Origin of the sequence: Luteitalea sp., from assembly GCF_022842525.1 — a bacterium.
Classification (GTDB): domain Bacteria; phylum Acidobacteriota; class Vicinamibacteria; order Vicinamibacterales; family Vicinamibacteraceae; genus Luteitalea.
Genome location: NZ_JALHPM010000003.1, coordinates 57,672 through 102,738, shown reverse-complemented (window position 1 = coordinate 102,738; position 45,067 = coordinate 57,672). Strand labels below are relative to the sequence as shown.

The following is a 45,067-nucleotide window of genomic DNA, read 5'->3' as shown; positions in this document are numbered from 1 at the left end:
TGTTGTAGCCCCAGTAGTTGGCCAGCCCCGCCTTCACGAGGTGCCAGTCGTCGATGTGGTGGTGCACCGGCAGCAGCTCGACGGCAGTCACGCCGAGCTTGAGGAGGTGCTCGATCGAGGCTTCCGACGCCAGGCCCAGGTAGCTGCCGCGCAGGTCGTCCGGGATGCCGGGGTGCCGCTTGGTGAAGCCGCGGACGTGCAACTCGTAGATGACCGTCTCGTGCCACGGCCGCTTCAGGCGGCGGTCGTCGCCCCACGTGAACGCCGGATCGACCACGGCTGCCAGCGGCGCGTAGGCCGCGTTGTCGCGGTCGTCACGGCTGTCCGGGGCCCCGATCGTGAAGCCGAACATGCTGTCGTGCCAGCGGACGTTGCGACCGACGGCCTTGGCATACGGGTCGAAGACGAGCTTGGCAGGGTTGAACCGGTGGCCTTCGCGCAGGTCGTACGGCCCGTGGACACGGAACCCGTAGAGCTGGCCCGGGCGCACTTCCGGAAGGTACCCGTGCCAGACCTGCTCGGTCCGCTGCCGCAGCGGGATGCGGTGCGACTCGCGTCCGGCGTACGGCGAGTCGAACAGGCACAGGTCGACGCCCGTGCCGTGCTCCGAGAACAGGGCGAAGTTGACACCGATCCCGTCCCAGGTGGCACCGAGCGGGTAGGGAGATCCAGGCCAGACTTTCATCGTCTCTCGCCGGTTGCGCGATGGGAGGGGCACAGCACGGCGCCCCAGTATGCCATCGGCGGCTCAGGTAGCGGGCTGCAACGCGCGCGACAGCGCGGCCAGCAGCAGGAGGCTGCGGAGGGTCCAGGCGACGGTCCGCAGCCAGTTCGACCCCACCAGCCAGCCGTGCGCCTGAGCGTCGTAACCGGAGGCCAACTGGGTATGCATCGGCACCTGCAGCAGGGCCGTGGACAGCCAGATGACGCCGAGGAGCAGCGCTCCACCCCACGCCCACGACTGGGGGAACGCCGCTGGTCGCTCCGACAGCAGCAGCGCCGTCGTCACCAGTTCCACCAGCATCATCGGGCCGACGACCACCGTGATGAGGCGGCCGTGCGCGGCGGCGAAGGCCGGATAGGTGGCGCGATCGGCGAACGAGAACAGCGGGTAATGGACGACCTGGATGACCCAGATCAGGCCGGTCAGGAACCACGTCGCCGCGGCGTTGACCAGCAGCAGACGCAGCGGGGTCATGCGACCGGCGTGGCCTCGACGCGACCGAGCGTGAACCGCAGGGCGTCTTCGAGCCGGGGATGCAGGAACTGGAAGCCCGCGGCCTGCAGGGCCGCCGGCACCACGCGCTTGCTGCTGAGCAGTTCGGCCTCGGCAAACTCGCCGAACAGCGCCGTCAACACGAAGGCCGGCACGGGCAGGAACGCGGGACGCCGCAGCACGCGGCCGAGCGTGCGCGTGAACTCGGCATTGGTCACCGGTGTCGGTCCCGTCACGTTCACCGGGCCCTGCACATCGGCATGGGTGAGGGCGAACAGGAGCGAGCCGAGCACGTCTTCCATGCCGACCCAGCTGTAGTACTGCCTGCCGCTCCCGAGCGGGCCACCGAGGCCGAGGCTGAAAGGCAGGCGCATCTTGCCGAGCGCGCCGCCACGCGCGTCCAGGATGATGCCGAACCGCGGATGCACGACGCGGATCCCGGCGGCACGGGCGGGATCGGCTGCCGCTTCCCACTCCTGGCAGACGTCGGCGAGGAATCCGGTGCCCGGGCGACTCGCCTCGGTCAGGATCTCGTCGCCGCGATCGCCATACATGCCCATGGCCGATGCACTGATGAACACCCGCGGTGGCACCGGCGCGGCCGCGAGCGACTGTGCCAGCGCGCGGGTCGGGCCGACCCGGCTGTCGCGGATGCCGGCCTTCATCGCCGGCGACCAGCGTCCGCCGGCCACGCTCTCGCCTGCCAGATGAATCACCGCATCGACAGGCCCGAGTGCCGCGGCGTCGACGATGCCGGCGGTGGGAGTCCATTGGCGTTCATCACTGGCCTGCGGGGTGCCGCGCACCAGGCGCACCACCTCGTGGCCCCCGCCCCGAAGGAAGGGCACGAGGGCGGATCCGACCAGGCCACTGGCGCCGGTGATGGCGATGCGCATGCGAGTTCCTGACTGGTGGCGGGCCAGATCGGCGGCCGTCACCCAGTGACGATACGCGAACATGCGCCGCAACACCCGCGCCACGATCGGGCGCGCCGGCCGGGACAGCGGGTCGAGGGGCAGGCGCCACGTGACCGTGTCGTGCAGCACGCTCGCGTCTGCCGACGTGCCGGCCTCGACACGATGGGTGTGGTGCCAGTGTGCGAAGGGACCGGACGCCTGCGTGTCGACGAACTGCACGCCCTCGACGAAGCCGTCGGCCTGATGGCGGGCATCCCACACGAGCGTCAGCGGTCCCTGACGCAACTCCAGCACGACGCGTCCGTCACGCAGGCCGCCCTCGCGCGTTCGCACGCGGACGCGATCCCACGGGGGCAGCAGGCGCGCGAGCGCCGACGGCTGGGCATGCCAGGCAAAGGCCCTGGCCGGTGAGGCCGGGAGGCGTGAGGCGAAGTGATGTGTTGTCACAAAGAAAATGCCGCCCCGCACGGAAGTGCGGAGCGGCGGGGCCCATGCGGCGGGCAGGTGTCAACGAAGCCGCACGAGCAGGACCTTAGTAGGTGCCCTTGGCCTTCGGCAGGATGACGGTGTCGATCACGTGGATCACACCGTTGCTGGCCGCGACGTCGGCCTTGATCACCTTGGCGCCATCGACCGAGACGGTACCGCCGTTGACGGCGATCTTCACGCTCTGGCCCTGGACGGTCTTGGCTTCCTTCAGCTTGACCACGTCGGCGGCCATCACCTTGCCGGCCACCACGTGATACGTCAGGACTTCCTTCAGCTTCGGGATGTCCTTGAGCAGGCCCTCGACCGTGCCGGCCGGGAGCTTCTTGAACGCGTCATCGGTCGGTGCGAACACCGTGAACGGCCCCGTGCCCTTCAGCGTCTCCACCAGGCCAGCGGCCTTGACGGCGGTGACGAGGGTGTTGAACATCCCGGCACCCACTGCGGTGTCGACGATGTCCTTGGTCTGGGCCTGGGCCGGAACGGCGGTGAACGCGACGGCAACGGCCGCGGCAAGGGCGAAACGACGAATCATGGCAAGTCCCTCCTGATACTACTGACAAACAACGCGCCCGGTTCGTCGGGCGCCGCATGTGCCGCATGGCGGCGTAAGTGGTCTGACGCCATGTTCGCGTCCCGGGGATCCCGGAGCCGGTGATTTTGTCTGCCGGCCCGACCCGCGCAATCATGACGACCTGCCTATGGACGCTGCCGGCGTCAGGAAGGCCCCCGCAAAAATCACATGCGCGTTGACGACTTCGACTTCGACCTGCCCGCCGATCGCATTGCACAGCATCCGCCGCCGGTGCGCGGCACCTCGCGGCTCATGGTGCTGGCGCGCGAGACCGGCGAGACCACCACCACGACCGTAGCCGACCTCCCGTCGTGGCTCCGCGCCGGTGACGTGCTGGTGCTCAACGACACGCGCGTCTTCCCGGCGCGCCTGCTCGGCCGGCGTCTGCCAGGCGGCGGGCGTCTCGAATGCCTGCTCGTCGAAAGGCTCGATGACAGGCTCACGGCTCAGGGCTCAGGGCTCAAAGAACAGGCTGACGGCTCAGGGCTCAAGGAGCAGGCTGACGGCTCAGGGCCCAGAGGGCATGCTGAGGGCGATATGTGGGAGGCGCTCGTGCATCCCGGGCCGCGGGTGAAGGTGGGCAGCACGTTCGTGATCGACACGGACGGGAGTCGGGAGTCGGGAGTCGGGAGTCACGGCGGGGCGATCCACGGCGAGATCGTCGGGCGCGGCAGTCACGGGACGCGCACCGTGCGCCTGCGCGCGGAGGGCTATGCCGACGTCGACAGCGCCATCGAGGCGCTCGGGCACATGCCGTTGCCGCCGTACATCAAGCGGCCGGATGCCACCGACGATCGCGAGCGCTACCAGACCGTCTTCGGCAGCCGACGCGGATCGGTGGCCGCGCCGACGGCCGGGCTGCATTTCACCCCGGACCTGCTCACGCGCCTGCGCACCGTCGGGGTGCAGGTGGTCACGATCACGCTGCACGTCGGCTACGGCACCTTCAAGCCCGTGCGTGTCGACGACATCGAGGACCACGTCGTCGATCCCGAGCGCTATGCCGTCTCGGTCGAGACGGCCGAGGCGATCAACCGCGCGAAGGCGGAGGGCCGCCGGGTGGTGGTGGTGGGCACGACGAGCACGCGGGCCCTCGAGAGTGCCGTCGACGCCGATGGCCGTGTGCAGGCCGGCGCCGCGACCACGTCGCTCTGCATTCGCCCCGGGCACCAGTTCCGCGTGGTCGATGCGCTGATCACCAACTTCCATGTGCCGCGGTCGTCGCTGCTGTTCCTCGTCTGCGCCTTCGCCGGCCGCGAACACGTGCTGGCGGCCTATGCGCGCGCCATCGCCGAGGAGTTTCGCTTCTACAGCTACGGCGACGCGATGTTGATTGTGTGAAGGATGCGCGAGGGTAGGGCCCGTTTTCGGAACGGGCCGTCGAAGCCGGGCGGAGGAGAGACGGGCCGTCGTGACGGTGAGCTGACGGTGACGGCCGGCTCGGAGAGCCGGCCCTACCCACGCTGAGCTGTCGACCTTTTCTGCTGTAGCCGTCGACCTTCAGGTCGACGGTCCGGTATTCTCATGCCTTTCTGGGGGGCAACTGACATGAATCGTTCGAAGATCACGTTCCTCGCCGGCACGGTGGCCGGCTCGGTGTTGACGGCAGGACTGCTCACGGTCGGCGCGGCCGGGCTGGAGGCGTGGCGTGCGCCGCAGGCGGCTGCGGCCAAGGCGGCGGCCGTCAAGTACTCCTCGCAGGTGGTGTTCGAGAACGAGCGGGTGCGCGTCAAGGACGTGACCTTCCCGGCCGGTGTGCTCGACACGGGCATGCACACACACGATCTCGCGCACGTGGGCGTCATCCTGACCGAGGGCACGCTGCTCTTCACCGAGAAGGACGGCAAGAAGGAGACGGCGTCGTTCACGAGTGGCAGCGTCGGCTTCCGCGGACCGAATGCGACGCACATGGTGGCCAACCCCGGGACCCAGCCGATGCGGGTGATCGAGGTCGAGTTGAAGTAGGGCCGCCCGCCCTTCGGGGCGGCCTCTCCGGGTAGGGCCCGCTCTCCGAACTGGCCGCCTCGACCTCGACTTGCTCAGCGCCATGCCTCAGCCAAACCGCAGGTCCCGTCAAGTGCGCAGCACACTCGCCGTGCTCGCGATGCTCGTGCTTGGATGCGCTTCGCTCGCGCACGCCCAGTCGCCCGCCCCCACCGCGCGCCCCAACATCGTCGTCATCCTTGCCGACGACCTCGGGTACGGCGACCTGGCGTCGTACGGCCATCCGCTGCACCGCACGCCGCAACTCGATGCCATGGCGCGCGAGGGACTGCGGGCCACGTCGGCCTACGCGCCGTCGCCGTCGTGCTCGCCGACGCGGGCGTCGCTGCTGACCGGACGCTACGCCTTTCGTGTCGGCGTGCCCGCCCCGTTCTCGCCGCGCAGCACCGGCGGCCTCCGGGCCCGCGACCACGTCACGCTGCCGCAGGTCCTGAAGTCGTCCGGGTACAAGACGATGGTGGTGGGGAAGTGGCATCTGGGCGACCAGCCGGGCATGCGGCCGCTGGACCACGGCTTCGATCGCTTCGTCGGTCTCCTGTACAGCCACGACTACAAGGACCCTTTCGTCCAGACGCCGGAGAAGCTTGCGCTGTGGGACGGGGAGCAGCGTCGCGTCGAAGAGCCTGACCCGGCGACGCTGACTGGCACCTATACCCGGGAGGCCGTCGCATTCATCCGCGACCGCGCCGCGGCGAGCCAGCCGTTCTTCCTCTACCTCGCGCACTCGATGCCGCACGTGCCGCTGGCGGTGTCGGCGGCGTGGCGCGGGCGCACGAGCAGCCTCTATGGCGACGTCATGGCCGAACTCGACGACTCGATCGGGCAGGTGCGGGCGGCGCTGACGGCAGCCGGCGTGGCGGACAACACCATCGTCATCTTCACGAGTGACAACGGCCCCTGGAACGCGATGCCCGACCGCATGTTCGGCCGCGACATCGTCAAGCCCTGGGACCATGGCACGCCGGGGCCGTTCCGCGGTGGCAAGGCGGGCAGCTACGAAGGCGGGCATCGCGTGCCGTTCCTGGCGGTGTGGCCGGGGAGGATTCGCGCCGGCCTCACGAGCGATGCGCCGATCAGCGTCGTCGACCTCTTTCCGACGCTGGCGGGTCGGGCCGGTCTGGCGGGCCGGGTCCCGGCGAACGTGGACGGCCTCGACGTCTGGCCGGTGCTGTCGGGCGCGACCGCCTCGCCGGCCGAGCGGACCATCCTCTACGACAACGGCGGCAAGCTCGAGGCGATTCGGGTGGGTCCGTGGAAGCTGCGGGTCAGCGTCGCCCCGACCGGGGCCGGGGCCGGCCCTCCGCTTGCCCGCCGTAGCCCTGGCGAAGGCGGGAACGGGCCGTCACCCGCCGAACGCGTCGAGCTGTTCCACCTCCTGCACGACCCTTCGGAGCGCTACGACCAGTCTGCCGCGCACCCCGAGGTCGTGGCGCGGCTGCGAGCGCAGCTGGACGCCGAGAACGCCCGGAAATAGCGGCGACGGGAGGTGGCGCTCGCTCCAGGGGCGCCGCCTCTGCTAGAATCGCTCGTTCTGGCTGGACGCCGTGTTCATGGCAGAGGGCCAGCCTTCAGGGTGCCGGTGTAGCTCAGCCGGTTAGAGCATGCGTCTCATAAGCGCAGGGTCGGCGGTTCGAGTCCGCCCACCGGCACCACAGTTTCTTCCAGCCCCATCCCCGCTGAATTTTCGCAGTGACTCCTGCAGTTGCCGACGGCTCCTCGGCGGCGCAGGTGGGAACCCTCCTGAACGCCATCGACGCCTTCGACGGCACGTTCGTCGTCCGCTCGGCGCTGCAGTTGGCGCCGCTGGTCTTCGTCCGGCCTGGCGAACTCCGACGTGCCGAGTGGAGCGAGATCAATCTCGCCGCCGCCGAGTGGCGCATGCCGGCGGAGCGCATGAAGATGCGCGAGGCGCACATCGTGCCCCTGAGCACCCAGGCGGTCGCCATCCTGCACAGCTCCGGCCGTTCACCGGTCACTCGCGCTACCTGTTCCCGTCGATCCGCACCACGACACGGCCGATGAGCGACGGCACCATCAACGCGGCGCTGCGTCGGATCCGATCCGCCTGTGGCTCTACGTCGCCTCGACCCGACCATCGAGAACGCGACCAGCGCATTGAGGTCCAGCGCCCCGAGCCCCTCGCCGCGCCTGCAGAATCTCCCCGAAGACGTCCTCGGCCAAGCTCACGCGCGCCCAGCCGCTGGCCATCGGCGGTGCAGCTTCGAATGGCGGCCCACGTCTGCAGGAGGGTCAATGGGAGTGCCTCCTGCTCGATCTCCGGTCCTTGATGCTGGCGCTGCAGCGGGCCGCCGTTAGCTCCCCGCCCGAGCGCGTGGGCGACGTGACTCGGGCGCGAGCGATTCCGGCGGGTCATCGAGGGTGGTCGAATATGAGGCCACGCTATTGGCCTCTCAACGCACGCAGTAGGTCGATGTCGCCCCTGAAGATCAGCTTCGTTCCTGAAGGGACGGTCGTGCCCCCTCGCCTAAGAGGTGCTTCGTGCTCGACGCCGAAGCCGAACGTGAACGTTCGAGGCTTCTCGGCGACCTCCCTCCTGTCGATGACCTTGAGTGCGTCTATCATGAACCTGAACACAAGCCTTTCATCCGGCGCATCAAAGGATGCAAGAGCGCCCTCCCCGCGGAAGCGGCTGTCATGTCGCCAGGCTATCGAGGCCGAGAAAGCCGGTGCGACCGTTGAGCCCTCGCCGTGAACGACCTCCATGGGATTGTTGAAGAGGTTGTAGGCCAAAGCCGCCTCCCAGAAGAGCTCGGCTTTGGTGGCTCCGTTCGCTATCGGCACCGACAGCACACTACTCTGGCCCCGGTCCAACAGAACACTCTGCGTGCCGAGAATAGTCTGACCGATTCTCACACCAAGGCTCACTTCTGCGGACTTCTGTCCGTTCGCCCGGAGGTTCGCGCGAGCTCCAAGGTCCCAGAGAAAGGCCTCTTGGTACACCGCTTGAGGTGATTCTTCGGATTCTGCTGGGGCACTGTCATCGACCGGCTCCACCAGAGATAGGGCTGGGACGAACCCAAAGCGACCACCAAGTGCGAAATCGAAGCGCTCGAAGCGGTCGTCGCCGAAGTGCTTCGACTCCCAGACGACATGGGCAAGAGCGGCTGCTGTTTGCTCGCCACCGCTTCCCTCGTCGACGGGTCGTCCGTTGCCTACCACGGCTCCGGTGACAAGAGTGGCTGAGAAGAGTTCTCGCAATCCTCGTTGCGCGAGCATGGCTTCCAGCGTCGTATGCGATTCCTCCGAGGACGTCAGCAGCTCGCTGAGCTCAGGAGGCCATTCATTCGCCCTTCGACTCGTGTCCGCGTAGCGGCCCACCCACCGATCGAGGGCCTTCAAGTTGATGTGCTGCCTCAGCAGCCACTGGTTTGTGGCCGTGTTCGCAGCGTTTGCGGCGACTAACGTGTCGGCAACCTTCGCTGGCGCACCGTCAGCTGTAGTCGCACTCACAATCGTGGGTACCGCTCTTGCGCTAAGCTCTCGCTTGGCCGTCTTGTAGCATGCCAGAAGTGTCTTCAGAGCGTCGGACGTAGGCGACGCATCCTTAGGCGGATTCGTTTCAACGAACCTCCGGCAGTCGGTAGGCAGGAGACCTGCTGTGTTACGACGAGCCAGGAGATCCTGCCCGGCCGCAGATGCCGGCCCAAAGCACATGTAAACCAGTGACGCCACAATGACTGTGGACGAAAGAGTCTGATGTCGATTGTTCTGGACCATGAACTGGTGAACGTTGGGACCTGAGAATCCGGACACCAGTCACGTCCGAGGGGTGAACTGTCCCAGATCGAGCTTGCAGCCCTATGGAAGCACGATGGGCTCGTAGCGCGTCACCAGGTGATTGCGTTCAAGGCTGTGCTGGCATGGAACGGCTCGGCCATGCTCTCACTTCTTGAATCGAACACCACCGAGCCATGCCTGAAATGCGCTCGTCGGGTGCGTACGCTGGAAGGCGGCCGGACCGGTCATGTCTGGGTCTCGAGCAGTAGCGGCTCCGGACAGCCGTTCACCATCTCTACTCGTGAGGGCCACGACGTCGATGTCGTCCGCACTCAGGTGTAGTGCGACCTCGTCACCAGCCACATAGCCGGTGACGACGATGGGAACGGTGCGAGCGTCGGACCGAAGGGTACCAGCACCGTGGACGGTCGGCCCCTGCTGTATCAAGAGAAGGTCCACGCTGCCCGCACCGACCTCGCCGCGCCAGCGACCATCGAGTACATCGTCGCGTGGCGCCAGGAGATAGAGGACGGCTCCGCTACAGATTAGCCCGGCGAGAGCGAGCCGCACGCGTCTGAGAGTCATTGTGGCTCGGCACGAGGTGTCAGGCGTTCAGATCGATGAACTCGGGATGGTCGGGAAAGGGGTACAGACGGACGGGTGGCGTAACCTGCACCCTCAGCTTCTGATAGAACATTGGGTGCATCGCGCAAATGTCGTGCTCCAAGATCGGGAGTCGGGTCTCCATCGCATACTCGAAATCTGCCTCTGCTGTGAAGCCGTCGGCGCTGAAGGTTCGCACTCGGCCAACCACCCCCAGTTCGCTCACGATCTGCCGGAACCTCCACGCCGAGTATTCGCCCGCAGGCCACTGCGATGCTGTCTGGTGCGCACGTTTGTCCAGGTCCCGCCCCTTGAAGACCGCAGGCATACCGTTGAGGGCGTCGAGGATTTGGCCGATGCGCGGATACACTGAACTGAAAGCGCTGACCACCTCGGTTGCAAGCCTCTGCTCGGCCTTCTTCACACCCGATCTGAGCTGCTCCTCCGTGAACCGAGGAAAGGTCCCCTCCTCGAGAGACTGTCGGGCCACCTCATTTGCCAGCACGATCAGCTGACGCGGCCTGAGCTGAGTGTGGCGCAGGACGTACGGAAAGGTGCTCTCGGTCAGGCCTCGGCCGTTGGTGAGATCCCGCCCGAAGAAGGGAGTCCACATTTTCGCACGGACCTCGCGATGATCGTCCCAGTCACGCACCGCACCATTCGGGAGCTGTATGCCTGTCTTCTCCAGGTACACGGAGAGGCGCCAACTGAGAAGTCGCATCAAATCCTTCGGGCGCCAATGGAGATACAGCTCGTTCTTCACATACTTCAAACTGTTGGTGATGGCCTCTTCAAGCAGGTAGGGAAAGACCTCAGCCATCATGAACAGTTTCAGGTGAATATTCTTGGACGCGTACGCGGGGTTGAACTGCGCGGCACACTCGATGAGCGCCGCCGTGGCGCGCATCATGTCCTCGTCATGGACGGCATAGTTCTCGAGAGTGTCGAAGGCGATCACGATCGGGTGCGATCGCGCGAACTCCAGCACGGCCTGCTTGCCCTCAGCGATAGTCGGCGTGGCAAAGAGCTCCTCCAGATGGTCCGACATCAGCGGGTCAAAGCTGCCGAACCGCGTCAAGAGCCATCGGAACGCGCCGCGAATGAACTGCGATGCCTTGCCTCCGTCGATACCGAACACATTGGCATCACGGATCCGGGGATCCTTGTCGCGGAGATGGTGAAAGATGACCGACCAGATGACAAAGTCCCAGACTCTCGCCAGGCGAGGGATTGCCACTTCGCGAGCCGTCGTTGCCGTAGCCGAGAGCGGAGCGAGGACGTCCTGGTAGACCTTGGGTTCGTCCACATCGATGAAGACTGCGTCCGGAAGTGTCGAGCGAAACGAGAGATAGCGGCTCAGAGCCGTCTTTCCGCTCCCCCGTCGACCGACGATCAGGTAGACGTCCGGTTTGAGCGCGTCCGCGTTGAAACGCGTATGGTAGAAATAGTAGTCCTGATAGTTCTCGCCGAGCGTACGCAGCTCGGACTCGCAGTCCGCTTCGCCGAAGGGCTTTTCGCTGTTGTTCGGCAGTCTGGCCATGCGTAGATTCTCTCCCGCGGATGTGTCGGTGATGAGCGCGGCAAGTCACAGAACCTGGTAAGCCGGCGCCAGGGGAAAGCATGAGATCGTCCTCGAAGGGGAGCCCGGTAAGGCTACCGCTGACGTCTGTGGATCCTACGCAGCAGCGCCGCCGAGACCGACGAGTGTTCCGCCCACGCAGCCTCGCGGACGTCAGCGGGCTGCGTCCGCAGCCATCGGCGCTGTGCGATGAGGCGCTTCTCTGAATCGATGTTCTTGCGGATGGCGTAGCGCACACGACCCTCGCCGTCGACGACGAGCGTGCAGCCGCCGAAGAAGTAGCCCTCCCGCACGGCACGCTTCTGCACGATCTCCGCAACCGTGTCGAAGTTGACGCTGCCGCCCGGTGAGACCCGGCGGACGGTGCGCAACGAGATCACCTGCGGAGCCTGCACCTTCCCGCCAGGGCGAACGAGGCCGCATGGAGGCCCATGCTCGCCGTTGCAGATGGCGCGGCCGAGCGCCTCGGCCGCCTCCACCTGCCGTCCGTCGTCGCTCCACTGAATGAGCCCGTTCGTGCAATCCAGTTGCAGTTGACTGAAGCGCAACGCCTCCACGGAGATCGGGCGCTCGGGTTGGCGCCACAGGAGCGAGCCCTCGCTCAGATCCTCCACATCGGGAACCGTGATGCCGTAGTGCCGAAAGGACGTCACCAGTGCCTCCCGGTAGGCCCACGGATCGTCTGCGACGAGGTCGGTGTCGGCAGTGATCATCGCGCGCAGGAATTCGCCGAACGTGCAGTGGTGCGAGGGGCTGTAGTCGATGGCCCGAATGACAATGGCCAGGAACTGTTGGGCCAGGTCGCACGCGGCTTTGGCCAGCAAGTCCACGCCCTCGGCAGGCAGGCGATTCTGGTAGGGCGCAAACACGCGACGGAGCTTCGCCGTCTTGACGGCATACACCCGCCGGAATGCCTCGAAGCACGCCGACACCAGCACCGCGCCCAGCGTGTGCTCCTCCTGCGTGTCGTCGTACCTCTGGTGGTCGGGCACCGGCTCGTCCACTTTCGTGTTGTGCACCGCCGTCCGCAGTGGGGAGCGGCCGTCGATCAGGTCGTACCCGAACTGCCGTCCGATCGCGGCAAGCTGATCGGTCTCCACCCCTCCCTGGGTGCGATCGATGGCCGCCGCCACCACACCAGGCTGAGCGAAGTGCAGGAAGATGGCCACGAGGTCCGAGAAGCCCTCGTGCAGCGCAGGCACATCGGGATGCGTCGGGCGGAGGAAGTTCGGCCTGAGTCCATCGAGGAGCGCGTGACTGATCTCGTGCGCGATGATGTCGCGCGAGAGTGCCAGATACACGCGGCCACCGGGCTGGCTGCGACCGGTCGCGAACTCCTGCGCCGTCTGCCAGCCGAACTCGACCGTGCCACTATCGCGGTCGTAGTAGGCGTTCGCGTCGCGGAACGCTCGTGGCACGAGACGCAGTCGACCATCGTCGTGCGGGATCGGGCCGAACCCCGGATCCCGACCCAGGGCGTCCGTAAATCGGGCGTACGTTTCCATCGCAACGGCGTACACCATCTGGCACGCAAAGCGAGGATCGGTGGTGCTGGGCGACAGGCCGTCGGTCATGAGCAGTGCTCGAGACTCGAGGTCGAGCACCGCATCGCCCATGTCCCGGCGGTCGACCACGAACCAGTGTCCGGCCGGACCCGGCTGAAGCGGTTCGTAGGGCACCGACAGGGTCGACACCTGTCCGTCCAGTCGGCCGACGCTCGGATCCTGCGTGAACACGCGGAGACGCCGACGTGTCGGCATGCCGTCCGGGATCTCCGGATGCGGTTGTACACGCTGCCGAACGTTGGGGTGAAGACCGAACGTCCATGCCGACGCTCCGGCAGTGCTGCGCGCGTTCATGTCATCGCCCGCCCAGGAATCGTCTCTGCTTCATGCCAGGGGCCGGGTCCAGCAGAGTCGGGTTCTGCCGGCGGTCCCGGCCAAACGCCTTCAGGATCGCCGTGATGAAGGCCTGGTTCGACCCGCCGCCCGCGAGGGTCGTGTCGAACACGGTCATCGCACTGGTCGTGAAATCGCCGTGGCTGTCGGTTTCGAACGCGAACTCGTGATCCAGACAGGCGGCAAATGAGACGACCCCAGGCTGCGGCTCGCGCTCGCCTGCCGGTGGGACCGTGGCTCTGGCCCCGTCCCGTCTTCGTACGGCCTCGTATTCGCGGATGACGGAGGCGGGCAGCTTGAAGAAGCGGACCTGCTGATTCAGGCCAGGCCTCGGCAACGCAGCCACCCGAGTGTTCGTGCCCGAGTTGCAGCAGTCCATGAAGAACGTCAGCGTCACGCCAGGACGCTCACGGAGCTGCGCGCATACCTGGTAGATGTCGTCGTCGGTCAGCAGTTCGCCGCGCTGGTAGTCGACGGGGACCAGTGCCTCATCAAAGCGGTCCACCTCGTCACCATTGAGATCCGGCACCTGGGTTCCATGTCCGGCGTACTGGAACACGAGCTGGTCGCCGCGTCGACTGTCCTTCACGAGCGAGGTCAATGCCTCGAGCATCCGAGACCGCGTGGCGTCGCGATTGCGCAAAGTGGTGACCGAGAATCCGGCCCTCTCCAGCCGAGCCTGCCACGCTCGGCTGTCGTTGACGCAGCCGCTCAACGGCATACCGGCGTACGTGTCGATGCCGATACAGACGGCGACGCGTCGCGTGACTGGAGACTCGGCTCTGTCGACCGATGCTTGCGAACCCGAATCGACGGGCTCGTCCTCCCCGTCGTCTTCCCTATCGAAGGCAGTGACCGGCTTTGCCTTCTCGCCGTGGCAGCAACAGCACACACAGTCGACCGACGGCTGGGCCTCACCATCGTCAGGCTGCACCAGCGCGCGAGCCGCGTCAGCACCCTCGAGGGTCCGGGCGAAGTCCTCGGATGTCGGGAACCTCTTGCCGCCGAACCCGAGCGCGGCGACGCCAAGTACGTTGGCCAGAACGCTGCGCAAGGTGGCCTCGTCGTTGTCGAAGCCGCCGTGCTGTGTCGCCAGCGTACGCTGGTTCAGCGCGCCATCCTCGTCGCGCTGCGAGAACTCGATGGCCCTGACGTCGCTCACGGAGTACTTCAGAGGAGCGCGCAGGTCGCGCTTGTCGGCAAGCCCGAACGCGGAGCGCATGCTGGGGTCGGCGAACAGGTCCTTCTGCAGCCCAAGCACGCGGCCGTCATTCCGGTCCTCGCACGCGTCCCGCACGTAGTACAAAAGGGACTTGCGGTAGATCTGCGCGACGTTGTCGTCGCGCTCCGCCTTGTCGCTCATGGTGAAGACGCGCAAGCGCTTCACTGTCCGGCCATCGACGATCGGCGCCACGTCACGCGCATAGTCATCGATGCGGATCGCTGGCGCCAGGTAGTTGAGTGACTCGAAGGCCAGTCCCTCGTCCGTGAACAGCCGCATGAAGGGCGCGAGGACGATGGGGCCGGTACTATGGCCGACCGCGTGGAGCTTCACCTTCTTGTGCTGCGACAGCCAGGGCAGGAGCCTCTGTGCGAGTTCGTGGAGCCCGCCAGGACGACCGAACCTGGTGGTCGGCTCCGAGCACCGCCGCGCGTTGGCCTTCATCTCGGCCCAGATCGGGCGCGCGAGTTGCTGTGTGGCAACCTCCACACCCTTGTCCCAGAAGTCCCCGAGCCCGCGCTGACCGCGTGGCTGCTTCCAGATCGTCTGAAAGAGACTCGATTCCCAGATGAAGAAGATGGGGTAGACGCGATGCGATTTCCACCAGGGCAGCATCGCGCGGGCGTAGCGTAGCGCCGACGTCTCGCCGACCAACCCGCCGTGCGCGTAGAACAGCAGATGGTCGAAGCCGTCGCCGTCGAACTGGGGTGTCAAATGGTCGCGGACCAGGGTATCGAGATCCGCGGTGGTGTTCTGCATCGCGCCCTTGCCAGACAAGACCCCCTGTGAGGTGTTCACGGCATGGCCGATCAGGTCCCGGAACTCGTCTTCGATGCCACGCGCGCCAGCGCCGTCATCGGTCGCGAGGCGTCCCTGCTCGATCAGTCGCGTGAGCACTGCCTGCTCTTCCGCGGCGTGAGCGTGTTCCGGCACCTCCAGGTAGTCCGGCTCTGGGCGTAGGTCGCTCCTCGTCAGTGCGGTCCGAACGATCGCGCCACGCGTCAAGCCGCTTGGCACAGGCACGTCGAAGGCGCTCAGTGTGTTGTTGGCAAGGAGCGCCTTGATGTCAGTCCGAAACTTCGCGGGGTCGAGGTCCAGGCCAGGACACGTCTTGCCGGTGTTGAGGAACTCCCGGTGGAACTTCACCGCGTTCTCGTCGAGGCCGCATTTGGCCAGCACCGCGCGGACGACGGCGTAGGCCGTGTTCTTCTGCGCGCCCGCAAAGGGATCGACCTTCCTTTCGAACAGCCCGACCATCTCGACCATGAAGGGGCCCGCCGCCGTCGTCCCGTTGTGCCCACGCACGCTCGCCGGCATCACGTCGAAGGGACGACCCGTCCAGATCAGGCCCTGGGGGTCGATGGTGAGGTGCTGCGCGATGTCCGCCATCCCGATGCTCTGGTGGAAGGCGCGCATGGCCTCGACGCTCGCGAGCCCGCGGAACTCCGCATGACGGGGATGATCCGTGCAGTGCACGTGCACCTGCGTGATGCGTCGAACAGGGGTCCAGGCATCCAGCAGCGTCTCGAACTCGGAGAGGCTCAGCGCCTCGATGGGGTGTGGCATGACGTCTCTCAGGCAATGGACTGGCCGATCCCTGATGGGATCGGCTCCGCCGGCGTCTCCAAGGCAACCGCCGGGCAGCGGACATCAGAACGCTGGCCCGGCCAAAGTCGTACATCTACAGGCATGGCTCGGGAATCAGAGGGGGTAGCTCCAGGCGCCTGGCCGCCGGAGCATTGACGGTCGACAACCGCCTGGCCCCGCTGGACGTCTTGTAGATGCCCTGACCAGAACGGCGGCGCAGCCGTGCGGCGGTGTTGTTGTGGCCGCGGCCGGTTGAGGTATCTTTGCGGCCTACTCAGGAGTTCGACACATGGAGCCCGGCGACCGCCTCCCAGACGACGCACGCGGTGACTCCGACGCGACTGCGGTGACGCTTGCGGCCCTGCCAGGCCCGCAGCGCACGTCCATGCGTTTGCTGTTGCGCGCCCGCCGCGGCGACCAGTCCGCCATCGCGGAGATCGTCGCGCGGCATGTCGGTCCACTGACTCGGTGGGCGCATGGGCGCCTGCCGCGATGGGCGCGCACCGTCGCGGACACGAGCGACCTGGTACAAGAGGCCTTGCTGCAGACGCTTCGTCGCTTCAACGGCTTCGAACCCCAGGGCCATGCCGCTCTCCAGGCGTACTTGCGTCGAGCCGTCGACAACAGAATCAAGGATGAGTTTCGCCGCATTGGCCGTCGCGGCATCGCGTCGGAGGTAGACGAGCGGCTCGCAGACGGGGCGCCCTCGCCACTGCAGGCCGCGATGTTCAGCGAAACGGAGCGCAGGTACCGAGAGGGCATTGGTCGACTGCGTGAGTCCGACCGCCGGCTCGTCGTCGCGCGCGTCGAGTTGGGCTACTCGATCGAGCAGTTGGCGGCGATGACGGGTCGAGTGCGAACCGACACCGCACGTGTGGCCCTCCGCAGGGCTCTGCAGCGGCTGGCCGTGGAGATGGCCCGTGGAGCGTGAGAGCGGAGCCGTCAGTCGGCTGGCTGCCGCCGTGGCGAACGGCGAGGCGATCGACTGGACCGCAGCGCGGCTCCTTGGACGGAGTGACGACGAGCGACACGTGCTCGCGCAACTCGAGGCCGTCGTCGGACTCGAACAGCGGCCCCACGCCGACACCAGTTCATCCCAGGCAAGCGATGGCGCAGTGTGGCTCCTGGACCTGGCGCTCAACGTCATGGCCGGCGTTCACGTCATCTTCGCCTGCGCAGGCCAGGTAGTCGCGACGCCGCGCACCACGTTCCTGAACGCACAGCTGGCGATCATGCTGGCTCTCGCGGGCGCGGCCCTACTGCTCCTGAATGGCGGGGCACGCGATTCGCGTGCCCGCCACCTTGGTCAGCTCTACCTGCTTCTGGCCGCGGCTATGGCACGACCGGCCCTGGAGGTCCTGGAGCGCGGGGGCATGCAGACTGCGGCCCTCCTGTGGTCCGGTGTGTACCTCGAGTCGTTCATACCGCTGACCACCTGGCGGTTTGCGCGCGAGTTCCCCTTCATCGTGCGGTTCACGCGATTCGACCGTCTTGCCAACCTCCTGATGGGGCTGGCGCTGTCTGTCTCACTCGTGCTGTTCGGATCGAGCGCGATGGCACGACCGGGCGTGGGGCAGGGTGCTGCGGGGCTCGGCTGGGCCGCCACCTTCAGTCGACGAGCGCCGGACGGATGGTTCTGGCCGGTCGTGTACCTGTTCCTGCTGGCGGGCGTCCTGGCAGTCGTCCTGCGCACGCGAGCGGCCGCCGAGGCCGAGCGCGCGCGAGCGAGGTGGTTCAGTCTGAGCCTGTTGGCCGGGTTCGGCCCATTGGTCGCTACTGGCTTGTCCCGCGCAACGCTGCCGGGCCTGTGGCAGCCGCTGGACGCATCGGCCTCCGCGACACGGCTGATCGACGCAGCCGTGTTCGGCGGCTTGCTGGCCGTTCCGTTCGCGACGTCGTATGCGGTGCTCGTGCATCGGGTGTTGTCGCTCCGCCTCGTGGTCAGGCGCGCGCTTCAGTACGCGCTGGCGAGAGTCTCACTCGTGATCCTCACACTGCTCCCCATTGGCTGGTTTGTCGTGCAGGCCTACCTGCGCCGAGGCCGGACCGTCGAGGAGTTGGCAGCGGAGATGAGCTGGCCGGGGTTGTTCACCATGGGAGTGGGCACGTTGCTCCTGCTCACACGCGGGCCGATGCTTCGGAGCCTCGATCGCCACTTTGTCGGGGCCCCACTCGACTACGGGCGGCCCTTGAGCGAGGCCGCCGTCGCCATCAGCAGGGCAAGAAGCCGACGGGAGATCGCCGCCTCGCTCGCAATGCACGTGCAGCGTACGCTCGGCGCACGGTCCGTGAGCGTCCTTGAACGTCGCGCCAGCGGAGAGTGGTCGTCGTTGCTGGGTGGAGCACACGGGCCAGACGCACATGGGGCGTTGACGGCTGTGCTCGACGAGAGCTCCGGGGCAGTCAGTCTCGAACCCGAGGGGCCTCTGTACGGGCTCCTGCCCCCGCGGGACCAGAACTGGCTGACGCAGAGGGAGGTGCACGCGCTCGTCAGGATCCCTGGCCCCGACGGCAGCGTCATCGGCTGCGTCGCCATCGGTCCACGAACCAACGGGTTCCCGCTGTCCCGACAGGACCTGGACTACGCCGACGCGGCCGCCAGCACGGCGGGCGCGGCCCTGGATGCGTTGGCGCGCCAGGGATCGACGGAGCTGCACTCCGATGACCGCGATGAGCTCGCCTTCGAGTGCGAGGACTGCGGCGACGTGTTCGAAGCCGCTCCGCGGTGTGTCTGTGCCTCGACCGACAGGATGCTGGCATCCCTGCCGGCGCGGGTTGCCGACAAGTTTCATGTGACGCGTCGGCTGGGGCGTGGAGGGATGGGCGTCGTCTATCTGGCACACGACGAGGCGTTGGACAGACGCGTGGCGCTGAAGACGCTGCCTCGCCTGTCGACCGTCGATCCGGGCTCGATCCGAGCCGAGGCACGTGCCATGGCCGCCGTGGAACATCCCTGCCTGGCGACGATCTTCGGGCTGGAGGTCTGGCGACAGACTCCCATTCTTGTCGCGGAGTACCTGCCAGGAGGCACTGTCGCGGACCGGTTGAGGACGCGCCCTTTCGTGGCTGCCGAAGCCATTGCCAGCGTGATCGCGCTGGCCGAGGGGCTGGGCGCTCTTCATGCACTCGGCTTCCTGCACCGCGACATCAAGCCGTCCAACATTGGCTTCAGCGCCTCCGGCCGGCCCAAACTGCTCGACTTCGGCCTGTCTCGGCTGATCGGAAGGCATACGACCTCGAGTACCTGGCAGGGGTCGTCCATCGACCTGAGTGGGACGAGCTCAGCGCTTGCCGGGACACCCCTGTATCTCTCTCCTGAGGTGCTGGATGGCGACAGTCCTTCAAGTCAGGATGACCTCTGGGCGCTGACACTGGTTCTGGTCGAGATGCTCGGGGCGCCACACCCGTTCTCGGCGCCGACCGTTGGACGCGTGTTCAGGAAGATTCGGACGACCTCGGGAGCGCGCCATATCCTCGTGCCCGAAGACGCCCCGAAGGCCATCACGTCGTTCGTAGAGCGGGCTCTGCACCCGCGCCGGAGTGAGCGCTTCCGGTCTGCGACGGACTTTGCGGATGCCCTGCGCGCCATCCTGCATCAGGGACGCGTCGGCCCCCTGTCCGCTTGAGACGCCTACGACGTTCTTGTCTCTCGCGCGGCACCTGCCGCGATGCCGTTGGAGGCACATGGCCGAGTATCCGTTCCGCATCGCACTCGAAGAGTTCCGCACCTGGATCGAAGACGCCGCACAGGTGCCCATCGAACCAGAGCCGCTCGAACGCTTCATCGAGCTCTTCGCCTTCGACTTCGCCGAGTCGCTGTCGCACGATCGTGGTGATGCGGTGTGGCGCCGCGACAGGCGACGTCTGCGAAATCTGGCCCGGTACCTGGCCACCATCGCCGAGATGCATGCCACCGGGGGCCGCGGGGCCACGGCGACGATCGGCGAAGACGAGCTGATCGCCGCGTTCAAGATCGTCAAGCCGCACTGCGGAGTTGCCGAAACGAACCCGGCCACACCCAGTCGCGGCAAGTACTGCTCGGCAGTGAACGTCTAGCCCGGTGCCAGTTCCGTCATGACGAAGCGCAGGACGACGTGTCGCATCTCTGGCGGTCGCGAGGTCTCCCTGGTTCGGTGCGGCTCGGTCGACGACGTCCTGACCGACCCGGCCCGACCCGAGCTGCATCGTGTGCTCCGTGGCCTGCGGCCCCTCAGCCAGCGACCCTGGTTGACGCGTTCGCTGGACGATCCGTCGGCGAACGCCTTGCAGGTCCTCGAGGAGGAGGCGTCAGGACGCCCCGTCGTGGCAACCGGAGCCATCGCGGTGGGTTTCGCCGATGACGTCACCGACGCCACGGCCGACGGCATCATCGCCAAGTACGACTGTGCCGAGGTCCGGCGTCTTCGTTTCGCGCCACAACTGCGGGTCGTCGTGCCGACGTCCGGCGTGGACGTCTTCGAACTCGCCGGGCGGCTGCAGGCCGAAGAACCACCCGGAGTGATTCGGTATGCCGAAGTCGACTTGCTCGAACCTATTGGGGCGCGCGGTCCCGACCCACAGCAGGCGCAGCAGTGGATGTGGCACCCCGCGGCGCGGGACGCACGGTTTGCGTCCTCAGGGGTCAGCGCTATCGACGCCTGGCGCAGGACTCGAGGGGCCGGCGTCACCATCGCGATGATCGACCACGGCTTCCACCTCGCTCTCTCGGACATCGCCCCCGCAGTCACAGCGGACGCCGCGATGTTCCAGACGACGCCGTACCACGACGCGCAGTTGGTACGCACGCGCGCGCTCCCGACCGGCGCCCACGGCACGTTCTGCGCCAGCCTGGCGGTTGCGCGAGCCAACAACGGTGTTGCCGGCTGTGGCGTGGCGCCGGAAGCGTCGCTGATGCCCATCGCTTGCCTTGGCGACAGTCTGGGCTCGCAGCTCACGTTGGCACGGGCGGTCGCCTACGCCGCCGCGCCGTACCTCGAGGGCGGTGGTGGCACGCCCGCAGACGTCATCGTGTGCAGCCTCGGGCCGGATTCCGGCCCCTGGCATCTTCGTTCCGTGCTGCACGATGCGCTGCGATTCGCCAGTGCCTCGGGCCGCGGAGGCCGCGGCACGCCGATCTTCTGGGCGGTTGCCAACGAAGACGGCCCAATCGCCATCGACGAGGTCAACGCGTCCGGCCTGACGATCCCGGTCGGCGCATGTGGACCGAAAGGAGAGCGGCATCCCGGTGGCCATGGGCGTGAACTCGCCTTCCTGGCCCCCGGGCACGCGGTGCTCGGACTCTTGCCGGACGAGGCGTTGGCGGTGGCGAGTGGCACCTCCTACGCTGCGCCGATCGCCGCCGGCATCGCCGCGCTGGTGCTCTCCATCGCCCCCAACCTGACCGGCGCGGATCTTCGCGACCTGCTGCAGCAGGCGTGCGTCCCGTGTGCGGCGCCCGACGACAAGGCGGGGCACACCGACAGGACCGGGTTCGGTCGCCTCGACGCAGGCAAGGCCGTCGCGCTAGCCATCAAGCGGGCCGGGTCGCCAGTGCTAACCACCACGTAGTCGTTCTCACGTCCCTCGACCCTGCGCAGGTAGTTATTGAGCCAATTCGAGAGGGAGAGTGCGTGGAATCGCCAGGTGGAGGCGAGGCCTCCACCTGGTCGGCTGCCGGTGGTTCCAGCTAGTGCATCACTGGCTCAGCCCGCGTCTGCCGACACCAGCGGGCTGTCCATGAAGAACCGCGTCACGGTTTCGCCCCCTGGGGGGGTGATCTCCAGCACCATGGCCGACTCGCGGTGCGCCTTGCCGAGGCCGCCGACGCGCACGAGCGCATCAAAGACGCCAAAAAACGTGTTGGGAGCGCCGAATTTGTCCATCTCCCCGCCGGCCTTCAGCACGTCCGCCTCGACCTTTTCCAGTTCGCCGAGGGATACGGCACGCTGGGTCGTGCGAGCGTCGTCGACGACGGCATCAAGTCTGACGAAGCGCTTGGCGAGACTATCCTCGACGTTGAGCAGCGTTCGGAGGATCGCCATCTGCGGGTCGTCGCGATCGAACGACTCCTTCCTTGGCGCGCCGCCGGTCATGAAGCCAGGCAACGTCACCGTGACCGGTGCGCTCTCTAGTGTGTTGTCGCGATTCTTCTGCGCGTTTGCGTCGGTGAGCGCCAGCCCGACGAGTGCCTGGAATGGCGTCCGCCGTGTGACCAGCGCACTGGCGATCAGACGGCGGCTCGTGAGTCGGACCAGTCGGTCCAACGGTTCGCCGGTCAGGGCGACGAATGCATCGTGAACGGCCTTGTGATCGAACCGGACTGTGTAGCTCGCCTTGACCCGGCCGAGGCGCTTGCCAAACTGCGCCTCCAACTCCGCAATAAGGCCATCCTGGACCAAGCCGAGGTGCTTGCCGAGTTCGAGGTAACTCGAGAGCTCCTTGATGTCGGTCATGTCATCGCTCTGTATCAGGTCGTAGCCGACGCTCATGCGCTCGAGCGTCTTGACCAGATACTCGCGGGTCGGGCGATCGCTCGATGCACCGAAGGACTCGCCAGCCATGCGCAAGAGCAGGCTGGCCTGCATGCGCTCCTTGTGCTTGCGGCCGCTCTCCACGAGCTCCTTGAGCGACGCTTCACTGGCGAAGACCTGCACGAGGCCGCCCGCATGCGACTGCAGGGAGACATCCGTACGCGTGACGACCTCGAACAGGCGCTTGAACTCCCAGCCGAACGCATTGAACTGCAGTTGTGACGACCGCGTCACCTCGTGCGTGAGCCTTGCCTTGTGCACGAGGACGCCGCGGGCCTGCTGCGCCGCCACGAACACAGGAGCAATGCGGCCGGCCGCGGCGTCTGCAAACAGCTCTGGTCCACCATCTCGGGAAAGGTCGATCTCGACGTCGATCAGCGCCTGGTCGGAAGTGGCTCGGGTGTACAGGAAGTTGATGCGCAGTTCCACCGACTGATGCAGTGCCTTCTGTGCATGGGCGGCAAAGTCGTCCTTGAACCGCTTGAGTCCGGCCAGGGTCTTGTTCAGTTCGGTGACGGTCCTTCCGGCCTCGCTCTGTTCGATCACATCGAAAGTCCTGCCAACGATCCGCTCCACGAGACCCTGAAGCGTCGTGTCACGAAGCTGGCGGATGTCCTGCGCCGTCTTGACCTTCTCCAGGGCACCAAAGAGCTCGTCGAGTCGGAGACGCTTCTTCGCCGCTCCGATCACGTCCCGCAGCTTCTCGAATTCTGGAGCGGTGGCCAGGCGCAGAACAGCCCCGGCGACCAGCTGCACCCTCGCGAACGGCTCGAGGCTGTCCCCGGTAACCAGGGCATGGACGTCACCACCAACAATCTGCTGAATCAGCTTCCACGCGTCCTGGTTGCTCAGCGTGAGGAGATCGTCGCGGCCTGACAGCGTAGCCACGAGTCGTAGTGCCTGTTCGAGGACCTCCTTGTTCGGGCCCAGCGACTTCTCGTACAGCTCCATCACGGTGTTGACGACGCGTTCGTCGATCGACTGGTAGGCCTCGACCGCCTTGCGGATGTTGGCGAGCACAACGGCGACCTGCGGCGAATCGATCACGGCGCCGGTCCACTGTTCAGCGAGTTCCTGCACGAGCCCGGTGAGCAGCCGGCCGACCTTCTTCTCGAGTGCATTGAGGTCGGTGACGTCGACGGCGTTGTCCAGGGCATCGAGCACGGACTTCACGTCCGTGCCGAGGAACGCGCCCAGGAACTCGTTCGGAGCCTCGCTGAAGCCGGAGACGTCCGCTTTCGCCGTGAAGTCGAACCCGGCGGCGGCTTGGAGGCGTGTGTCCTTTCGTTTGCGCACGGCGAGGCGTGCCCAGCCGTCGGCGTGGCCGCGTGTGAGCACGATGGTGAAGTCGCCCGCGAGTCGATAGCCGAGCGTCAGCGCGGCCTTGGCTCGCAAAGCGTAGTCCAGCCTGGCCTCGATGTCGCGGATCGCGAACCCTTCGGAGGCTGTCAGGCTGTAGCCCCAATTGAGTGCGGATGCGAGTTCGAGAAATCCGGAGTATGAAAACTCCACCACCTCGCCGTCCCGCGGCAGGTCGGGTACGCTGCCACGGGACTGGGGAAGCCGGATATCCGAAAGGATGAGTGCGAGTATCGATCGAGCGGGTGTCGTTCTCGCGAACTCCAGGTAGCGGTTGAGGGTGACGTTCGCGCCAGCCTTCGCCGAGATGCCAAAGGAGAAGCCTGCCGGAGCAGTCACCTTCGCACCGGCGGCCGCCTTCCCGTGTGCCCCGAGTCCAAGAACTACGCCGAGACGGTCTTCGCCAAGTGGCGCCGCGCCCGCCGGCAGTTTGGTGCCGTCACCGGCGCGGGCGAGCATGAGCGTGAAGTCGCCCCCCCCACTGAAGCTGGCAGTGCAAGCAACCGCATCACTGCCAAACTTCAGCTCTGGCGTACTGCCAGCGACCTTGGCAGCAGTGAGGACCTTCGCTTCGTCCGGGAACGGAGCGGCCGGGTCAAGCGCCACGGCGACTCCCGTCGCACCCGTGAACGACAGCTCCAGCTCACCGCGCCCTCCGGTGAAGCCCTTCGTGAAGGTCTTGTCGGTAACGGGAATGGTTAGCATGTCTGTGCTCCGTAAGTCGTGACCAGAAGGCCGTGCAGTCGACGAAGGGGAGGAGATGGAATGGGCACAGACCCCCTTAACGTGGCGCAGCCCGATTCCGTACACCTCCGCCAGCGTCGATCTTGGTGTGTCCGAACCTAGCCAGTTCAGCGTTCTTCGTTAGCACGCAGCAGTCGGGCATGCAGGACGTTCACGTACAGCGAAGTTCGCGGCAGTGGCGTGACGGTAGAGGCCAGGCCGCACGTTGTGGCGCTCGCGGGGCCGACGCCATGTCCTCCACCACGGCGGTCGCCAACAGCGGATCCCTGTCCTCATCTGGCGCCCTGTACTCCTCTGCCGCCGCCGGCGTTCTCTAGGACTGGCTGACTCGGTCCTCGTCGAATCGGCTGCCACACAATCGAAGGAGGCGCACCATGTGGAGAAGTCGTGTCATCGCTGGTCTGTTGGTCCTGCTTTGCCAGGCGTCGCGCGCGACCGCGACGCAGGCTCCGGGTGCGGGCGATCCGGCAAACCCCGCGCTGCCCGCACCCAAGGCAGACGCGCCGCAAGCGGGTGCCGCAGCCAAGGCCGGCCCGGCCGCGCCGGCACCAGCACCCAAGGCTGCACCCGCAGGGCCACCGGAGGCCCGTCAGCAACAGCCGGCGGCCGCCCCTGCTCCAGACCCGTGCGAGGCGTCCCAGAGCGACCAAGTGGTGGCGTCGGAGGCCCTGCCGAAGCTCTGCGACGACGCCATGCCGAAGGTCATCGAGCTCAAGGAGGACCTAATTGTCCGCGTGGCCGGCTTCGACGTGTGGGCGTCCAAGCACCCAGCCGATGCACAGAATCTGCTGCTCTACATCAACGGGTACCCGGTGAAGAGGCTGACCGCGCGCGACTACGAGAAAGACGAAGTGAGGCTCAAGTTGGTGCGGCATCCGGATAGTCGAGCGGAGTGGTCGGAGCTTCTTGGGGAGCCGTCCTTGAGTCCGCGACCGGTTACGCTCAGGCTGGGCATTGCCGGGCATCCACCGTTTGACGGTAGCGCGAGTGTCGAGCTCAAGACCATGGATGGCTGGTACCTCGCGTTCGCGGGGGCGGCCTTCGCCGGTCTCTTCTTGCTCTTCGTGATGATCGCGAGGGGGAGCGATCTACTTCGCGAGGGGCGCATGCCAGTCGGGAGCACCGAGCGACGCCCCTTCAGCCTCGGACGTACCCAGATGGCCGTATGGTTCTTCATTGTCATCGCGTCCTTTCTCCTGATCTGGATCGTCACTGGAGCCTATGACCCGCTCACGGCGTCGGTTCTTGCGCTGATCGGGATCAGTGCCGGCACCGCACTTGGCGCCATGGTCATCGATGCGAACAAGGAGGCGGCTGTCGACAACCGCAACGACGGATTGCGAAACGAGCGCCTCAAGATTGACGCGGACGTGGCCGCCTTGCAGGCATCGCTCGCGCAGATGCAAGAGCAGCATGCCGCGGCGCCCCCTGGGGTCGACATCGTTGCATTGGGACAGCGGATTGCCGAACGTCATGTCGAGATCGCCGGCAGGGTCACCCGGGCACAGCAGGTCGACGACGAGTTGCGAGCACTGGGTCAGCGCGTGCAGCCTCTCACGTCTACCGGGTTCTGGAAGGACCTGCTCAGCGACGAGAACGGCGTCAGCTTTCACCGCTTCCAGATCATGGCCTGGACTGTGGTGCTTGCCGTGATCTTCTGCGTGACCGTCTACGAGAGCCTAGCCATGCCGGACTTCGACGCGAAGCTCCTCGGGCTGATGGGCCTCAGTTCCGGCACCTACCTCGGATTCAAGTTCCCCGAGGTGAAGTAGCAGCGGGGCGGTCCGATGCAAAGAATGAGTCGTTGTTGGTCGACGCAGACGGGCCGGCGCATCGCCTCCTGGAGGTGTCGTGTCACGCCCCGATCAGTGCTTCTGATAGCCGTGCGCACCAGGCTGTAGGCCGCGGCGGAGGAAGTCATCTGCCAGTCAACCGGGGCGCCCCTCCGCGTGCTTCGCGTGGCGTAAGTCCACCATGTCCGGATCCCGCCCCGCCGTCGTTCTTGTGGATGTAGCAAACAGTTCAAACACTCCGCCGCACCGGCCAGATCCCGTCGGTGCGTCGCAGGAGGACGCGTGCGCATTGCCCTGCAACTCGATGCGGCCACTGCCGACGCCGTTCGGGTCCGTGTGACCCGAGAGGGCCCTGTGCCCCGTGGCGAGGGGTCCTTGCCGGTCGAGCAGGTGGTCCGAGCGGCCGGTGCCGTCGTGCGCCCCGTACACCCGGGCGCATCCGATGCACTGCTGACGCCCTACTTCTTCATCGACGTGCCAGACGACGCGGACACCGCGGATCTGCTGGACGCCTTGCAACGAACCCCAGGCGTGGAGGCGGCCTACATCGAGCCGTCGGCCGAGCCGCCCATGCCGTAGCCAACCAGGAGAGTGCCCCATGGCTCGCAAGTCCGCACCCACACGTCGTCGTCGCTCCTCGGCCACCGCTTCGTCTTCGTCAGAGGGCCGCGAACTGGTCGTCATCACATCGAGCAGCGCCGGCTTGCGCGCGGGCGCGGGGGCCCTGGCCTCAGCCAGCGGTGCTTCGGTCAGCGCGCTCACCCGACTGCTGAGCAACCGGTCGGCCACCCTCGTCCCGGTGTTCGGCAACGAAGAGCGCGTCCTGCGGGCGCGGAGCCTGGCGGTAGGCGCGCCGGAGCTGCCGGCGCTGGCCGACCTGACGCGGTACTACCTGGTGCAGGCTCCGGCGGACAGCCTCGAGCAGTTGCAGCAAGACCTGCTGAACGACCCACTCGTCGACGGTGCGTACATCCAGCCGGCGCCCGAACCTGCGGTCGTGATGGAGATGCCACCCGCTCTGCCGGACGAGGCCCCGCCCGCGACGCCCGACTTCAACGCTCGTCAGCTCTACCTCGATGCGGCTCCAGGCGGGATCGGCGCGCGTAGCGCCTGGTCGAGGCCGGGCGCCCGCGGCACAGGGGTGCGCGTCATCGACATCGAGGGCGCATGGCGGTTCGGCCACGAAGACCTCATCCAGAACCAGGGAGGCGTCATCGGCGGCACGCAGAGCACCGACATCGTCTGGCGCAACCACGGCACCGCTGTCGTCGGCGTGTTCGGCGGTGATCAGAATGCGTTTGGCGTCACCGGCATCGCCCCCGAGGCCAACACCCGGGCGATCTCGATCTTCGGGTCTGGCCAGAGTGCGGCCAAGGCGATCACCGACGCCGCCAACGCGCTGAGCCCCGGCGACATCATCCTGATCGAGCTGCATGCCCCTGGGCCCCGCTTCAACTTCCAGGCCACCAACGGTCAGCGCGGTTTCATCGCGATGGAGTTCTGGCCGGCCAACTTCGCGGCGATCATCCACGCCACGCAGGTGCGCGGCGTCATCGTCATCGAAGCCGCCGGCAACGGCGCCGAGAACTACGACGACCCGCTGTACAACACCCGGCCCACCGGCTTCCCGACGACCTGGCGCAATCCGTTCAACCTCTCCAACCCGCAGTCGGGGGCGATCCTCGTCGGCGCCGGCGCGCCGCCGCCAGGCACGCATGGGCGCGACCACGGTCCCGACCGATCGCGGCTCGACTTCTCGAATTTTGGCGCACGCGTCGATGTGCAGGGCTGGGGCCGCGAGGTCACCACGTGCGGCTACGGCGATCTGCAGGGCGGGTCGAACGAGGACCTCTGGTACACCGACACCTTCAGCGGGACGTCGAGTGCGTCGCCGGTCGTGGTCGGCGCTGTGGCGAGCCTGCAGGGTGCGCTGCGCGCGCGCAGTCGCCCGCTGTTGACGCCTGCGACGGCCACCAACCTGCTGCGCAGCACCGGCAGTCCGCAGCAGGACGCTCCCGGACGGCCCGCAACCCAGAGGATCGGCAATCGCCCGGACCTCGAGCAGGCGCTGCGGACGCTCGGCCTCGGCAAGGGCATCGTCAAGGAGGTGAAGGACAAGGAGAAGATCGAGATCAAGGAGAAAGTCGAGACCAAGGAGAAGGTCGAGACCAAGGAGGCGAAGGACCTCAAGGAGCAGATCAAGGAAAAGATCGAGACGAAGGAGAGCAAGGACCAGATCAAGGATCTTAAGGAGAAGGAGCGGAAGGAGTTCACCAAGGACATCAAGGAGAAGGACCTGCGCGACGTCGAACCGAAGCGCTTCGAGTTCCCGGCGCCGGGCGGACCATCCGTCGACGATCGTCTCGCCGGCCTCGAGCAGGCCGTCTCGCACTTGCTGCACTTCATTGCCGCGTCCGATCGCCCCGACCTGCAGCAGTCCGCCTTGCACGACGAGGCCGACGTCGCGGCGCAGCTCGCTCGCCAGGCGCAGGACGCCAAGCGGGCGAAGGACGACAAGGACGTGGAGAAGGGCCGCGAGTCCTGAGGCATGTGGCTGGCGTTCTGTGATGCCGACGACCCGTCCGCGGCCTGGCTCATCGCCGGGCTGCGGCGTCGTGGGCTGACGCCGCTGGTGCCCATCACGCCGGAGGCGCTGGTCACGAGCCAGCGCCTCGTGCATCACGTCACCGACTCCAGCGTTCGCACCCGTTTCACGTTGCCTGATGGCCGCACCATCGACACGTTGGAGGTCGCCGGCGCGATCAATCGACTCGGGCTGCTGCCTCTCGACCTCCTGGCACGGGCCAGCGCGAGCGACGGCTGGTATGCAGGGCAGGAGATGCAGGCCGTGGTGCTCAGCCTGCTGGAGGGCCTCGGTGACCGGGCCGTCAATCGTCCGGTGCCGCCAGGACTGTCCGGGCCCGAACCGCCGTTCGCACAGTGGTGCGTGCTGGCGGGCCGTGCCGGCCTCGCGGTGCCGCCCCTGACGCTCGGAACGGGCGCGCGCCAGGAGCATCTGCACCTGATCGCACGCGGCACGTGCGTGGTGTTCGATCAGGCGACCTTCGGGACGCCGGTACCGGCCTGGGTCGCGGCCGCCTGCGTGCAGCTGGCCTCGACGCTCGGCACGCGACTGCTGTCGGTGTCGCTGGCGCAGGGCGACGACGACGGGTGGGTCTTCGCTGGTGCTTCACCCCGTGGCGACGTGCGCATTGGTGGCGATGGGTTGCTCGACGCGCTCACGGCGGCGCTGCGCAGGTCGACCTCGTGAGCGGTCCAATCGTGTTGGTGTGCGGGATTCCGACCGAGTCGCCAGTCGCTTTGGTGCTCGATGCGCTCGCCGACCGTGGGACGCCCTTCGTCGTCTTCAACCAGCGGGCCTTCGCCGAGGCGTCCCTCCAGGTCGAGCTTGCCGATGGCGAGGTCGGCGGCGAACTGCGCTGCGGGCGCACGCTCGTGGCGCTCGATCAGGTCGTCGGCGTCTACACCCGCCTGATGGACGACCGGCAGTTGCCCGAATGGCAGGCCCTCGCGGAGGGTTCGTCTGAGCGACAGCACTGTCGGTCACTGCACGACGCGCTGCTGCAGTGGATCGAAGTGACACCGGCGCGCGTGGTCAACCGCACCGCGAGCATGGCGTCGAACTCGTCCAAGCCATACCAGGCGCAGATCATCGCGCGGCACGGCTTCCGGGTGCCCGAGACGCTCGTCACCAACGACCCTGAGGAGGTGCGCGCGTTCAAGGCGCGGCATGGCAAGGTGATCTACAAGTCGGCCAGCGGGATTCGCTCCATCGTCCGCATGCTGACCGACGACGACCTGTTGCGGCTCGAGCGGATTCGCTGGTGCCCGACACAGTTCCAGGCCCACTGTGCCGGCGTCGACGTGCGTGTCCACGTCGTCGGCGACGAGGTGTTCGCCACCCGGATCGCAACAGACGGGGTGGACTACCGGTACGCCAATCGCGAGGGCGGCCTGACGACGCTGCATGCCATGGACCTGGAGGCCGACGTCGCCGAGCGCTGCATCGCGCTGACGCGAACGCTCGGCCTCGCCTTTGGCGGCGTGGACCTCCGCAGGACGCCTGATGGTGACTGGGTCTGCTTCGAGGTCAACCCCAGCCCTGGCTTCAGCTTCTACGAATCGTCCACCGGACAGCCGATCAGCCAGGCGGTGGCCGGGTACCTCACAGGCCGGTCTTGATGCGCAGCCACGCACGAGCGCGCCAGTCGGCAGCGACTGGTCTGCTGTGTGCGAGCTCCGGTTCGTGCATCTGGAACGCTTGTTCGTCCTGCACGACCGGCGCCCCGCCGGTGTAAGCCGAGCGGCGACGATGCTGGCATCCACCCAGGCCTGCACTTCCGACTCGACCCACCGCGCGCAGTTGCTGTCCAGTGCGAGCGGACGCGGGAAGAGGCCCTGTTTGATCAGGTTGTACACCTGGGCGCGGCTCAGGCCCACGATGGTCAGGACGTCGCGAAGGCGCAGCAGTCTTTCGTACTCGTGCGAACTGCGGGTCGTACTGCCGCAACGCGGTACTTCGTCTCGCCGCCGCTCCTGAAGGATGTCGGCCTAGTCACGCCGACGTCCCTGGCGCGCATCGAAATGCACCGGCTCGCTGCCCTTGTCCGCGAAGACCTTGCCCGGTACCCGCGCTCTGCGATTGGCGAAGTCCACGCGCGGATCGGGTCGGAGATTCCTCGCCGGCAACTGCGGCGTGCGATGGCGCGCCTGGTCGCCAGCGGAGAGGTGCTGCACGAAGGGGTGAAGCGCTCCTCCCGGTACCGGGTCTCTGGCACGTGAGCGAACCTCTGGCCGTTTGGACACGTCAGCCTTGAATCCCGTCCGCTCTTTTGACCATGTGTCAAAAGCCCAGCGTCTCTTGCCGTAAAGTGTTGCAAACAATACGCTTCCAATTTTGAATCCGGATCGGAGTACCAGGCACGTGGTCCAAACGGGCACCAAACCGGCTGTGAGGTTCCCGCCTGGAAGCAAACGCTGGCAGAGCGTCTTCGCTCGCAGACGCCAGCAGGCCCGCAGGCGAGCCAACGACGGCGCGGAAAGTCATCGCGGCACCCGCGAAGGCGGCGTCGCGGGCAGCAGCGCGTCGTAGGGCGTCATCATCACGGTGTCTTCGGTGAACAGGACGATCTGGCACGGCGAGGTGCTCGTCTCGTCGTGCTCGATGACGCCCCACCCCAAGGGCACGCCGACGGAGACGAGTCGGTCCAGAGCCGCCTCGAGCGTGTCACCGAACTCCACGCGCACCTCGAGCCGCTGGCTGATGCGCTCACCACTTCGGCGCGAGGACGACGCACCACCAACCGTCCCACCCACGATGCCAGGCGGGATCCTGGACGATGCCTCGGCATCCTGCATCACGAGATCGTTCAGCACGGACAGCGGCGTCCCGCGGAGGACCAGCGGGACGAGGGGGAGGTCGAGCGCGGTTCGGCAGCGGAGCGCGCCGTCGGACATGAGTCCAGTGACGGAGCCGCGCGTCGACTCACTGACCGAGGAGATGACATCAGCGGGCAGGCCCGACAGCACCCTGCTGAACATCTCGCTCTCGCGAATCACGACCCCGACGGCCTGCTCGCGACCCACGAGCGATTGGGCGTACGTCAGCCAGCCCTTCGATATCGGCTGAGGTTCTGTCACCGAGGCGGCGCCAGCCGGCGTCTGCCCGGAGGCGGTGACGGCAAGCACGACGCTCCCCAACAAGGCGGTCAGCACAGCGGGCCAGCGCATGTTGCCTTTGACACCGGCCAGGAGGGCGGAAGCTCATCGGCCCGACTGGTGCGCATTCCGCACAGGGGCGAAGACGAACGTCTCGCGCTGCATGCGGGGACTTCGGCGCTACGGACTCCAGCCCTCTGTCGGATCCACCATGCGCCCCAGGAAGAGGAGCATGCCGCTGCGCCGATCGCGGATGGCGTACAGGAAGGGACGATCGGCACGGAAGACGGGAATGGGAGGCGGCTCGAGGGCATCACCGTCCATCATCGCCGCCGTCGCGGCTGCTGCCTCCGTCCCGCGCTCGTTCACCTCGATGAAGGTCTTGTGGACGACAGCCGAGAGGTACAGCGCGTCCACGTCAGGAGGCCGGCGTCCGTCCATCCCGGAGAAGTCCGCGCCGGTCGAGTCGAACGCCAGCCGCATGCCGAGTGCGGCCAGGTCGCCGCGCAGGTCCACGGCTCCCCACGTGCTCGTGAACCGCGGCAGGAACACGTCCACCTCCTGCTCGCGCATACGCGCCACCACATCGTCGAGCAGCGCCGCGGAGAGCGTCTCTTCAAATGCGTGGAGGCCGACCGAGCGTTCGGGCAGCAGGACGAGCAGCGAGAGGTCATCGCCTCGGTAGGGAAGGTCCAGCGCCTCGAACCCGCTGGCGTGCAGGTAGCCAGCCCACGTCTGCTGGCACATCAACGGCACCCGCACCCGTCCGCCGCTCTCGAGGTGAAACGGCTGCTCGCTTGTCGCCGACTCACTGAACTCCGACGCCCAGCGAGCCTTCAGGTAGACGGCATTCACCAGGAGCAAGCGAGTGAGCTCGTTCGTGGCGCCAGGAGGCATGAGCCCGCTGATCCGTCCGTGCGTCTCGTGCGTTACCCACCGGTCGATCACGGCGCCGGCGGCGTCGGGTGCACCCTTGAAGTCGACGAGTTTGCAGGGCGTCGCGGTAGTGCCGCTCGACGTGTCGAGGAACGCGGGGAGGAGCGGTGTGCCTTGCTGGGCCCAGAGCGAGTTCGCGACCGAGAGGGTGTACTGCCTGCTGCCGCCGTGCAGCCTGCGGACGAGCGCGGCGACGGCGGCCGGCAACGTGTCTTCGCCACGCGGCGCGCACAGCGCGCCCGCCATCTGCTCCGCCGTGTCACCCCTGGCGCCAAGCAGGGCCATGCCCAGGGCGGCACGGATGCTGTACGGAGAGAAGCACAGATTGCCGGGCCGCTGCCGCAGGTGTTCGTACAGCGCGAGGGCGAATCGAATGCTGCCGTCGTCGAACGACGTCGGCATGGCCACAGGATCCGGACGCGCGACGACTCGCAGCGGCTCGTCGACCGCCTCACTCCTGCCGAACAACCCGCGGAGCCACTCGCCGAACCCCATTCACCTCACCCTGACGTCGTCGAGCACCAGCGCGAAGTTCTGCATCCCCATGTAGTTGGTGCTGCGTACGTCGGCGGTCAGCGTGACGCGGCGGCCTCGATGCGGCCGCAGGTCGACACGCGCCACTCGCGCGGGGATGCGGTGCCGGTACTCGGTGCCGAAGGTGCCGCGCTCGCCGCGGGCGCGCTCGAGGACGCCGTCGACGATCACCGTGCGCGTGCCGTCCTCCGCGACGAGCGCGATGACCACCGAGTGGTTCCCGTCGAACTCACCTATCTGGCTCAGGATCGCGAACGATACCGTCAACTCCGTGGCGCGTGCCGGCACCTCGACGTAGCCGGCGAGGCTCGAGCCCGCCGTGAGAATGGCCTGCGCCGCGCCGGCCACCGGCGCGATGCCTTCGAAGGCGCCCATCACCGACACGTCCCCGGTGGTCTGCCAGCCTCGCAGGCCGTCCTCGAAGCTGGCGTTCGCGGTGAGCGGTCCCGGGTCCGGCCCCGTGGTCACCGTCACTCCGTCCCAGGAGACCGGATGTCCTGCCGTGTCGGTGAGTCCCGTGGGGGCGACGGTGAGCGTGGCCGCCGCGGGCAGGAAGGCCCCCGGCACGAACACGGCGCGGGTGGTGAGCCCGCTGATCGGCGTGGTTGGCCGGAGCGCACCGGGGAGCGGCTTCCCACCAGCCATCACCGTGACCGCCGCGAGCGTCCCGACCGGGACCGGCTCGCTGATGGCGACCTCGATCGGGTCGGAGGACAGGAGTTGGCCGCCTGTCCGCTCCCGCGGCACATCAAAGGACACCACGCCTGCGTCGTCGTCGGCCGCGGCCGTGACGATGGCCGTGAACGGCGCGCTCTCACCGACGTCGCCGCCGATGACAGACAGCCGGCCCGAGGCCTTCCCGCTCCCGGTCGCGCCGGACAGCTCCATGCTGCTCAACGACAGGTGTTCCCCCGGACCCGTCTGCACCCGATCCGCGGAGAGTTGCAGTTGCCCCCGGACCACAGCGCCCATCACCGCGACGAGCGGGAGGCCGGGGCCCGCCCGCGATGAGAGCACGCCGCGGACGCGCCCCTCGGTGTTGTCGATGATGACGAACTGCAGCTCGAAGGGATCCGGCGAGAGCATCCGCAGCCGCTGGTCGAACGTGGGCGTGAAGGTGAGCCGCATCGCTACGTACTGACGCGGGGCGGGCGCGAACGACACCGGCGCACCGGCCGGTCGATCTGTCGTCGGCAGGGTGCGTCCCGGCTGGGGAGCCGATTCCGCGTGGCAGGCGATGGTGGCGCCGAGCGCCAGGGCGAGCAACCAGTCCTGCATCATCGCGACGCCCTCCGGGGTCTACTGCCATACAACGTTTGGCATCGACCGCGCGCACATCAGCGATCGCCTACCCGGGCACCGCTTGCCCCGCTGGTATTGGCTCAGCCGAGGTCAAAGACAACACCCTGGCGCTACGCCACGCGGCGCCGTTTGGGGCGCTCGGCTGGCGCCAGGACCAGCCGGAGCTTGAAGGGGTCGAGAAGCCTGTTCAGCGTCTCGAGGGTCGGGTTGTGGCGCGGATTGATGGCACGCTGCACATTCGGCGCGGCCATGTCGACCTTGGCCGCGAACTCCTTCACGCCCATCGCTCGGATCATCTTGCCGAGCGCGACCTGGATGGCCACACCCTCGTCCATCGCGGCAAGCAGGAACTCGCGGGCGAACTCGGCATCTCGCAGATTCTCGGCGAGCCCCACGTTCCAATCCTGACTGCGTCGTGCCATCTCATCTCCCTCCCGGGTACTCGCGCCAGAACGCCTGCGCCACCGTGCAAGCCGAAGAGTCCAAAGCGAGAGCCGGACTCTTGCGCGTGGACGAGAAATCTTGCGCCAAGGCCGCAATCCCTGCGCGTAGAGTTGAATTCTTGCGCGTAGACGAACTGCGATGTATCGCCCGGCTCGTTGCGGCACCCCTCTGGGCCGACAACAAAACCTAGGAATGGTCCGGCATTAAAACCTAAGAATGGTGAGACACTAAAACCTAAGAAACGTCTCCATCCATGACGCCACAAGAAAAACTCGCCGACGCTCTTCAGGCGCTACACGAGCTCCAACGCCAAGGCGTGGTCGCGATCAGGGCGCCCAGGCACCTGAGCCGTACCCACCGAGAGCGGCTGGTCAAGAGCGGCTTCCTGCACGAGGTCATCAGGGGCTGGTACGTCGCCGCACGGCCAGACGAGCCTGCTGGTGACAGCACGTCCTGGTATGCCTCCTTCTGGGACTTCTGCGCGGCGTACCTGTCGGTTCGGTTCGGCGCCGGATGGTGCCTGTCCCCCGAGCAGTCGCTCCTGCTCCACGGCGGGAACCGCTCGGTGCCCGCGCAGCTCATCGTCCGCGCGCGCAAGGGCGGCAACAAGCCGACGGCGCTGCCCCATGGCACGTCACTCTTCGACGTCCGGAGCGCGCTGCCCGCCGCCGGTGAGATCGTCGAGCGGGAGGGACTCCGCCTGTATTCAGTCCCCGCCGCCCTGGTGGCCGTGTCCGCTGACTTCTTCCGTCGGCACCCCACGGACGCGCGTGCCGCCATGATGACGGTGACCGACGCATCGGACGTGCTCTCACTGCTCCTCGAAGGCGGCCACAGCATCGTCGCGGGACGCCTGGCGGGCGCCTTCCGCCATGCCGGTGTGCCCCGCATCGCCGAAGAGGTGATCAAGACCATGCGGGCGGCTGGCTACACGGTCCGCGAGAACGATCCCTTCGACGCCGGACCTGGCCCCCTGCTCGTCACGAGACCAGCCTCCCCGTACGTCAACCGCATCCGCCTGATGTGGGAAGTGATGCGGGAGACGGTTCTGGAGGCGTGTCCGCCGCCGCCGGGAATACCAGCCACACCAGAGAGCTACCTCAAGGCGGTCGAGGATGTGTATGTCACCGACGCCTATCACTCGCTGTCGATCGAAGGCTACCGTGTGAACCCGGCCCTCATCGAGAGAGTGCGCACTGGCGACTGGAATCCCGACGGCAATGCGGAGGACCGTGAGAACCGCAACGCGCTCGCGGCGCGCGGCTACCACGATGCCTTCCAGAGCGTGAAGACCAGCGTCGAGCACATTCTGCGCGGCGGCAATGCCGGCGAGGTCGTGAACGACGACCATTCCGACTGGTATCGGCGGCTCTTCGGACCCAGCGTGACGGCGGGCATCGTTGCGGCCCCCGATCTCGCCGGCTACAGGAGCGGACCGGTCTACATTCGACGCTCGATGCACGTGCCGCCGCCCAGAGAGGCTGTGCGGGATTGCATGCCCGCCCTGTTCGAGTTGCTGAAGACGGAAGCCGAGCCAGCCGTGCGCGTCGTGCTCGGGCACTTCGTGTTCGTCTACATCCATCCCTACGTGGACGGCAACGGTCGCATCGGCCGCTTCCTGATGAACGCGATGCTCGCATCCGGCGGCTACCCGTGGACGGTCATTCCGGCCGATCGACGCGACGAGTACATGGCGGCCCTCGAAGCCGCCAGTGTCAGGCAGGACATCGGGCCATTCGCAGCGCTCGTCAGCGCGCTGGTGCAGGACGCGCTCGCAGGAAAGCCGACCGCGCCGATTCCTGGGACTTCACAGCGCTGACGCGGCGTCGTGCTCAGCGGACTGCTTCAGTGGGCTGGCACGCGTACGCGCACGCCAGCTCAGCGTGGACGATGCGCGAGGTAGTAGAAGTTCCCACCCGCGTCTTCACGGTGCTCGTCGACGACCAGCGCCCGATCCGCGAGCAGCGCCTCGTACGCCTCCAGCCCCAGCGACCACGACGGGCGATCCGTCAGTGCGTCGTTCCAGGAAAGGACCTCACGCGGCGCGGTGAAGAGCAGGTGCCCGCCCGGTTCGACGGCGGCAGCGAGCCGGGTGAGCACGTGCGCCTGCATCGTCGGCGGGAGCAGGAAGATCAGTCCCCACGCCACGATGCCGTGATACGCGTCCTCGAGCATGCGGCAGTCGGCCGCATCGGCGCACTCCACGGGGACCTCGGGAAAGCGCTGCGCGAAGGCGCGCACCATCGAAGGCGATGCGTCCACAGCGTGCACGCGAAACCCCTCGTGCACGAGGACCTGGGTGATTGGCAGACCGGAGCCACACCCGACGTCGAGGACGCGCGCGCCTCGCGCGAGGCGCGCCGACCAGGCGCGGACGACGTCAGCACCGATGGTCCTGTCGCGAGCCGACATGAACAGCTCGGCGATGTCCTCGTAGCCGCTCGAGGAGTCCGTCACGGTTGGCGAGTATGTCACCGTGACCGCAGCTCAGCGACCGCGACCCTCCGGCGTGTTGCGCAGCGCCTGCTCGAGCTGTCGCTGGCTCCAGCCGTTCTTCAGGACTTCTTCGACCCACGGCTGCGCGGCACGATCCGGCTCGCGGCCGAACACCCGACGGTAGGCCTGCTGCACCATGCGCGACGCCTGCTGGTACGACGCACGGTTGCCACCGCCCTGGTACCGACCGTCATCGCGTCCATACCGGTCGTCGTAGCGCCCATTGCCGACACGGCCATCGTCGTACCGGCCGTTGCCGCCGCGCGGGTCGTAGTACCCACCGTTGCCGTAGCCGCCGTTGCCGTACCGGCCGTCGTCATAGCCGCCACCGTACCCACCGCTTGCATAGCCACGGGGCTGGACGACGAACGAGGTCAGCCGGTCGTTGAAGCCAGCCCGTCGCAGGTCGCTGACGCTGTTGGTGAAGCGTCGCGCATCGCCGCGCATCGAACCGTCCTTGAAGACGAGGACTTCCGCGTTGCCGAACACGCGCACCGACGAGATCTCGTCATTGAGCCGGGAGGGCACGCGTTCGGCGGCTTCGCCGGCGCGCGTGCAGAAGTAGCGGCCGTTGAAGTTGATGTCCTCGTAGAAGCAGGCGCCGGCATTGGGCTGCGCGCCCCGGCCCCACTGCTGCGCGGACGCCGTCTGGGCGGTGGCAGCAAACGTGAGTGCGGCGACAACAGACATCGAGAGCAATCGCATGGTCCTCTCCTTCTCCGAGTGGTGAGTGCGCACCCGACGCTGTACGCGTCGGCGCTACCCGCCACTCCTCGAAACTGCGAACACCATGCCAACCTCGCTGTCACCTGTCTGTGACAGAGAGGCTGAGCTTCCCTGCTCAGCGCGCGGCCGTGCGGTTCCAGTAGATGACCACGTTGGACGTCCTGCGTCCCGACGCGATGATCTCGGGACGCCCGTCGCCATCGAGGTCGTGCACGGCGATGTCTTCGGTCGCCATGCCCTGCAGGTCGACAGGCGTGCGCGTACGGAGCTCGCCCGCCGGCCCCATCCCATAGACCACCACGCCGCCAGTGCCGTCACGCCATCCGGCGACGAGGTCATCGTCGCGATCGCCGTCCATGTCGCCCCACGCGAGGGCGTGCCCGCCCTGCAGTGAGCCATCGAGTGGCACCCGCGGCCACAGCTGCGAGGCCGCCGCGCCGCCGGCCGGTTCGCGGTAGACGACGACGGAGGTGCCGTGCCAGGGCTCCACGGTGGCGAGCAGCCAGCGGCCGGCGACCTTACCTACCTTGATCTCTCCGGGGGCACCCTCGCCCAGCTTCCGTTTCGTCCACGCCCCGTCGTCGCCGCGGGTGAAGAGGTGCAGACCCTCACGGCTGGCGGTCAGCAGTTCATCCCGGTCCGTGCGCGTGAGGCGCACGGGCGTGACGTTGTGCAGGATGTGCAGCGTGTCGTCGACCACCTGGAGGGGCCAGGGCTCGGCGGCTGGCCGCGACGGGATCGTGAATGCCATCAGACGTGCGCCCTGTCCGTTCCACTCCGGCGGGCTCGTGCCACGCCCATGCAACGGCGCGACGATGAGTTCGGGACGGCCTCGCCCATCCACGTCGGCCCAGCGGATGCGGTGCAGCGTGGGCTCACTCGAGATGTCGTGCAGCGACCCCGCATCGCCGGTCGTGGGCTGCCGCACCCAGTGCAAGGTGCCGCCGCCCGTCGTGTCGCGCGGGTTCCACGCGGCGCCGACCGCCACATCCGTGCGGCCGTCGCCGTCGATGTCGAGCGGGGCGAGCGCCACGTTGTCCTTCGGGGTCTGTCCCTCGAGCAGCACATGTTCGCGCCACGTCGGGTTCTCGTACCAGACGAGCTGCGTGCCGCTGATGGCGACCACGTCGGGCCGGCCATCGCCATTCATGTCGGCGGTGGTGACCGCATAGCCGACGCAGAACTTGCTGCGGATCTCCTGACGCTCGAACCGCAGTGCGGCGTTCTCGGGCACCGCGGGTGCCGAGGTCTGCGGTGCAGGGCCGCTCTGTGTCGGAGCCGCGACCTGCCCCGGCTGCACCGCGCGCGCGAACGTCGTGGGTAGGGCCGGCTCTCCAAGCCGGCCGCCGGCGCCGAGTAGCACACAGACACCAACGGCGAACAGGCAGAGGCGAAGGCGTGACATGCCCGCACTGTACATCGCCCGGGCCATCCTGCCGCGTCCTTCGCTTGCCTCGGCGTCGCTGGCGAACGCCCCTCGAGACGGCGACGGCAGGGCTGCGCGAATGCGTCCTTAATTGCGCGAATCACGAATAATTGCGCGCAAGCACCGTTCGCGCATTTATCGAGCACCCGATGGCCAAACCCATACCCACAGCGCAGCTCAAAGCGATCGAGCGTGTCGTCCGTGCTCACCCGGACGGGGTCAGTGCTGCCGAGATTGCTGCTGCGCTCCCGGAGAAGTCAGCGAGTCGCACCCTGCAGAGCCAGCTGAGCCGCCTGGTGCGAGAAGGCCGACTGGTGATGGATGGCGCGGGCAAGAGGACCCGATACCCAACCAGCATTTCTACTTGAGTGCCGAGGAGCGCTCGCGTCTGGCGGCCGTGGCCCGGCGCCCGGCCGATGCGGTGCAGCCCGCGGGCACCTACGCGCGCACCATCCTGAACCGGCTGCTGATCGATCTGTCCTGGAACTCCAGCCGCCTCGAAGGCAACACCTACTCCCTGCTCGACACGAAGCGCCTGATCGCGTTCGGCCAGCAGGCGGAGGGGGGTGACCAGGCCGAGGCGCAGATGATCCTCAATCACAAGGACGCCATCGAGTTCCTCGCCGAGAATGCCGACGAGATCGGCTTCAACCGGTACACGGTGCTCAACCTGCATGGCATCCTGGCGAACAACCTGCTCGCCGACCCGACTGCGGCGGGACGGCTGCGCTACATCGGCGTGGGCATCGGCGGCTCGGTGTACCACCCGCCAGAGCGATGGTGCACCTGCCCTACCTTCAGCCCTTCGACGACGTGAACAAGCGCGTGTCGAGGCTTGCAGCCAACATCCCGTTTATCAAGGGCAACCTCGCGCCCCTGTCGTTCACCGACGTGCCGCGCGAGCTGTACACGCTGGCGATGCTCGGCGTGTACGAACTCAATCGCACCGAGCTTTTGCGCGACGTCTTCCTTTGGGCCTACGAGCGCTCCGCCGCACGCTACACAGCCATCCAGCAGTCGCTCGGCGAACCCGACCCGTTCCGCCTGCGCTACCGCGATGCGCTCCGCAGCGTGATCGGCGACATCGTGCGCGCCGGGCTGGGCCGCGCATCAGCCGCCGATCGCATCGTCACGTGGACAGACGAGCACATCGACGAGGTCGACCGCGGCACCTTCCGCGCAGCGGCCGAGGACGAACTGCTTGCCTTGCACGAAGGGAACTTCGCGCGCTACGGACTCCGGCCAGCGGAGTTCAACGCATGGCGAGCGGCGTGGGACACCCGCGGCCAGACGCCCGTACGCGACATGAACTGATCGGCCGGCAGGTGCAGCGTGGGGCGAGGTAAGCCAAGGCGTGCCCGGCGCCGGTCTTGCCGTGGTTTCGCCCAGCGTCTATCCTGACCGCATGCGCTGGGAAGATCTGATCACCGTCACCCCAGGTGTGCGTAGCGGAAAGCCGTGCCTCGCCGGCACGCGGATCACGGTGCAGGATGTGCTCGAGTACCTTGCCTCAGGCATGACCGAAGCCCAGATCCTTGCCGATTTCCCAAGCCTCACGCCCGACAGCATCCGGGCCGTGCTGTCGTTCGCCGCGACACGCGAACGGCGCCTCGCGTAAGGAACGGGGTCGCCTGATTGCGCCCCACGAGGAAGACGCGCGCCGAAGACGGGTCCTTGGTCCGTGATGTCCAGGGACGCGGGTCTTGGCCGTTCACCGGCTTCGTCCACTCGACCACCCTCTGCTCGAACTCGCTCACGAGCACGCTCCGCCCGCGTCCGTGCCGAACTGCGCGAGGCCGAACTGGAAGTTCTTGCAGCGAGTGTGCGTTGCGGGCAGCCCGCGCCAGCCGTCCTCGACCGGAGGAATCGGAAGCTGCACCCCATTCGTCACGTCGATGCGGTAGCCGTTGTACGTCGTCACGGACGCCGACGCCCCGGCCTCGAATCGGACGGGCAGGTGGAGGTTGCGATAGCGTCGCTCCGCGTCCGGCCCCTTCGCGACGCCGCAGATGTAGACGACCTGGGACACGTCGAGGCGATCGAGAACGATGTCGACGCCGCTGGCGGCGTTGCGCGAGTGAAAGTTCGGCGCGCGCAGGCCGCGGAAGCAGAACTGACAGTGCTTCTCGGGGTTGAAGCCCGTGACGTAGAACGCCCAGATCAGGGCGAACCCTTGCACGCGACCGGGCTCGAGCGTGGGATGGTCCAGCCGAAGGGTGATGGTCTCGCTCATGGTGTGCGTGCTCGCCCGCGTCAGGCGTCTGCGGGAAGTGTTATAGCTCATCGTTGACGTGCAGGCAGCCGACGCGGCGGCCTTGTCGACCGTCTCCCTCGCTCGACAGTGTCAGAGACAATGCCGTTCGAGCGTCCTTTCTGCAATGGCCAACTGGTGCAACCTCCGACTCATTGCGACTGGCCATGCCACGGATGTCGCGCGCTTCCGGCGGGCGGCGGGGGCGCTCACAGGCCGCATCGACACGACGCACAGCCAGGTGTTCACCGAGGACATGGAGTACGGCGAGGGCGGTGACCTCGAGGCCCTTGGGCTGTCGCACGTCGACGGCGACCTGCGCGCCGCCTCGTACATCTTCCAGGGGCGCAACACCGACCATGTCGACCACTTCGTCGAGTTGTCGAAGTCCTGGCCGCGGCTCGCCTTCGTGCTGGTGGTCAGCGATCCGAATCACCCGGACAATGGCAGCTTCCTGATCAGGAAAGGCCGGAAGCGCTGGTGGGCCTTGCCCTGGCAGTCGCACCTGCGCATCTTCGCGCGTCTCCTTCGCGAGCGGGACGCCGTGCCGCCCGGCCCCATCGACTTCGACACCCTCGATCACGACGATGAGACTGTCGAGATGGCGTATTGGGACGCGGCGTTCGAGGGCATGGACGTCGCGCAGGCGAAGTGGAACGCTGACGTGATTGCCTGGGTCCGCACGCTTCCCCTGCCGCAACCGCCGCGTCGCACGGGTCGACGCGGGTGAGAGGCGCTCGGGCGGCGTGTGGCGGGCCCGTGCCCACCGGGCTTGCGCCGATGACGGCCCAGGCGGTAGAACTGCGCAGTCCCAGATCGGCCGCACCCCACAGGCACCCCGCCAGCCCTTGTCCGTGATCGCTGTCCGAATGTCGAAGGTACCAGCACACGTATTCGTCACGGCAGGAGACCTGGCGCACCTGGCCTGCGACGCGGTCGTCATCTCGACCGACGCCGCCCTCAGGGTGGAGCCGAGCTGGGGTGCGCTGGCGCAGCACCTGCCGGATCGGGCGGAGGCGTTTGCCGGCGGCGCGCGTGCCGTCGTGGCTGACCCGGCTCCCGGCGATGGTCGCCTGCGCGTATTCGCCAACGTCGGCGCCTCCCCAGCGGCGACGCTCGACTGGTTCATCGAGGGCGGGGTGGCCGCCGTTCACTGCGCGGCGGACGCGCTCGTCGGGCGCGCCGGCACTGGCAGACCTCTGGTGGCTGTCCCCCTGTTCGGATCCCGGATGGGCGGTGGCGAGTCGCGCACGGGGGAACTGGTGGCCACACTGCTTCCTGCGCTCGAGCGGGCCGCCACGGAGAGGGACGTGGATGTGGCCCTCGTGCTTCGGACGCGGGCGATGTACGCGGCCGTCCAGTCGCATCGCAGGAGCCGGTGTCCGGCGACCTTCGACAGGTACCTGTCGCACGCTCTGCGCGACGTCGGCGATGTCCTCGCCCAACGCGCGTCAAGCGGCGATCTCGTGCTCTTTCTCGGTGCCGGCGCCAGCATCGGGGGCGGACTGCCGTCCTGGACCGGGCTGTTGCGCGAACTGGCGACGGATGCCGGCCTCGACGATGACGAGATGGGCGAATTCGCGAGTCTCGACGCGCTCGATCAGGGCCGGATGGTGCAACTCCGTCTCGAGGAGCGGCGCCAGCCGCTCGGGCAGCGGATTGCCGAGCGCTTCGCGCGGCACCCGTTGGTCCCGCTCACGCAGGCGATGCTGGCCTCGCTGCCGGTCGACCAGGTGGCCACCACCAACTACGACCAACTGTTCGAGCAGGCGTCGCGCGACGCCGGTCGCCCCTGCGGTGTCTTGCCCTACCGGCCGGACCCTGCGTCGCCCCGATGGCTGCTCAAGCTGCACGGATGTACCAGCGAACCCGAGCAGATCGTGCTCACGCGCGACGACTACCTCCGGTTCGCCACCTCACGCGCCGCCCTCGCGGGTATCGTGCAGGCGCTGATGCTCACCCGACACATGCTCTTCGTCGGGTTCTCGCTGGACGATGACAACTTCCATCGGATCGTGCACGACGTCCGCAGCACGCTGGCGGCCTCCAGGGCGAAGACGCAACGCTTCGGCACCGCCCTGGCTCTCGATGGGAAGAGTCTCAAGCGCCAGCTCTGGAGCCGCGACCTGGACATCGTGTCGATGGGGGGCGATGACGGCTGCGACGCGCCGAGGCGACTCCGGATCTTGCTGGACTACGTCGGGATGAAGGCGGCCGACGGCACGGCGCACCTGCTGGACGAGCGTTACGACGGCGTCCTGTCGGAAGACGAGAAGGAACTCCGGTCGGTTCTGCATGACCTGATGGCGCGGCTGCCCTCAGACAGGACGGCAGGTGCGTGGTCCACGCCCGCGGGGCGGCACCTGGCGAGATTGTTGTTGGCCATGGGCGCGGCTCGCCTGTGATGGTCTCAGGCCGACCAACCTGACTGCTTCGGACGTGGCTTACTCGGCGGCCACCAGGAGATTGGATCTGACGACAGCGCGCCAGCGAGCGTGGCAGCGTCCGCTGTCAGACCTCGCCCTGTCGGCCCGTCTCCTGGGCACGCAACCGCGGCCGACATATTTTGCGGTCGAGCTGGTGCGATCAGGCTATTGCGCCGATGGCTTCCTGACGGTACAACTGCGCAGCTCGTTCGAATGCACCTGAAGGGTACCCCGCCAGCGCTCGTTCTCTCCGCCTCCGACCTCTCGTCGTTCGTTGGCTGCCGCCATCGCACCGCGCTGGACCTCGGCGTCGCGCTCGGCGAGCTCGCCAAGCCGTCCGTCTTCTCGCTCCACGCACAGGATCTACGCGACCGGGGAGCCGAGCACGAACGGCAGTACGTCGCCTCGCTCGAGGCGCGTGGTTTGTCGGTCGTCGACCTCCAGAACGAAGGCAACCGGATGGGCGCGACCGTTGAGGCCCTGCGACAGGGTGTCGATGTCGTGGTCCAGGGCGAGCTCCTCGCCGACGGCTGGTTCGGGCGACCCGACATCCTCCGACGCGTGGAGAGCCCCAGCGACCTCGGCGCGTGGTCGTACGAGGTGTACGACACGAAGCTC

Annotated in this window: 37 protein-coding genes, 1 tRNA gene and 3 pseudogenes (1 of these 41 running past the window's edge); 22 read left to right on the top strand and 19 right to left on the bottom strand. The window is 67.3% G+C overall.

Annotation, left to right across the window (positions count from 1 at the left end; all coding sequences use genetic code 11):
- The 4 genes and pseudogenes from Q0C41_RS01460 to Q0C41_RS01445 form a co-directional block, all read right to left on the bottom strand.
- Nucleotides 1-685, bottom strand: a pseudogene (locus Q0C41_RS01460) (glycogen debranching enzyme GlgX); the annotation flags it as partial.
- A gap of 63 nt (nucleotides 686-748) precedes the next feature.
- Nucleotides 749-1,198 carry a hypothetical protein gene (locus Q0C41_RS01455; protein WP_291980661.1) on the bottom strand — a complete coding sequence of 150 codons (450 nt, stop codon included), beginning with the start codon at nucleotides 1,196-1,198 and terminating at the stop codon, nucleotides 749-751.
- A complete protein-coding gene (locus Q0C41_RS01450) occupies nucleotides 1,195-2,580 on the bottom strand; it encodes a TIGR01777 family oxidoreductase (RefSeq protein WP_291980660.1) in 1,386 nt (461 codons plus the stop codon). Before Q0C41_RS01450 ends, Q0C41_RS01455 begins: the two co-directional genes overlap by 4 nt.
- 85 nt (nucleotides 2,581-2,665) lie before the next feature.
- Nucleotides 2,666-3,049, bottom strand: coding sequence for a fasciclin domain-containing protein (locus tag Q0C41_RS01445; RefSeq protein WP_367079077.1), 384 nt, complete (start codon nucleotides 3,047-3,049; stop codon nucleotides 2,666-2,668).
- Nucleotides 3,050-3,361: 312 nt separating this feature from the next.
- On the opposite strand from Q0C41_RS01445, the gene queA reads away from it, so the two are divergent.
- The 5 genes and pseudogenes from queA to Q0C41_RS01420 form a co-directional block, all read left to right on the top strand.
- The gene (gene queA / locus Q0C41_RS01440; RefSeq protein ID WP_291980658.1) at nucleotides 3,362-4,534 is read left to right on the top strand and encodes a tRNA preQ1(34) S-adenosylmethionine ribosyltransferase-isomerase QueA; all 1,173 of its coding nucleotides are present in this window, start codon (nucleotides 3,362-3,364) and stop codon (nucleotides 4,532-4,534) included.
- A 207-nt stretch (nucleotides 4,535-4,741) separates the two neighbouring features.
- Nucleotides 4,742-5,158, top strand: a complete 417-nt coding sequence (locus Q0C41_RS01435) for a hypothetical protein (protein WP_291980657.1) — start codon at nucleotides 4,742-4,744, stop codon at nucleotides 5,156-5,158.
- Nucleotides 5,159-5,270: 112 nt separating this feature from the next.
- Entirely contained in the window at nucleotides 5,271-6,671 is a 1,401-nt protein-coding gene (locus Q0C41_RS01430) for a sulfatase (RefSeq protein ID WP_291980656.1), read from the top strand.
- 101 nt (nucleotides 6,672-6,772) lie between these two features.
- Nucleotides 6,773-6,849 (top strand) — tRNA-Met (locus tag Q0C41_RS01425).
- A 73-nt stretch (nucleotides 6,850-6,922) separates the two neighbouring features.
- Nucleotides 6,923-7,254, top strand: a pseudogene (locus Q0C41_RS01420) (site-specific integrase); the annotation flags it as partial.
- A 343-nt stretch (nucleotides 7,255-7,597) separates the two neighbouring features.
- Here Q0C41_RS01420 and Q0C41_RS01415 read toward each other — a convergent pair.
- Nucleotides 7,598-8,971 carry a hypothetical protein gene (locus Q0C41_RS01415; RefSeq protein ID WP_291980654.1) on the bottom strand — a complete coding sequence of 458 codons (1,374 nt, stop codon included), beginning with the start codon at nucleotides 8,969-8,971 and terminating at the stop codon, nucleotides 7,598-7,600.
- 384 nt (nucleotides 8,972-9,355) lie between these two features.
- On the opposite strand from Q0C41_RS01415, the gene Q0C41_RS01410 reads away from it, so the two are divergent.
- Nucleotides 9,356-9,484: a hypothetical protein gene (locus tag Q0C41_RS01410; protein WP_291980653.1), complete on the top strand. Its 129-nt coding sequence runs from the start codon at nucleotides 9,356-9,358 to the stop codon at nucleotides 9,482-9,484.
- Between the two features lie 55 nt (nucleotides 9,485-9,539).
- On the opposite strand, the gene Q0C41_RS01405 is transcribed toward Q0C41_RS01410, so the two are convergent.
- From Q0C41_RS01405 to Q0C41_RS01395, 3 genes are all read right to left on the bottom strand, one after another.
- Complete coding sequence (locus Q0C41_RS01405) at nucleotides 9,540-11,078, bottom strand: hypothetical protein (RefSeq protein ID WP_291980652.1); 1,539 nt, start codon at nucleotides 11,076-11,078, stop codon at nucleotides 9,540-9,542.
- Between the two features lie 113 nt (nucleotides 11,079-11,191).
- Nucleotides 11,192-12,877 (bottom strand): hypothetical protein, encoded by a 1,686-nt coding sequence (locus Q0C41_RS01400; protein WP_291980651.1) that lies wholly within the window; start codon nucleotides 12,875-12,877, stop codon nucleotides 11,192-11,194.
- Nucleotides 12,878-12,977: 100 nt separating this feature from the next.
- On the bottom strand, nucleotides 12,978-15,803 hold the full coding sequence (locus tag Q0C41_RS01395; RefSeq protein ID WP_291980650.1) for a caspase family protein: 2,826 nt from the start codon (nucleotides 15,801-15,803) through the stop codon (nucleotides 12,978-12,980).
- Nucleotides 15,804-16,113: 310 nt separating this feature from the next.
- On the opposite strand from Q0C41_RS01395, the gene Q0C41_RS01390 reads away from it, so the two are divergent.
- From Q0C41_RS01390 to Q0C41_RS01375, 4 genes are read left to right on the top strand one after another with little or no spacing between them, the layout of a single operon-like run.
- Complete coding sequence (locus Q0C41_RS01390) at nucleotides 16,114-16,755, top strand: sigma-70 family RNA polymerase sigma factor (protein WP_291980649.1); 642 nt, start codon at nucleotides 16,114-16,116, stop codon at nucleotides 16,753-16,755.
- Nucleotides 16,745-19,450, top strand: coding sequence for a serine/threonine-protein kinase (locus Q0C41_RS01385; protein WP_291980648.1), 2,706 nt, complete (start codon nucleotides 16,745-16,747; stop codon nucleotides 19,448-19,450). Before Q0C41_RS01390 ends, Q0C41_RS01385 begins: the two co-directional genes overlap by 11 nt.
- Nucleotides 19,451-19,508: 58 nt before the next feature.
- The gene (locus Q0C41_RS01380) at nucleotides 19,509-19,880 is read left to right on the top strand and encodes a hypothetical protein (protein ID WP_291980647.1); all 372 of its coding nucleotides are present in this window, start codon (nucleotides 19,509-19,511) and stop codon (nucleotides 19,878-19,880) included.
- Between the two features lie 18 nt (nucleotides 19,881-19,898).
- Entirely contained in the window at nucleotides 19,899-21,371 is a 1,473-nt protein-coding gene (locus Q0C41_RS01375; RefSeq protein ID WP_291980646.1) for a S8 family serine peptidase, read from the top strand.
- A 134-nt stretch (nucleotides 21,372-21,505) separates the two neighbouring features.
- Here Q0C41_RS01375 and Q0C41_RS01370 read toward each other — a convergent pair whose 3' ends face one another.
- On the bottom strand, nucleotides 21,506-24,397 hold the full coding sequence (locus Q0C41_RS01370; protein WP_291980645.1) for a hypothetical protein: 2,892 nt from the start codon (nucleotides 24,395-24,397) through the stop codon (nucleotides 21,506-21,508).
- 413 nt (nucleotides 24,398-24,810) lie between these two features.
- On the opposite strand from Q0C41_RS01370, the gene Q0C41_RS01365 reads away from it, so the two are divergent.
- From Q0C41_RS01365 to Q0C41_RS01345, 5 genes are all read left to right on the top strand, one after another.
- Nucleotides 24,811-26,208 (top strand): hypothetical protein, encoded by a 1,398-nt coding sequence (locus Q0C41_RS01365; RefSeq protein ID WP_291980644.1) that lies wholly within the window; start codon nucleotides 24,811-24,813, stop codon nucleotides 26,206-26,208.
- 303 nt (nucleotides 26,209-26,511) lie between these two features.
- Nucleotides 26,512-26,808: a hypothetical protein gene (locus tag Q0C41_RS01360; RefSeq protein WP_291980643.1), complete on the top strand. Its 297-nt coding sequence runs from the start codon at nucleotides 26,512-26,514 to the stop codon at nucleotides 26,806-26,808.
- A 19-nt stretch (nucleotides 26,809-26,827) separates the two neighbouring features.
- Nucleotides 26,828-28,774: a S8 family serine peptidase gene (locus Q0C41_RS01355; RefSeq protein ID WP_291980642.1), complete on the top strand. Its 1,947-nt coding sequence runs from the start codon at nucleotides 26,828-26,830 to the stop codon at nucleotides 28,772-28,774.
- 3 nt (nucleotides 28,775-28,777) lie between these two features.
- Complete coding sequence (locus Q0C41_RS01350; protein WP_291980641.1) at nucleotides 28,778-29,500, top strand: hypothetical protein; 723 nt, start codon at nucleotides 28,778-28,780, stop codon at nucleotides 29,498-29,500.
- Entirely contained in the window at nucleotides 29,497-30,432 is a 936-nt protein-coding gene (locus Q0C41_RS01345; RefSeq protein ID WP_291980640.1) for a hypothetical protein, read from the top strand. The genes Q0C41_RS01350 and Q0C41_RS01345 overlap by 4 nt, the downstream gene beginning before the upstream one ends.
- Before the next feature lie 153 nt (nucleotides 30,433-30,585).
- On the opposite strand, the pseudogene Q0C41_RS31300 reads toward Q0C41_RS01345, so the two are convergent.
- From Q0C41_RS31300 to Q0C41_RS01320, 6 genes and pseudogenes are all read right to left on the bottom strand, one after another.
- Nucleotides 30,586-30,717 (bottom strand): annotated as a pseudogene (locus Q0C41_RS31300) (AlpA family phage regulatory protein); the annotation flags it as partial.
- A gap of 84 nt (nucleotides 30,718-30,801) precedes the next feature.
- Entirely contained in the window at nucleotides 30,802-30,987 is a 186-nt protein-coding gene (locus tag Q0C41_RS01340; RefSeq protein WP_291980639.1) for a hypothetical protein, read from the bottom strand.
- Between the two features lie 306 nt (nucleotides 30,988-31,293).
- Nucleotides 31,294-31,980, bottom strand: coding sequence for a hypothetical protein (locus Q0C41_RS01335; protein ID WP_291980638.1), 687 nt, complete (start codon nucleotides 31,978-31,980; stop codon nucleotides 31,294-31,296).
- 108 nt (nucleotides 31,981-32,088) lie between these two features.
- Nucleotides 32,089-33,339, bottom strand: a complete 1,251-nt coding sequence (locus tag Q0C41_RS01330; RefSeq protein ID WP_291980637.1) for a serpin family protein — start codon at nucleotides 33,337-33,339, stop codon at nucleotides 32,089-32,091.
- Nucleotides 33,340-34,659 carry a hypothetical protein gene (locus tag Q0C41_RS01325; RefSeq protein WP_291980636.1) on the bottom strand — a complete coding sequence of 440 codons (1,320 nt, stop codon included), beginning with the start codon at nucleotides 34,657-34,659 and terminating at the stop codon, nucleotides 33,340-33,342.
- A gap of 131 nt (nucleotides 34,660-34,790) precedes the next feature.
- Nucleotides 34,791-35,075 carry a hypothetical protein gene (locus Q0C41_RS01320; RefSeq protein ID WP_291980635.1) on the bottom strand — a complete coding sequence of 95 codons (285 nt, stop codon included), beginning with the start codon at nucleotides 35,073-35,075 and terminating at the stop codon, nucleotides 34,791-34,793.
- A 302-nt stretch (nucleotides 35,076-35,377) separates the two neighbouring features.
- Between Q0C41_RS01320 and Q0C41_RS01315 the strand changes: the two genes are divergently transcribed.
- Nucleotides 35,378-36,943: a Fic family protein gene (locus Q0C41_RS01315; protein WP_367079076.1), complete on the top strand. Its 1,566-nt coding sequence runs from the start codon at nucleotides 35,378-35,380 to the stop codon at nucleotides 36,941-36,943.
- A gap of 59 nt (nucleotides 36,944-37,002) precedes the next feature.
- On the opposite strand, the gene Q0C41_RS01310 is transcribed toward Q0C41_RS01315, so the two are convergent.
- The 3 genes from Q0C41_RS01310 to Q0C41_RS01300 all read right to left on the bottom strand — a co-directional run bounded on the left by Q0C41_RS01310 (nucleotide 37,003) and on the right by Q0C41_RS01300 (nucleotide 39,751).
- Nucleotides 37,003-37,581, bottom strand: a complete 579-nt coding sequence (locus Q0C41_RS01310; protein ID WP_291980633.1) for a class I SAM-dependent methyltransferase — start codon at nucleotides 37,579-37,581, stop codon at nucleotides 37,003-37,005.
- Nucleotides 37,582-37,611: 30 nt separating this feature from the next.
- Complete coding sequence (locus Q0C41_RS01305; RefSeq protein WP_291980632.1) at nucleotides 37,612-38,325, bottom strand: peptidase inhibitor family I36 protein; 714 nt, start codon at nucleotides 38,323-38,325, stop codon at nucleotides 37,612-37,614.
- Nucleotides 38,326-38,461: 136 nt separating this feature from the next.
- Entirely contained in the window at nucleotides 38,462-39,751 is a 1,290-nt protein-coding gene (locus Q0C41_RS01300; protein WP_291980631.1) for a VCBS repeat-containing protein, read from the bottom strand.
- A gap of 385 nt (nucleotides 39,752-40,136) precedes the next feature.
- Between Q0C41_RS01300 and Q0C41_RS01295 the strand changes: the two genes are divergently transcribed.
- The 3 genes from Q0C41_RS01295 (at nucleotide 40,137) to Q0C41_RS01285 (ending at nucleotide 41,390) form a co-directional block, all read left to right on the top strand.
- Nucleotides 40,137-40,589, top strand: coding sequence for a hypothetical protein (locus Q0C41_RS01295; RefSeq protein WP_291980630.1), 453 nt, complete (start codon nucleotides 40,137-40,139; stop codon nucleotides 40,587-40,589).
- A gap of 8 nt (nucleotides 40,590-40,597) precedes the next feature.
- Nucleotides 40,598-41,086, top strand: a complete 489-nt coding sequence (locus tag Q0C41_RS01290; protein WP_291980629.1) for a hypothetical protein — start codon at nucleotides 40,598-40,600, stop codon at nucleotides 41,084-41,086.
- A 91-nt stretch (nucleotides 41,087-41,177) separates the two neighbouring features.
- Nucleotides 41,178-41,390: a DUF433 domain-containing protein gene (locus Q0C41_RS01285; protein WP_291980628.1), complete on the top strand. Its 213-nt coding sequence runs from the start codon at nucleotides 41,178-41,180 to the stop codon at nucleotides 41,388-41,390.
- A gap of 135 nt (nucleotides 41,391-41,525) precedes the next feature.
- Here the strand turns inward: Q0C41_RS01285 and Q0C41_RS01280 are convergent, their stop codons facing one another.
- Nucleotides 41,526-42,005: a hypothetical protein gene (locus tag Q0C41_RS01280; RefSeq protein ID WP_291980627.1), complete on the bottom strand. Its 480-nt coding sequence runs from the start codon at nucleotides 42,003-42,005 to the stop codon at nucleotides 41,526-41,528.
- A 145-nt stretch (nucleotides 42,006-42,150) separates the two neighbouring features.
- On the opposite strand from Q0C41_RS01280, the gene Q0C41_RS01275 reads away from it, so the two are divergent.
- The 3 genes from Q0C41_RS01275 to Q0C41_RS01265 form a co-directional block, all read left to right on the top strand.
- Nucleotides 42,151-42,753 carry a hypothetical protein gene (locus tag Q0C41_RS01275; protein WP_291980626.1) on the top strand — a complete coding sequence of 201 codons (603 nt, stop codon included), beginning with the start codon at nucleotides 42,151-42,153 and terminating at the stop codon, nucleotides 42,751-42,753.
- 139 nt (nucleotides 42,754-42,892) lie between these two features.
- Nucleotides 42,893-44,428, top strand: a complete 1,536-nt coding sequence (locus Q0C41_RS01270) for an SIR2 family protein (RefSeq protein WP_291980625.1) — start codon at nucleotides 42,893-42,895, stop codon at nucleotides 44,426-44,428.
- 189 nt (nucleotides 44,429-44,617) lie between these two features.
- Nucleotides 44,618-45,067: the 5' end (the start) of a TM0106 family RecB-like putative nuclease gene (locus Q0C41_RS01265; protein ID WP_291980624.1), read on the top strand. 3,153 nt of this gene lie beyond the right edge of the window; the window shows 450 of its 3,603 coding nt (coding positions 1-450); the start codon lies at nucleotides 44,618-44,620; its stop codon lies off the right edge, out of view.

What these genes read in the sequence shown, in the direction of transcription:
- Q0C41_RS01455 (WP_291980661.1), bottom strand. Translation starts at nt 1,198, where the DNA reads ATGACCCCGCTGCGTCTGCTGCTGGTCAACGCCGCGGCGACGTGGTTC.
- Q0C41_RS01445 (WP_367079077.1), bottom strand. Translation starts at nt 3,049, where the DNA reads ATGTTCAACACCCTCGTCACCGCCGTCAAGGCCGCTGGCCTGGTGGAG.
- queA (WP_291980658.1), top strand. Translation starts at nt 3,362, where the DNA reads ATGCGCGTTGACGACTTCGACTTCGACCTGCCCGCCGATCGCATTGCA.
- Q0C41_RS01435 (WP_291980657.1), top strand. Translation starts at nt 4,742, where the DNA reads ATGAATCGTTCGAAGATCACGTTCCTCGCCGGCACGGTGGCCGGCTCG.
- Q0C41_RS01405 (WP_291980652.1), bottom strand. Translation starts at nt 11,078, where the DNA reads ATGGCCAGACTGCCGAACAACAGCGAAAAGCCCTTCGGCGAAGCGGAC.
- Q0C41_RS01400 (WP_291980651.1), bottom strand. Translation starts at nt 12,877, where the DNA reads ATGCCGACACGTCGGCGTCTCCGCGTGTTCACGCAGGATCCGAGCGTC.
- Q0C41_RS01395 (WP_291980650.1), bottom strand. Translation starts at nt 15,803, where the DNA reads ATGCCACACCCCATCGAGGCGCTGAGCCTCTCCGAGTTCGAGACGCTG.
- Q0C41_RS01390 (WP_291980649.1), top strand. Translation starts at nt 16,114, where the DNA reads ATGGAGCCCGGCGACCGCCTCCCAGACGACGCACGCGGTGACTCCGAC.
- Q0C41_RS01380 (WP_291980647.1), top strand. Translation starts at nt 19,509, where the DNA reads ATGGCCGAGTATCCGTTCCGCATCGCACTCGAAGAGTTCCGCACCTGG.
- Q0C41_RS01375 (WP_291980646.1), top strand. Translation starts at nt 19,899, where the DNA reads ATGACGAAGCGCAGGACGACGTGTCGCATCTCTGGCGGTCGCGAGGTC.
- Q0C41_RS01370 (WP_291980645.1), bottom strand. Translation starts at nt 24,397, where the DNA reads ATGCTAACCATTCCCGTTACCGACAAGACCTTCACGAAGGGCTTCACC.
- Q0C41_RS01365 (WP_291980644.1), top strand. Translation starts at nt 24,811, where the DNA reads ATGTGGAGAAGTCGTGTCATCGCTGGTCTGTTGGTCCTGCTTTGCCAG.
- Q0C41_RS01355 (WP_291980642.1), top strand. Translation starts at nt 26,828, where the DNA reads ATGGCTCGCAAGTCCGCACCCACACGTCGTCGTCGCTCCTCGGCCACC.
- Q0C41_RS01350 (WP_291980641.1), top strand. Translation starts at nt 28,778, where the DNA reads ATGTGGCTGGCGTTCTGTGATGCCGACGACCCGTCCGCGGCCTGGCTC.
- Q0C41_RS01335 (WP_291980638.1), bottom strand. Translation starts at nt 31,980, where the DNA reads ATGCGCTGGCCCGCTGTGCTGACCGCCTTGTTGGGGAGCGTCGTGCTT.
- Q0C41_RS01330 (WP_291980637.1), bottom strand. Translation starts at nt 33,339, where the DNA reads ATGGGGTTCGGCGAGTGGCTCCGCGGGTTGTTCGGCAGGAGTGAGGCG.
- Q0C41_RS01325 (WP_291980636.1), bottom strand. Translation starts at nt 34,659, where the DNA reads ATGATGCAGGACTGGTTGCTCGCCCTGGCGCTCGGCGCCACCATCGCC.
- Q0C41_RS01315 (WP_367079076.1), top strand. Translation starts at nt 35,378, where the DNA reads ATGACGCCACAAGAAAAACTCGCCGACGCTCTTCAGGCGCTACACGAG.
- Q0C41_RS01305 (WP_291980632.1), bottom strand. Translation starts at nt 38,325, where the DNA reads ATGCGATTGCTCTCGATGTCTGTTGTCGCCGCACTCACGTTTGCTGCC.
- Q0C41_RS01300 (WP_291980631.1), bottom strand. Translation starts at nt 39,751, where the DNA reads ATGTCACGCCTTCGCCTCTGCCTGTTCGCCGTTGGTGTCTGTGTGCTA.
- Q0C41_RS01285 (WP_291980628.1), top strand. Translation starts at nt 41,178, where the DNA reads ATGCGCTGGGAAGATCTGATCACCGTCACCCCAGGTGTGCGTAGCGGA.
- Q0C41_RS01280 (WP_291980627.1), bottom strand. Translation starts at nt 42,005, where the DNA reads ATGAGCGAGACCATCACCCTTCGGCTGGACCATCCCACGCTCGAGCCC.
- Q0C41_RS01275 (WP_291980626.1), top strand. Translation starts at nt 42,151, where the DNA reads ATGGCCAACTGGTGCAACCTCCGACTCATTGCGACTGGCCATGCCACG.
- Q0C41_RS01270 (WP_291980625.1), top strand. Translation starts at nt 42,893, where the DNA reads ATGTCGAAGGTACCAGCACACGTATTCGTCACGGCAGGAGACCTGGCG.